The 54,029-nt window shown below is 62.1% G+C and carries 52 protein-coding genes (1 of these 52 only partly in view); 21 read left to right on the top strand and 31 right to left on the bottom strand.

From position 1 onward, the window contains the following. Positions 1–86 (top strand): IS3 family transposase (locus ACI2KS_RS15355; RefSeq protein WP_404621646.1); only part of this gene is annotated, 86 nt, incomplete at its 5' end. Between the two features lie 79 nt (positions 87–165). On the opposite strand, the gene ACI2KS_RS15350 is transcribed toward ACI2KS_RS15355, so the two are convergent. From ACI2KS_RS15350 to ACI2KS_RS15340, 3 genes are all read right to left on the bottom strand, one after another. Then, on the bottom strand, positions 166–873 hold the full coding sequence (locus ACI2KS_RS15350) for a FadR/GntR family transcriptional regulator (protein ID WP_404621597.1): 708 nt from the start codon (positions 871–873) through the stop codon (positions 166–168). A gap of 206 nt (positions 874–1,079) precedes the next feature. Beyond that, positions 1,080–2,204 carry a mannitol dehydrogenase family protein gene (locus ACI2KS_RS15345; protein WP_404621595.1) on the bottom strand — a complete coding sequence of 375 codons (1,125 nt, stop codon included), beginning with the start codon at positions 2,202–2,204 and terminating at the stop codon, positions 1,080–1,082. A 132-nt stretch (positions 2,205–2,336) separates the two neighbouring features. Then, the gene (locus ACI2KS_RS15340; protein WP_404621593.1) at positions 2,337–3,347 is read right to left on the bottom strand and encodes a zinc-binding alcohol dehydrogenase family protein; all 1,011 of its coding nucleotides are present in this window, start codon (positions 3,345–3,347) and stop codon (positions 2,337–2,339) included. A 282-nt stretch (positions 3,348–3,629) separates the two neighbouring features. Between ACI2KS_RS15340 and ACI2KS_RS15335 the strand changes: the two genes are divergently transcribed. Further along, the gene (locus ACI2KS_RS15335; RefSeq protein ID WP_404621591.1) at positions 3,630–4,031 is read left to right on the top strand and encodes a hypothetical protein; all 402 of its coding nucleotides are present in this window, start codon (positions 3,630–3,632) and stop codon (positions 4,029–4,031) included. Positions 4,032–5,077: 1,046 nt separating this feature from the next. On the opposite strand, the gene ACI2KS_RS15330 is transcribed toward ACI2KS_RS15335, so the two are convergent. The 6 genes from ACI2KS_RS15330 to ACI2KS_RS15305 all read right to left on the bottom strand — a co-directional run bounded on the left by ACI2KS_RS15330 (position 5,078) and on the right by ACI2KS_RS15305 (position 10,384). Next, positions 5,078–5,929 carry an urea carboxylase-associated family protein gene (locus tag ACI2KS_RS15330; protein WP_404621590.1) on the bottom strand — a complete coding sequence of 284 codons (852 nt, stop codon included), beginning with the start codon at positions 5,927–5,929 and terminating at the stop codon, positions 5,078–5,080. A gap of 14 nt (positions 5,930–5,943) precedes the next feature. Next, positions 5,944–6,609, bottom strand: a complete 666-nt coding sequence (locus ACI2KS_RS15325; RefSeq protein WP_404621589.1) for a GntR family transcriptional regulator — start codon at positions 6,607–6,609, stop codon at positions 5,944–5,946. 174 nt (positions 6,610–6,783) lie between these two features. Continuing rightward, the gene (locus ACI2KS_RS15320; RefSeq protein ID WP_404621587.1) at positions 6,784–7,650 is read right to left on the bottom strand and encodes a sugar phosphate isomerase/epimerase family protein; all 867 of its coding nucleotides are present in this window, start codon (positions 7,648–7,650) and stop codon (positions 6,784–6,786) included. Further along, positions 7,643–8,917, bottom strand: coding sequence for an NAD(P)/FAD-dependent oxidoreductase (locus ACI2KS_RS15315; RefSeq protein ID WP_404621585.1), 1,275 nt, complete (start codon positions 8,915–8,917; stop codon positions 7,643–7,645). The genes ACI2KS_RS15320 and ACI2KS_RS15315 overlap by 8 nt, the downstream gene beginning before the upstream one ends. Further along, complete coding sequence (locus ACI2KS_RS15310; RefSeq protein WP_404621583.1) at positions 8,917–9,246, bottom strand: MocE family 2Fe-2S type ferredoxin; 330 nt, start codon at positions 9,244–9,246, stop codon at positions 8,917–8,919. Before ACI2KS_RS15310 ends, ACI2KS_RS15315 begins: the two co-directional genes overlap by 1 nt. 37 nt (positions 9,247–9,283) lie before the next feature. After that, entirely contained in the window at positions 9,284–10,384 is a 1,101-nt protein-coding gene (locus ACI2KS_RS15305; protein WP_404621581.1) for a fatty acid desaturase family protein, read from the bottom strand. 169 nt (positions 10,385–10,553) lie between these two features. On the opposite strand from ACI2KS_RS15305, the gene ACI2KS_RS15300 reads away from it, so the two are divergent. Continuing rightward, positions 10,554–11,597 (top strand): LacI family DNA-binding transcriptional regulator, encoded by a 1,044-nt coding sequence (locus ACI2KS_RS15300; protein WP_404621579.1) that lies wholly within the window; start codon positions 10,554–10,556, stop codon positions 11,595–11,597. A 61-nt stretch (positions 11,598–11,658) separates the two neighbouring features. Here ACI2KS_RS15300 and ACI2KS_RS15295 read toward each other — a convergent pair whose 3' ends face one another. Together ACI2KS_RS15295 and ACI2KS_RS15290 are read right to left on the bottom strand one after the other, a co-directional pair. Further along, on the bottom strand, positions 11,659–12,810 hold the full coding sequence (locus ACI2KS_RS15295; RefSeq protein ID WP_404621578.1) for a phytanoyl-CoA dioxygenase family protein: 1,152 nt from the start codon (positions 12,808–12,810) through the stop codon (positions 11,659–11,661). Further along, positions 12,807–13,664: an SDR family oxidoreductase gene (locus ACI2KS_RS15290; RefSeq protein ID WP_404621576.1), complete on the bottom strand. Its 858-nt coding sequence runs from the start codon at positions 13,662–13,664 to the stop codon at positions 12,807–12,809. The genes ACI2KS_RS15295 and ACI2KS_RS15290 overlap by 4 nt, the downstream gene beginning before the upstream one ends. A gap of 165 nt (positions 13,665–13,829) precedes the next feature. Between ACI2KS_RS15290 and ACI2KS_RS15285 the strand changes: the two genes are divergently transcribed. The 5 genes from ACI2KS_RS15285 to ACI2KS_RS15265 all read left to right on the top strand — a co-directional run bounded on the left by ACI2KS_RS15285 (position 13,830) and on the right by ACI2KS_RS15265 (position 19,023). Continuing rightward, positions 13,830–14,855: a LacI family DNA-binding transcriptional regulator gene (locus tag ACI2KS_RS15285; protein ID WP_404621574.1), complete on the top strand. Its 1,026-nt coding sequence runs from the start codon at positions 13,830–13,832 to the stop codon at positions 14,853–14,855. A 69-nt stretch (positions 14,856–14,924) separates the two neighbouring features. After that, positions 14,925–15,923 carry an inositol 2-dehydrogenase gene (iolG, locus tag ACI2KS_RS15280; protein ID WP_404621573.1) on the top strand — a complete coding sequence of 333 codons (999 nt, stop codon included), beginning with the start codon at positions 14,925–14,927 and terminating at the stop codon, positions 15,921–15,923. Positions 15,924–16,267: 344 nt separating this feature from the next. Continuing rightward, entirely contained in the window at positions 16,268–16,453 is a 186-nt protein-coding gene (locus ACI2KS_RS15275) for a hypothetical protein (RefSeq protein WP_404621572.1), read from the top strand. A gap of 93 nt (positions 16,454–16,546) precedes the next feature. Next, the gene (locus tag ACI2KS_RS15270) at positions 16,547–17,983 is read left to right on the top strand and encodes a catalase (RefSeq protein ID WP_404621571.1); all 1,437 of its coding nucleotides are present in this window, start codon (positions 16,547–16,549) and stop codon (positions 17,981–17,983) included. An 89-nt stretch (positions 17,984–18,072) separates the two neighbouring features. Next, positions 18,073–19,023, top strand: coding sequence for a VTT domain-containing protein (locus ACI2KS_RS15265; protein WP_404621570.1), 951 nt, complete (start codon positions 18,073–18,075; stop codon positions 19,021–19,023). A 12-nt stretch (positions 19,024–19,035) separates the two neighbouring features. Here ACI2KS_RS15265 and ACI2KS_RS15260 read toward each other — a convergent pair whose 3' ends face one another. Then, positions 19,036–20,028, bottom strand: coding sequence for a zinc-dependent alcohol dehydrogenase family protein (locus ACI2KS_RS15260; RefSeq protein WP_404621569.1), 993 nt, complete (start codon positions 20,026–20,028; stop codon positions 19,036–19,038). Positions 20,029–20,152: 124 nt separating this feature from the next. Here ACI2KS_RS15260 and ACI2KS_RS15255 point away from each other — a divergent pair, with 124 nt between their 5' ends. After that, positions 20,153–21,061: a LysR family transcriptional regulator gene (locus ACI2KS_RS15255; RefSeq protein ID WP_404621567.1), complete on the top strand. Its 909-nt coding sequence runs from the start codon at positions 20,153–20,155 to the stop codon at positions 21,059–21,061. Continuing rightward, positions 21,058–21,585, top strand: coding sequence for a hypothetical protein (locus ACI2KS_RS15250; protein WP_404621565.1), 528 nt, complete (start codon positions 21,058–21,060; stop codon positions 21,583–21,585). The genes ACI2KS_RS15255 and ACI2KS_RS15250 overlap by 4 nt, the downstream gene beginning before the upstream one ends. 254 nt (positions 21,586–21,839) lie before the next feature. Here the strand turns inward: ACI2KS_RS15250 and ACI2KS_RS15245 are convergent, their stop codons facing one another. From ACI2KS_RS15245 to ACI2KS_RS15225, 5 genes are read right to left on the bottom strand one after another with little or no spacing between them, the layout of a single operon-like run. Then, a complete protein-coding gene (locus tag ACI2KS_RS15245) occupies positions 21,840–22,580 on the bottom strand; it encodes an amino acid ABC transporter ATP-binding protein (RefSeq protein ID WP_404621563.1) in 741 nt (246 codons plus the stop codon). Continuing rightward, positions 22,577–24,079, bottom strand: a complete 1,503-nt coding sequence (argH, locus tag ACI2KS_RS15240) for an argininosuccinate lyase (protein ID WP_404621561.1) — start codon at positions 24,077–24,079, stop codon at positions 22,577–22,579. Before argH ends, ACI2KS_RS15245 begins: the two co-directional genes overlap by 4 nt. Before the next feature lie 11 nt (positions 24,080–24,090). Then, a complete protein-coding gene (locus tag ACI2KS_RS15235) occupies positions 24,091–24,768 on the bottom strand; it encodes an amino acid ABC transporter permease (RefSeq protein WP_404621559.1) in 678 nt (225 codons plus the stop codon). Between the two features lie 7 nt (positions 24,769–24,775). Further along, the gene (locus tag ACI2KS_RS15230) at positions 24,776–25,438 is read right to left on the bottom strand and encodes an amino acid ABC transporter permease (RefSeq protein ID WP_404621557.1); all 663 of its coding nucleotides are present in this window, start codon (positions 25,436–25,438) and stop codon (positions 24,776–24,778) included. Between the two features lie 12 nt (positions 25,439–25,450). Further along, entirely contained in the window at positions 25,451–26,296 is an 846-nt protein-coding gene (locus tag ACI2KS_RS15225; protein ID WP_404621555.1) for a transporter substrate-binding domain-containing protein, read from the bottom strand. 231 nt (positions 26,297–26,527) lie between these two features. Between ACI2KS_RS15225 and ACI2KS_RS15220 the strand changes: the two genes are divergently transcribed. Beyond that, positions 26,528–27,433 (top strand): LysR substrate-binding domain-containing protein, encoded by a 906-nt coding sequence (locus tag ACI2KS_RS15220; protein WP_404621553.1) that lies wholly within the window; start codon positions 26,528–26,530, stop codon positions 27,431–27,433. Positions 27,434–27,564: 131 nt separating this feature from the next. On the opposite strand, the gene hemB is transcribed toward ACI2KS_RS15220, so the two are convergent. Next, entirely contained in the window at positions 27,565–28,539 is a 975-nt protein-coding gene (hemB, locus tag ACI2KS_RS15215; protein ID WP_404621551.1) for a porphobilinogen synthase, read from the bottom strand. A 209-nt stretch (positions 28,540–28,748) separates the two neighbouring features. Then, positions 28,749–29,282, bottom strand: coding sequence for a GNAT family N-acetyltransferase (locus tag ACI2KS_RS15210; protein ID WP_404621549.1), 534 nt, complete (start codon positions 29,280–29,282; stop codon positions 28,749–28,751). 223 nt (positions 29,283–29,505) lie between these two features. Here ACI2KS_RS15210 and ACI2KS_RS15205 point away from each other — a divergent pair, with 223 nt between their 5' ends. The 7 genes from ACI2KS_RS15205 (at position 29,506) to moaA (ending at position 36,934) form a co-directional block, all read left to right on the top strand. Beyond that, entirely contained in the window at positions 29,506–30,393 is an 888-nt protein-coding gene (locus tag ACI2KS_RS15205; RefSeq protein WP_404621547.1) for a LysR family transcriptional regulator, read from the top strand. A gap of 48 nt (positions 30,394–30,441) precedes the next feature. Then, positions 30,442–31,377 carry a class I SAM-dependent methyltransferase gene (locus ACI2KS_RS15200; protein ID WP_404621545.1) on the top strand — a complete coding sequence of 312 codons (936 nt, stop codon included), beginning with the start codon at positions 30,442–30,444 and terminating at the stop codon, positions 31,375–31,377. Between the two features lie 291 nt (positions 31,378–31,668). After that, the gene (locus ACI2KS_RS15195) at positions 31,669–32,526 is read left to right on the top strand and encodes a hypothetical protein (protein WP_404621543.1); all 858 of its coding nucleotides are present in this window, start codon (positions 31,669–31,671) and stop codon (positions 32,524–32,526) included. A gap of 116 nt (positions 32,527–32,642) precedes the next feature. Further along, entirely contained in the window at positions 32,643–33,008 is a 366-nt protein-coding gene (locus tag ACI2KS_RS15190; RefSeq protein WP_404621542.1) for a hypothetical protein, read from the top strand. 315 nt (positions 33,009–33,323) lie between these two features. Further along, complete coding sequence (locus ACI2KS_RS15185; RefSeq protein WP_404621540.1) at positions 33,324–34,679, top strand: cation:proton antiporter; 1,356 nt, start codon at positions 33,324–33,326, stop codon at positions 34,677–34,679. 352 nt (positions 34,680–35,031) lie between these two features. Beyond that, positions 35,032–35,859, top strand: coding sequence for a formate/nitrite transporter family protein (locus ACI2KS_RS15180; protein ID WP_404621538.1), 828 nt, complete (start codon positions 35,032–35,034; stop codon positions 35,857–35,859). Positions 35,860–35,935: 76 nt separating this feature from the next. Next, the gene (gene moaA / locus ACI2KS_RS15175; protein ID WP_404621536.1) at positions 35,936–36,934 is read left to right on the top strand and encodes a GTP 3',8-cyclase MoaA; all 999 of its coding nucleotides are present in this window, start codon (positions 35,936–35,938) and stop codon (positions 36,932–36,934) included. On the opposite strand, the gene ACI2KS_RS15170 is transcribed toward moaA, so the two are convergent. The 5 genes from ACI2KS_RS15170 to ACI2KS_RS15150 all read right to left on the bottom strand — a co-directional run bounded on the left by ACI2KS_RS15170 (position 36,865) and on the right by ACI2KS_RS15150 (position 44,044). Next, positions 36,865–37,284, bottom strand: coding sequence for a hypothetical protein (locus ACI2KS_RS15170; RefSeq protein ID WP_404621534.1), 420 nt, complete (start codon positions 37,282–37,284; stop codon positions 36,865–36,867). The genes moaA and ACI2KS_RS15170 overlap by 70 nt on opposite strands. Before the next feature lie 92 nt (positions 37,285–37,376). Then, the gene (locus tag ACI2KS_RS15165) at positions 37,377–40,460 is read right to left on the bottom strand and encodes an efflux RND transporter permease subunit (protein ID WP_404621532.1); all 3,084 of its coding nucleotides are present in this window, start codon (positions 40,458–40,460) and stop codon (positions 37,377–37,379) included. Beyond that, positions 40,457–41,668: an efflux RND transporter periplasmic adaptor subunit gene (locus ACI2KS_RS15160; RefSeq protein WP_404621530.1), complete on the bottom strand. Its 1,212-nt coding sequence runs from the start codon at positions 41,666–41,668 to the stop codon at positions 40,457–40,459. The genes ACI2KS_RS15165 and ACI2KS_RS15160 overlap by 4 nt, the downstream gene beginning before the upstream one ends. Beyond that, positions 41,665–43,050, bottom strand: coding sequence for an efflux transporter outer membrane subunit (locus ACI2KS_RS15155; RefSeq protein ID WP_404621528.1), 1,386 nt, complete (start codon positions 43,048–43,050; stop codon positions 41,665–41,667). The genes ACI2KS_RS15160 and ACI2KS_RS15155 overlap by 4 nt, the downstream gene beginning before the upstream one ends. 292 nt (positions 43,051–43,342) lie before the next feature. Continuing rightward, positions 43,343–44,044 (bottom strand): response regulator transcription factor, encoded by a 702-nt coding sequence (locus ACI2KS_RS15150; protein ID WP_404621527.1) that lies wholly within the window; start codon positions 44,042–44,044, stop codon positions 43,343–43,345. A gap of 147 nt (positions 44,045–44,191) precedes the next feature. Between ACI2KS_RS15150 and ACI2KS_RS15145 the strand changes: the two genes are divergently transcribed. The 3 genes from ACI2KS_RS15145 to ACI2KS_RS15135 all read left to right on the top strand — a co-directional run bounded on the left by ACI2KS_RS15145 (position 44,192) and on the right by ACI2KS_RS15135 (position 46,587). Continuing rightward, entirely contained in the window at positions 44,192–44,881 is a 690-nt protein-coding gene (locus ACI2KS_RS15145; protein WP_404621525.1) for a winged helix-turn-helix domain-containing protein, read from the top strand. Further along, on the top strand, positions 44,859–46,244 hold the full coding sequence (locus tag ACI2KS_RS15140) for a sensor histidine kinase (protein ID WP_404621523.1): 1,386 nt from the start codon (positions 44,859–44,861) through the stop codon (positions 46,242–46,244). Before ACI2KS_RS15145 ends, ACI2KS_RS15140 begins: the two co-directional genes overlap by 23 nt. Positions 46,245–46,383: 139 nt before the next feature. Then, a complete protein-coding gene (locus ACI2KS_RS15135; RefSeq protein ID WP_404621521.1) occupies positions 46,384–46,587 on the top strand; it encodes a co-regulatory protein PtrA N-terminal domain-containing protein in 204 nt (67 codons plus the stop codon). A 9-nt stretch (positions 46,588–46,596) separates the two neighbouring features. On the opposite strand, the gene ACI2KS_RS15130 is transcribed toward ACI2KS_RS15135, so the two are convergent. The 7 genes from ACI2KS_RS15130 to ACI2KS_RS15100 all read right to left on the bottom strand — a co-directional run. After that, positions 46,597–48,327 carry a NahK/ErcS family hybrid sensor histidine kinase/response regulator gene (locus ACI2KS_RS15130; RefSeq protein ID WP_404621519.1) on the bottom strand — a complete coding sequence of 577 codons (1,731 nt, stop codon included), beginning with the start codon at positions 48,325–48,327 and terminating at the stop codon, positions 46,597–46,599. After that, entirely contained in the window at positions 48,311–49,474 is a 1,164-nt protein-coding gene (ercA, locus tag ACI2KS_RS15125; protein WP_404621518.1) for an alcohol dehydrogenase-like regulatory protein ErcA, read from the bottom strand. Before ercA ends, ACI2KS_RS15130 begins: the two co-directional genes overlap by 17 nt. 158 nt (positions 49,475–49,632) lie before the next feature. Further along, positions 49,633–49,704, bottom strand: a complete 72-nt coding sequence (gene pqqA, locus ACI2KS_RS15120; protein WP_020289857.1) for a pyrroloquinoline quinone precursor peptide PqqA — start codon at positions 49,702–49,704, stop codon at positions 49,633–49,635. 285 nt (positions 49,705–49,989) lie between these two features. Continuing rightward, the gene (locus ACI2KS_RS15115) at positions 49,990–51,765 is read right to left on the bottom strand and encodes a PQQ-dependent methanol/ethanol family dehydrogenase (RefSeq protein ID WP_404621516.1); all 1,776 of its coding nucleotides are present in this window, start codon (positions 51,763–51,765) and stop codon (positions 49,990–49,992) included. A 532-nt stretch (positions 51,766–52,297) separates the two neighbouring features. Further along, the gene (locus ACI2KS_RS15110; RefSeq protein ID WP_404621644.1) at positions 52,298–53,233 is read right to left on the bottom strand and encodes a quinoprotein relay system zinc metallohydrolase 1; all 936 of its coding nucleotides are present in this window, start codon (positions 53,231–53,233) and stop codon (positions 52,298–52,300) included. A gap of 14 nt (positions 53,234–53,247) precedes the next feature. Then, on the bottom strand, positions 53,248–53,976 hold the full coding sequence (locus ACI2KS_RS15105; RefSeq protein ID WP_404621643.1) for a quinoprotein dehydrogenase-associated SoxYZ-like carrier: 729 nt from the start codon (positions 53,974–53,976) through the stop codon (positions 53,248–53,250). Positions 53,977–54,008: 32 nt separating this feature from the next. Next, positions 54,009–54,029: the final stretch of a substrate-binding periplasmic protein gene (locus ACI2KS_RS15100; RefSeq protein WP_404621514.1), read on the bottom strand. Its footprint extends 870 nt past the window's final position; 21 of the gene's 891 nt are visible here — the last part of the coding sequence; its start codon lies off the right edge, out of view; the stop codon is at positions 54,009–54,011.

Here is a 54,029-nt window from a genome sequence, read left to right as displayed (position 1 = left end):
ACTACAATCATGACCGAATCAAGGCGAAGCTCGGTGGGCTGAGTCCTGTGGATTACAGGGCTCAGTCTCGCGGCGTTTGGCAATAGACCGTCCAACTTTTTGGGGTCAGTTCAGCCGCTGGGCAGAACCACCAGCAGCGCGTACGAAACACCGCTGTTGCGCGCCCTATCCCTGCTCGGCATCCATCCCGCCCAGCCAGCGGGACTCTGACCTGCGCAAATGCTCACGCATGGCGGTCTGCGCGCCGATCAGATCGCGGGCCTGAACCGCTTGCAGAATGGCTTCGTGCTCGGCCACGGCGATGGCCCAGGTTTCGCGGGTTTCCGAATGTTCGCTGACATGCGCGGTGAGCGGGCTGTAGCGCTCCTCGAACAGCGAAGTGATGATCCGTACCAGCGTCGAATTGCCGCTCATCTTCGCCAGCCGCTGATGGAACTTGCGGTCATCAATCAGCGCCGGTACACCCTTGAGCGCGCCTTCACGCATTTTGTCGATGCACGCCTGCAGGTAGCGATAATCGGCCTTGGTGCCGTGCAGACAGGCGAGCAGGATGCTCTCGCCTTCGATCAACGCCCGCGCCTGCATCAGCTCGGAGGGGCTTTCACCCAGGGTGCGGGTCTTGCCCTTGACGCCCAGCAGGTGCTCGCAGACGTAGATCCCCGAACCCATGCGGATCTCGACGCTGCCTTCGATCTCCAGGGCAATCAACGCTTCACGCAATGAGGGTCGCGACACGCCGAGCAGTTGCGCCAGATCGCGTTCAGGCGGCAAGCGCGAGCCTGGCTTGATGCCATTCTTGCGAATGTGCTCACGCAGGCGGTCAGCGGTAATTTGATAAAGGCGGCGTTCGGCGGGAGGGTTGGGTGCGGTCATCAATCACGTTCCGTCAGTCTGCGCCGGAGCATATCACAGGCGTTCCGGGGGGCTGGCGAATGCGGTGGGTCAGACGAATCAATGTCGACCGACACTCTGCATTCGCTGCCGTCGTGACCTGCGACGTGCCCTACAGGTTTTGCTGTGACTGGAACCGACCTCTGGCCGAAGGCCGTGGGAGCCGGCTTGCTGGCTCCCACTACAGATCAGCGGTGCAGTGCGGCGTTCAGTTTCGGCTGCTCCAGCCCTGCCTCGGCCATCTGCAGCACCGGCAAAAACCGCCTGCGTTTCTTCTGCTCATGGTGCTGCGCGATGTCGGCAATGCGGTGCTCAAGGAACGGGTTGAGGAAACGCTCACGCACGCTGGCCAGATAATCCCGTGCCTGCGCCCCTTGTCCCTTGGCGGCGAACACCGGCAGCACCTCCTGCTCCCACAGATCCTCCAGGCTCTGGCGCAACAGCGGGTCGTTCATCGCCTGGTACACCGTTTCAGCGCCAGGGCGTTGATCGACCAGCCAGCGCTCGGCCAGCCAGCTGTGCCCCAGATTGAGCATGAACAGCTTGAACTGCTCGTACTGCTCAAGCTCGTCCGTGACAACCATGCACGGATGGGTGCACGGCAGCAGCAGGCCGTGCTGGCGCTCGATGGCCCAGATCGCATAAGGCTCGGCCACCGCGCCCACCGGTTCGATGGGTTGAGAAACGATGCGATCAACCAGGGAATTGGCCCAGCGACAGGTCTCGCGCAGGTAGCTGGCGAATGCAGTCTGCAGTTGCCAATCCTGCGCAAGCGCAATGATCAGATCGCGCAACACATCACCATTGCGCGACACCAGTTCACAGGGGAACAGCGACAGGGGCGCGTAGGGATTCGCCTGCCAACGATCATGCAGCAAGACCAACAACTTGGCGGGAAAGCCGACCGGCGCTGGCGCATCCGACGCCAGCGATGCCGGGGTATCCGCAGCGTCCGGCAGATAGCCCTTGTCGCCGGTATTGGAGATCACCACCTGCACCTCACGAGTCATTGCCTGGCGGATCCGCTGCCAGTCCCGGTCAGCGTGCAGAGCGGTCTGGATCGACGAAGACCAGTGTTGCTGGTCGATTACCTGGCCGTCCTGCATGCCCTGAATCCGCACCGGATACCCTGCCCCGCTGGCCAGCGCCTGGACCCGCCGGGCGCTGTCGGGGTTGTCAGTGGTTTGCACGACGGTCACCTTGCCCAGCGCCTGGCCTTTGTCCAGCGCCTGGGAGATGAACAGATCGGCGTGAGCCTGGAGGAAACGACTGGTGCCAAACTGCAGAATGGGGGTGAAGCTGGGATCACTCATACGGCGCTTTCCTCATTGAAACAGTGTCGGGCTCGGGCGAGCTTCCTGTAGCAGTCCGGCTTGCCGGCGGCAGCGATCGCACAAGCACCGGACGGCAAGCCGGACTGGCACAAAGACCTCACCCAATGCAGGTCAGCACTCGACAATCGCCTTGACCACGCCCTGAGTCGGGTCCAGCAACGTCTGAAAGCGCTCGGGCACCTCACTTAACGTCATGCGATGGGTATTGAGCGCCGCATCGGGAATCAGGCCGTCACGCAGGCATTGTTCGACATAACGAAAATCCTCGACCGTGGCGTTGCGACTGCCCATCAGGGTCGCTTCGCGCTTGTGGAATTCGGGGTCGGAGAAGCTAATGGTGTCGCGCACGATGGACACCAGCACGTACTTGCCGCCGTGGGCGATGAACTCGAACCCGCGCTCCATGGCCCTGGCATTGCCGGTGGCATCGAACACCACGTCAAAGAACTCGCCGTGCGTCAGCTGCTCCAGTTGCTGTTTGTCGGTGTCACCGATCAATACCGCCGAGTCCAGCTCAAGGTGCTCCTTGCAGAACGCCAGGCGGTCCTGGCGGGTGTCGAGCACCGTGACCTTCGCGCCGCGCAGTCGGGAAAAGATCGCCACCGCCATGCCGATCGGCCCGGTGCCTACCACCAACGCGCGCTGGCCCTTTTGAATGTCGCAACGGCGTACCGCATGGGCGCCGATGGAGAGGAATTCGATCATCGCGGCCTGATCCAGCGTCACGCCGTTGGCCTTGAGCACGAAGGCGTGGGGCAGGCTCAGGTACTCGGTGAAGGCGCCATCGCGATGCACGCCCAGCACCTGGATGCGCACGCAGCAGTTGGTCTTGCCCTGACGACAGGCGATGCAATCGCCGCAGGACAGATACGGCATCACGAATACCACATCGCCGGGCTCAAGCCCGCTGCCCGCTTCGCTCTGCTCGACGATGCCGGAGAATTCGTGGCCCATTACCCGGGGGTATTCGAGAAACGGCTGCTGGCCGTTGAAGATGTGCAGATCGGTACCACAGACCCCGACGCGCTTGATCCTGACCAGGGTTTCACCGGCGGCGCGTTCAGGCTTCTGACGATCCTGAGCCAACAGAGAACCGGGTTTTTCGCAGACGACTGTGAGCATGTTTTATCTCCAGACCAGGTACGCCGACGCGCCAGGATGGCAAACGCCATGAGGTCGTCGGGTAGTGATCTTTTGTTGTTGTGATCCTGGGCCTACCCGAGCGCGCCTGCAAAAGAATGCGCGCTCGGCATCAATGGAAAAAAACTACACAGCGATGGCGATATTGGCAAGACCAATTAAATTTAATTGATATTGGCCTGACCAGACCCAGCACCGGGAAAATCCTTCCGCTCGCCGACCGGTGCTGTAAAACCGCTACCACCACCGCTATGATCGGTGCCTATGACGCCCACACTGCCGATTCGCTCACCCTGCCCGCCCGGCGCCTGTATCTGCGACCGCGACCGCCTGCTGGAAACCCCCGGTATAGACCTGCGCATCCTCTGCCTGACCCGCCCGGAAGAGAAACGTCTGCTGCAGCGTCTGGAAAGCATCACCAGCCTGAGTGATCTTGAGCACGTGCAAAAACGCATGTACGAACAGCTCGGCATTCGCCTGCAGATCGCTCCGGGCTTCAACGAAGTGCGCAGCATGCGCGGGATGCTCATCGAGATCGCCGAACTGCCCGGCATGTGCCGCAAGACCCGCTCGGCGATCCCGGCAGCGATCCGTCGAGGCCTGGAAAAACGCCCGGAAATCGCCTGGAGCCTGCTCAACGCCCATGACCTGCTGCGCGATGCGTGAACCTGCCTGGCCAGCGAAATCGCGATACAAGACAAACCTGTAGCAGTCCGGCTTGTTGGCGGCAGCGCCATCAAGATCCCATCGCCGGCAAGCCCCGCCCTGGTCCTACAGTGGTTCGGCGGTCGGTCGGGGTATCTGCGTATGTCCGGCGCAGGAAGATCAGCTTCTGGCCGAAGGCCGTGGGAGATTCTATGGTTTCAAACAAGCTCCTCAAGCAGCTTTGGACTATTGCGCCGCCTGCTTCTGATTCTGGCCGCAGGCCGTGGGAGCTTGGCTTGCCAGCGATCTGCCGGGCACCGGCAGTAGAGTCAGACGGCGCGGCGGGCCAGGTGCATCGCGTCAACAGGCTTTGCTGGCGCTTCGCGCCAGATCGTCGGCAAGCCAACTCCCACGCCCTCCGGGCAGAAGCGAGTGAACATCTAACGGCCGCGCGCAGAAGCAATCGACCCCTGTTGCGCCGCCTGCTTCTGATTCTGGCCGCAGGCCGTGGGAGCTTGGCTTGCCAGCGATCTACCGGGCACCGGCAGTAGAGTCAGACGGCGCGGCGGGTCAGGTGCACCGCGTCCACAGGCTTTGCTGACGCCTCGCGCCAGATCGTCGGCAAGCCAACTCCCACGCCCTTCGGGCAGAAGCGGGTGAACATCTGACGTCCGGTGGTTGGGAGCGCTCGACCTCTTTCGTCCTGCGGGCAGAAGCGATAGACCCCCTTGCGCCGCCTGCTTCTGATTCTGCCCGCAGGCCGTGGGCGCTTGGCTTGCCAGCGATCTGCCGGGCACCGGCAGTAGAGTCAGACGGCGCGGCGGATCAGGTGCATCGCGTCAACAGGCTTTGCTGGCGCTTCGCGCCAGATCGTCGGCAAGCCAACTCCCACGCCCTCCGGGCAGAAGCGGGTGGACATCTGACGTCCGGTGGTTGGGAGCGCTCGACCTCTTTCGTCCTGCGGGCAGAAGCGATAGACCCCCTTGCGCCGCCTGCTTTTGATTCTGGCCGCAGGCCGTGGGAGCCGGCGATGCCCCAGAACCTACAGGGGGCGTTGCTTGTGTCTGCTATTTTTCCCAGTCGGCCTTGGCGATCTTCAGGCCATGCAGCCCGTTGTACTCGGCGCGCTTGGGGGATGCCCAGCCGAGCAGCAGCGCAGGGTCGATATCGTAGATCTCCACACCCAGTGGCCGGCACACGCTCAGCGGATCCTGCGCCTCTGGCCCCCACATCGGCAGTGACAGGTCGCCACCCGGACAGGTCGACAAGGCACACAGCAAATCGATTTCGGCAAAGAATTCCAGATAGTCGCCCTTCTGCGCCGGGCAGGCTTTCATGAAGTACATGTCGTCATGGTTCAGCCCCGTGCACTGAAAGATGTTCAACACATCGTGCACGTCGAACTCGGTCAGGCCGTGAGGCAATACGGCACGGGTCAGGTTGGAGTGGCAGTGATGGTGAAAGTCCTCGCCGGTCAGCATCCTGTTGACGTAGGGGTCGCAGCGGGTGCCGAGCAGGTCATGCAGGCGCCCGCCGTGTTCGTCGATCCCGTAACTGGCCAGACTGTCATCGGTGATGGTGACCATCGGCCGCAGGAACGGCAGGTTCGACCACAGCCGGTCATGGGTGGTGACATGCGCGCCTTGCAGCTGACGGGTGCGCGCCGCCCACATACGTTCGCGCGGATCATCGGCGTTCCACACGTTGAAGTCACCGACCTGCGGGCCAACAGGGGTGGTGACCCGAAACACCTGGCCGGCTTTGACTTTCCATGCGCGTGCGGTGCGAATCGGGACTTCGAATTGCTCCACCAGCGTGCGGCTGTCCTGTGCCTGGCGAATACGGTCGTAGAACGCTGCATCAACCTGCAACGCCGCGCCTTTGCTGACCTGATAGGCGGCTGGGTAGTCTTTGTACATGGCAATCTCCTGGTTCAATGTCTGGCAGCGCTGGCGAGCAATTCCAGCGCCTGTCGTTCGGAATCGTTGAGGTAGCTGTCCATGGCCTCGCCCGCTTGCTGGCAGTGGCCTTCGAGCAACAGATGGTGGATATGCCGATCCCGTTCAAGCCAGGACGCCTGATAGCGGGCTTCATCGGGGGCGGCGGAGAACACCAGACGCATCTGCGCCACGATGTTGGTGAAAAACGCGTCGAACGAAGGGCTGTGCAACAGGCCCACCACGTGCTGATGGAAGCGCAGGCTGTGCGTGCCGAACGCCCGCCAGTCCTCACGCTCGCAGGCAAGTTCGGCAGCCTCGATGGCGTCGGCCATGCCACTCGACTGCTGATTGGCCAAGGGCTTGCCAGCCAGTATGGCGCGGGATTCGAGGGTACGCCGGACCATGAACAGATCCCGCACATCGGCCACCGTCAGCCGGCGAACGATTACGCCTTTGTGCCGAATGTAGGTGGTCAGGCCTTCACGCCCGAGCAGGTGCAACGCTTCGCGCACGGTGTTACGCGAGGCGTTGTAGCCGCGCACCAGGTCGCTTTCGACCAGCGGCATGCCGGACAGCAGCTTGCCGCCAATGATGTCGTCGCGTAACTCATGGGCGACCTGGTCGGCCAGGGACAGGCCGTTTTCTTTGGCGATGGACACGTGAGCGGCTTCCTGAAAAATAACGGATTGTTCAACAACCCGGTTTCATTCAGGACAGCATAGGGCGTGCCAACCCAGACGGTGCCTACCGTGTAGGAGTGAGCTTGCTCGCGATAGCGGTGTGTCAGTCAATGCGATGCCGACTGACACGAACCTATCGCGAAAAACCCACGCCTACAGGTGCTGCGTGCATTCCTGCCACAGGTTTCGAACCAGCGTCTTCATCATCAACGCCTCCTCCCAGCGGTCGGTGATATCCCGGCCAGAGCGGTCGGTGATCGCGTAGGGCGGTGGCCCCAGTTCGCAGGTGAACGACAGGCTGCCCCCCGCTGCGCAACGCCGCAGCCAGTCCTCGATGCCCAAGCGCCACCAGCCGCTGAACAGCTCAAGCCAGGGCCTGTGCTGAGCAAAGCTGATCGGCAACTGCACTTGCTCGCAGCTGGCCACGCGCCCATGAAACCCCCAGCTGCTGCGCAGGATGGTTTCGATCTGCTGCTGATCGTCCGCCCCAGGTGGCAATGGAATTTCGCGACCGACCACATAGTGCGACAAGTCGGCCAGCAGCTTCAGGTCAGGCAGCTCACGGAGCAGGTCCAGGGTAAAGTGCAGGTCGTTGGTGACACGATAGCGATGGGTTTCCACCAACACCGGAAAATCCACCTGCTCGGCCAGTCGCTGCCAACCCTCGATCAGGCGCACGGCTTCTTTCAATGTTCGCGGCCGACTGTCTGCCTGAATAGTCAGGTGATGGCATCCGTACTGGCTGGCGACGTCCAGCACCGGCTGCAACTCATCCACGGTTTTCGGAAACAGCTGCCCTTCTATTTGCAAGCCCAGGCTTTGCGCCGCACGGGACAGGTGGCGTGCTGAATCAGCGTCGTAGTAATGATCGGTGATGCCGTCGAAACCGGCCTCGGCAATGGTCGTCAGTAGCTGCTCCAAAGGTCCGGGCAGATCGCCGCGGTCATTTTGCATGGCCCACATGGATTGAAAGACCAGAAACTCCGGCTTCAGGGCCGGCGCTGCAGGCTGATCAGACATGCGCACCTCGCAACAAGCCCTTGAGCGAGACGCCCGCGTCGGCTAATGGCGCCAGCGGCAACTCGACCTGGCTTTCGATCAGCCGCTCACACAGTTTGATGTCTTTGGCGATGCTGTTGCCGGCGCCCCAGCCACTGGCACCGAGCAACCGCGAATGCTGATCCAGGTAAAACAGCACAAAGCCCGCATCGGCGTACTCGCGCTGGATAACCCGAGCCCCCGGCGCGAGCGTGCCGACGGTCTGTAAGCCAAACTCATAGTGATCGGACCAGAAACCCGGCACGCCGGTGAACAGCTGCCGCTGCCCGAGCATGTTCAGTGCCGCCAATCGGCCTTGCGCTTCGGCGTTGCGCCAGGTCTCCTGACGATGAAACCCGCCGTCTGCACGGGCAAATTCGCAGACATCCCCCGCCGCATAGACGTCCGGCGCGCTGGTCTGCAGAAACCCATCGACCTGGATGCCGCTGCCCGTGGCCAAGCCTGCGTGCAGCGCCAGATCAAGATTGGGCTGCATGCCGATGCCGACCAGCAGCACATCACACCCCAGCCGTTGGCCGCTAACCAGTTGCACCGACTCAAGCCGGTCACTGCCGTGGAACGCTGCGATCTGCGCACCGAGCTCAATGACCACGCCCTTGCGTCGGTGCAGGGTCAACAGCGCTTCGGACACCCGCTCAGGCAGTGCCCGCGCGGCCAGGCGTGCTCCCGCCTCAAGCACCGTGACTTCACACCCCAGATCCCGCGCACTGGAGGCCACTTCCAGGCCAATGAAGCCCCCGCCAATGACCAGCAGCCGGCTCCCGGGCGTCAGCCGTTGTTGAAGTCCGACGGCCTCGTCGAAGGTGCGCAGGTATTGCACATTGCTGAACACCCGCCCCCCCAGATCCAGGCTCCTGGACTGGCCGCCGGTTGCCAGCAGCAGCTTGCTGTAGCTCAACGCCACACCATCATTCAGCGTCAGGCGATGCTGAGCCGGATCAATACCCGTCACCCGCACGCCACTGATGTGCTCGATGCCCGAGGCAATGAAACTCGCTTCGCTGAACAGGCTGCAGGCCGCAAGCGACGACTCGCCCTTGAGCAGCGCCTTGGAAAGCGGCGGTCGCTCATATGGCAGGTGCGACTCATCGCCAATCAGCAGGATGCGCCCGGCAAACCCGGCCTCGCGCAGGGTCAGTGCAGCGCGTCCACCGGCATGTCCGGCACCGACGATCACCATGGTCTGCTCGTGACCCGCGTCGCTGTGCAGAACCTCGCCCTGACTCATCACTGGTCCTGCCCTTGAGTGTCAAGCAACACCATCCCGGCCTCGACCTTCACCGGGTAAGTTTTCAGATTGACGCATGCCGGGGCGTTCAGCGCCTTGCCGTTGCGATAGTCGAAACGCCCGTTGTGCTTGGGGCATTCGATGACGAAGTCCATGACCAGTCCGTCGGCCAGATGAATCTTTTCGTGGGTGCACAGCCCATCGGTGGCGAAGTACTGGCTGTTGTGCGAGCGGTAGACAGCGTAGGTTTTCTGCTGGTGATCGAAGCGGATGACATCCTCTTCGTCGATATCGTCGACGTGACAAACCTCTACCCATTGATTGCTCATGGCAGTGCTCTCATTTTTATTGTCGGGTGGGGACGTTTCAGCTGAACGCCGATTGCTGCTGCTCGGTGGGCGCTTGCGATTGCGGCGCGGCTTCCCGGATCGGACGCTTGATGTAGAAAGAGGGATCCTTCCGTTGTTTGAGCAACGTCGGAATGATTTCCCGATAAGCCTGGACAATGCTGTCGTAGGGTGGCGGGCAATCGTCTTTTATTTCTTCATGAAGTTGGGCCAGGGCGTGATACGGCACCATCGGAAACATGTGATGTTCCAGGTGATAGTTCATGTCCGAATAGAAGAAGCGAAACAGCGGATTCATGTAAATGGTGCGGCAGTTTTTTCGATGATCGAGTTCATCTTCGGCCAGCCCCACATGTTGCGTAAGGCCGAACACGTAACTCAACCAGCCGCCATACATCGTCGGCAGCAACACATACATCAGTGGCAGCCAGGAGTTGAGGTACAGCGCCGCGCAGATCACCAGCAGGTAAAGGGTCAGCCAGATGCGCGCCATGCGGTAGACCTTGGGCCACTCGGCCTGCGGGACGAAGGTTTTTTCTTCATCGCTCATCTGCCCGGACGCATGCTGAAACATTGATCTGAAGGCGTTGTACACATGCGGCAGCGAGAAGAACTTGAGCAACATCAGGTTCAGGCGAGGTGGACGCGGCTCGACGATCTCAGGGTCGCGGCCGACGATGATGGTGTCGGTGTGGTGGCGAGCGTGGCTCCAGCGCCAGACCTGCGGCTCGTACATGACCATGAAACAGGCCAGCTGGTAGACCACGTCGTTCATCCAGCGGGTCTTGAAGGCCGTGCCGTGGCCGGTTTCGTGCCAGCGCGAGTTGGCCGCGGTGCCGTACAGCAGGCCATACACCAGAAAGAACGGCACGCAGGCCGCGCTGCCCCAGAACAGATAACCGCCCACACCGCTGAGCAGCAGCGCGCCGAGCCACAATGCGGTGTCACGGATGGCCCGAGCGTCGCTACGCTGCATCAGCTCTTTCATGCGCTTGCGCGGGACCGCGCATTGATACCAGACCGCCGACACCAGACCGGCCTCCTCGGCCAGTCGGGCCTGCTCGCCGGTCAGGCTGTAATCTCTTCCACGCTCAGCGTTAAACGGTATCTGGTGGGACATTGTTATTGTTCTCCGGATATTCAAAACCGCGTTGGTTATTCCTGCGCTGATGAAAAATATAGAGAGCAGCCCGACCTGCAACAAGCGCTTGAAAGTATTCTCTCTCAAGCTATCATCCAGCCCAGATAGCGCTTGATAGTTTTCTATCAAGCTATTTTTCGGGACTGCAATGAATAATAAAAAACGACCGACCATTGCCACCGTTGCGCACTACGCCAACTTGAGTGTCGCCACCGTCGACCGGGTGCTCAATGCCCGCGCGCCGGTCAACCCGCAAACCGCCGACAAGGTCCATGAAGCCGCCGAAGCGGTGGGTTACTTCGCCGCGCGATTGATCTCGCAACGGATCAACGAAAGGAAGCCGGCCTACCATTTCGGCTTTCTGTTGCTGGGCACCTCTCAGACGTTCTACAAGACCTTGAGCGATGCCATCGTCGAGCAGGCGCATGATGCGCGGACAGCCAATATTGTCTGCCACGTCGAACTGATCCATGACCGCTCGCCGCAGTCCATAGCCCGGCAGATCCGGCAACTGGCCGAGCGCTGCGACTGCCTGGCGCTGGTCAGCTTCGAGCATCCGCTGATCATCGAGGCCATCGAGCAGGTGCGCGAGCAAGGGGTGCACGTGGTATCGCTGCTGACCGAATTGTCCACCCGGCAACCTGGGGCTTATGTGGGTACCGACAATCATGAAGTGGGGCGCACGGCGGGTTGGCTGATCGCCCACGGTTCAGCGTCTACGGGGGGCACAGTGGCGGTGCTGCTCGGTGGGCACCGGTTTCTCGGCCACGAGCAACGGGAGGCCGGGGTGCGCAGCTTCTTTGAAGAAAAAGCCCCGCAGTTTCGCGTGTTGCCGCCGATCATCACCCTGGACAACGGCGCCATCACCGAGGAAGCGACCCTGGACTTGCTGGCCAGGCATCCCGACCTGCGCGGCATTTACGTGGCAGGCGGTGGGGTCGAAGGCGTCATCACCGCCCTGGCCGCCACACCGCAACGTCAGCCCCTGTGCGTGATCTTGCAGGAACCCACAGTGGAATCGCGCCAGGCCATGCGCAAGGGATTGGTGACCTTGGTGATCGACTCGCAGCCACAGCTGATCGCCAAGGCATTGATCGACGTGATGGTGCAACTGCCCAAGGCGCAGACGATCGATCCCCAGCGGCACCGGGTAATGGTGCCGCTACAGATCGTGACCCCCGAAAATATTTGATCGAAGTCAACGACCCGTGTGTGTGTGTGCGGGTGGGAACGTCGTTGGCCGACGCCCACATTCAAGCCATGCGTTTAACGCGCCTGGCCTCCACCGCGTCGGCGAACCTCTGCACCTCCCAGCCCTCATGCAGCGCCTGCTCCATCAGCTGCTGCCCGGTCAGCGGGGCCATGCCGTGCAACGGTGGATCGGTGTCGAGATTGGTCGGGAATGAATAGCCGTCCGCACTCATGGCAATCACCGCCTGCATCCCCTCCTCGTCCAACTCGCCCTGCTGCATGCGTGTGAGCATCAGCGGATACAGTGCCAGCATCATCCGCTCGCGGTTGACGGTCTCCATGGGCTTGCCGAACGCCGAGGAAATCTGCAGCAGGTTGGCCATGCGAAATTGGTCGACGGTGCGATTGGTGCCTGCGGCATGAAACAGTGCGGGGTTGAAGAACAGCAAATCGCCCTTGTTCAGCGGCAGTTGAATCGCATGGCTAGCGAAGTAGTCGATAAAACGCTGATCGCGCCAGGCCAGATACCCCAGCTCGTACTGCTGTGAAAACGGCAGCAGCAAGGTCGGTCCGGTCTCCAGCGGCATGTCGGTATGCGCCACGGCCCCTTGCAGGGTCAGGTTCTGCGACAGCCGATGCATCGGCAACGGGAAGCGCGCGGCCACCTCGTCACTCTGAAAACCCAGGTGATAGTCCCGATGCGGCTGCTGCGCCTGCCCGCCCGGCGTCACCACGTTGACCTGTGCCGTGGCCTGAAAGTACGGTCCCAGCCAGGCCTCGGCGATCAACCCGAGCAAGGAATTGGCGTAGTACTCGATGAACGAATCCGGCGAGTGTTCGGCAGCCTTCTGCAGCGAATTCCAGATCCGCTGGTTGGCACCCGCCTTGGCGAAGTGGTCGGCGCGCACGATGCGCGCCGCCTCATCGGCAATGATCTGCCGCAACACCTCGCTGTGCCGATCAACCACAGCCAGATCCGGGTACGCGTCGCGTACCACCATGACCCCAGGGCCATCGCGGAACAGGCTGTGCAACTCGCTCATCAGCGTCCTGCGATCGTGCTGCATGGCGTTGCGCAAGGTGTCGGCGCGATAGATCAACACCCGGCTGCCCACCTCCTGCGCATGAGGGTATTGCGCGACATCCACCGATTGCTCGCACAGCGCGGCGAATAGCTGGAGGTTGATGTCGCCAGCGCTGGCAAACAGCTTCACAACCCGGCTCCGTTCACCCCCTCCAGACTCAACGGGGCATCCGGACGCGGTGTCGACCCGTCGCCGCAGCCCATGATGCCCTGCTCCATGTCGATCACCGCACCGGTGGTCATGCCCGACTGATCGGACAGCAGATACGCCACGCTGTTGGCAACCTCCTGCGGCTTGAGCAGACGACCGAACGGCGACTGGGCCTCGGCGCGTGCCAACCAGCCATCGTCGGCACCGTGGTACTGGCGCTGGATCTGGTCTTCGTGAGGGGTGTCCATCCAGCCGATGTTCAGGCCGTTGACCCGGATGCGGTTGCGCAAGGTGCTGAACGCCACGTTCTTGGTCAGTACGGCCAAAGCGCCCTTGGACGCTGCGTACGCCGAGAGAAACGACTGACCGCCATGCCCGGAGACGCTGAGAATACTCACGATCGAGCCTTCGACCTGATTGGCGATCATCAGCTTGATGGTTTCCTGCATGAGGAAAAAAGGTGCCTTGACGTTGACCGCGAAGATACGGTCGAACAGCTCCGGCGAGGTGTCGATGATGCTGCCGCGATCGGACATCCCGGCGCAGTTCACCAGCCCGTGAAGCGTGCCGAAATGCTCCTTGGCCGCGGCCACTACGCGCCGGCAGTCGTCGACGTTCTCCAGGTCGGCTTCGACGAAGAATGCCTGGCAGTCCAGTTCGGCGAGCTGGCGAACCTGTTGCTCGCCCTTGTCACGACTGCGACCGCAGATGATCAGACCCGCGGCGCCACGTTGCGCCAGGGTATGGGCCACCGCAGCACCAAGGCCCTGGGTGCTGCCGGTGACGACGAAGTAGCGACCGCTGAACGAGGTGGAAAGATCCATTGCTGACATGCCTGTCTCCCGCTGTTGTTGTTTTTGGATAAAGACCATTCGCCATCACAATAGAATTTAAATTCCATCTGTACAACGAATGGAACAGAGACTAGCATTGCCTCCACCTCACAGAGGCCCGAATCGACCTCAACAAGACCTCAGGCAGAGGCTCAGGAGATTCCGATGCTCGACCGCGCCAGACGCTTCTCCATCAAGCAGATTGCCGCCCAGGCAGGCGTCAGCAAAGCCACGGTCGACCGCGTGCTGCACGAACGGGGCAGCGTGCATTACCAGACCAACCGGCGCATCCAGCAAGCCCTGGAAGAGCTCGAGGCGCAGGAGAAATCCGGTCCTGCCGTGGGCCGCACCTTTCATATCGATATCATCCTGCACACCCCCAAACGCTTCAGCGATGCGGTGCAGGAGGCCATCCATGCGCAACTGGGCAGCCTGGCGCCCTTTCGCATCTTCCCGCGTTTTCATCTGCACCAGGAGATCGACACCCAGCAGATGCACGACCTGATTCTGCGTTGCGCAGGCAAAGGCAGCCAGGGCCTGATCATCAAGGCTGCCGATGAGCCGCAGATCAACGAGGCAGTGAACCAGGTCACCGCCGCTGGCGTCCCGGTGGTGACCCTGGTGTCCGATCTGCCGCAGAGCGATCGCATCGGCTACATCGGCATGGACAACCGCACCGCCGGGCAGACCGCCGCTTACCTGATGTCGCGCTGGCTCGACAGCGTGGCGCAGGACGTGGCGGTGGTCATCAGCAGCGAGCTGTTTCGCGGCGAAGAAGAACGCGAAATGGGCTTTCGCACCTGGTTGCGCAGCCGTGCCGCGCATCTGCGTGTGGTCGATATCAGCGGCGGTTTCGGCGTTCATGAGCCGACGTTCGAACGCGTGATGCGGGCGCTTGAGGACAACCCTTCGATCAAGGCCGTCTACAGCGTCGGCGGCGGCAACCGGGCTATCGTCGATGCCTTCGCCGCGCTGGATCGGCCGCTGGCGGTGTTCATCGGCCACGACCTGGATCAGGAAAACCGCCAACTGCTCGCCGAAGAGAAGATAGCCGCGATCATCGACCACAACCTGGAGGTCGACGCCCGCCATGCGTTCCTGCACATCCTGCAGTTTCATCGCCTGTGGAAGGTCGATCAGATCCCGGCATCGCCGGTGCAGATCGTCACGCCGTTCAACCTGGCGCATTGATCCGCAGCGCAACCGTTCGATCCGATTAAACCGATCTACCCGACAACAACAATCCAAGGAGATCCACCCATGCTACGCATCGCAGTCCTCGGCGCAGGCCGCATCGCCAACATCCACGCCGCCAACGTCGCGGCCAATCCCCAGGTGCAACTGGCGGTGATCGCCGACCCTTGGCGTGAAGGGGTCGACAAGCTCGCCGCCAGGCTGGGCTGCGCGGCCGCTTACGACTGCGCCGAGGCCATTGCCCGTGACGACGTCGATGCGATCGTCATCGGCACGCCCACCGACACCCACATCGATTTGATGCTGCGCGCGGTCAGACTGGGCAAGCCGGTGCTGTGCGAAAAACCCATCGACCTGGATTTTGCCAAAGCTGCCCAGGCCGTTGAAGACATCGAGCGCCTGAACGGCAAGGTGATGCTCGGCTTCAACCGTCGCTTCGACCCGGACACCCTGCAGATGCGCAAGGCCATCGCCGCGGGCGACATCGGCGAGGTGCGTCAGGTGGTGATCACCAGCCGCGACCCGGGCCTGGCACCGGTGGAATACCTCACCCATTCCGGCGGCATTTTCCGCGACATGACCATCCACGATTTCGACACCGCCCGCACCTTGCTGGGCGAGGAACCTGTGGAGGTCATGGCCATCGCCAGCCGTCTGGTCGAGCCGGCCCTGGCGCAAATCGACGACTACGACAGCGTGATGGTGCTGCTGCGCACCGCCTCCGGCAAACAATGCCACATCAACTGCTGCCGCGAGGCGGTCTACGGCTACGATCAGCGCCTGGAAGTATTCGGCTCCAAGGGCATGATCCTCAACGACAACCACCGCCCCAGCACCGTACGCAGCTACAGCGCGAGCCAGACGGAAGTGCGCGAGCCACTGATGAATTTCTTCCTGGAACGCTACGCCGATTCGTACCGCATTGAGTTGAACCAGTTCATCGATGCGGTCAACGCCGGCGAGCCATTGCCCACCAACGCGCGCGACGGGCTCAAGGCCCTGCACCTGGCCAACTGCGCGCTGGAGTCGATCAAGACCGGCCGTGCGGTGAAGGTCGAGGTCTGATCGCCCAGCTGATGTGTACCCGTCCGGCTTGCCGGTGGTGGCGTCCTTGATATCGCGACCGCCGGCAAGCCGGACTGCTACAACGTTATGTGTTCCTCAGTCATTACGCCTCGGCCAGAATCACAAGCAAATCCGCAAACACCCCGATTGCCCGGCTGACAACAAACAACCTGTAGCCGTCCGGCTTGCCGGCGGTAGCGGTTTTCAGGGCGCCACCGCCGCCAGGCCGGACTGCTACGGGTCATCATCGTGTCTGCAGCCGATTGTTGCCCGAGGATGTCTGTGCCGAGACTGATCCGACACCTTTTGTTCAATGAAACCCTATGCGCTAAATCAGTGTGGGCATGGTGTTGTTCCCAGGCGTTCAATTGCTGGACATCGCCGGCCCCAAGGACGCCTTCGCACAGGTCAAGGTGCCCGGCGGTGGCGAATGTGAATACGAGATGCTGACCGTCGGCACCACGCGCAGCCCGCTGCTGTCTTCAAGCGGCCTTCTTGAGCGTCTGCCAGGTGCGGGCGCAGCGCGATAAAAAAACCGCGTAACACAGCAAGAAGGCGCACGAGCGTCCAATACCGCTAAGGTCCATCCGGCAACAATCACCGTCCCAAACCGGAGCCTGATCATGAATAAACTCACCACAGTCGCGGGTGCCCCCGTCGTCGACAACCAGAACGCGCAATCGGCTGGACCCCGCGGCCCTTTGATGCTGCAAGACGTGTGGTTGCTGGAAAAACTCGCCCACTTCGACCGCGAAGTCATCCCGGAACGTCGCATGCACGCCAAAGGGTCAGGCGCTTTCGGCACCTTCACCGTGACCCATGACATCAGCCGCTACAGCAAGGCCCGGCTGTTTTCGCAAATCGGCAAGCAGACCGATATTTTCATTCGTTTCTCAACCGTCGCAGGTGAGCGCGGCGCGGCCGATGCCGAGCGTGATATTCGCGGTTTCGCCATCAAGTTCTACACCGAACAAGGCAACTGGGACCTGGTGGGCAACAACACACCCGTGTTCTTCCTGCGCGACCCGCTGAAGTTCCCGGACCTCAATCACGCGATCAAGCGCGACCCGCGCACCAACATGCGCAGCGCCGACAACAACTGGGATTTCTGGAGTTCGCTGCCTGAAGCGCTGCACCAGGTTACCGTGGTCATGAGCGATCGCGGCCTGCCCAGGTCCTATCGCCACATGCACGGGTTCGGCAGCCATACCTTCAGTTTCATCAGCCCGCAGAACGAGCGCTTCTGGGTCAAGTTCACCCTCAAGACCCAGCAGGGCATCGACAACCTCACCGACCAGCAGGCCGCCGACCTGGTAGCGGGCGATCGTGAGACCCATCAGCGCGACCTGTACGACAGCATCGAAAAAGGCGACTTCCCGCAGTGGAAGATGTTCGTGCAGATCATGCCGGAGCAGGACGCCAACACCTACAAGATCCATCCGTTCGACCTGACCAAGGTCTGGCCGCACGCCGACTATCCGCTGATCGAAGTCGGCACCCTGGAACTGAACCGCAACCCGGAAAACTATTTCCACGATGTCGAGCAGGCTGCGTTCAACCCGGCCAACGTGGTGCCCGGCATCAGCTTCTCGCCGGACAAGATGCTCCAGGGCCGCCTGTTCTCTTATGGCGATGCGCAACGCTACCGTCTGGGCGTCAACCATCACCAGATCCCGGTCAACGCACCGCAGTGCCCGGTCAACAGCTACCACCGCGACGGCCAGATGCGCGTCAACAGCAATGCCGGCGGCACCATCGGCTACGAGCCCAACAGCAAGGGCGCCTGGGTCGAGCAGCCGGACTTCTGCGAACCGCCGCTGGAGTTGCACGGCGCGGCGGCCAACTGGGACTTTCGCAAGGACGATGACGATTACTACTCGCAGCCTCGTGCGCTGTTTCAACTAATGACCCCGGCGCAACAGCAGGTGCTGTTCGACAACACCGCACGGGCCATCAGTGGCGCCTCGGCCCTGGTCAAGCAACGCCACATAGACAACTGCACCAAGGCCGACCCCGCCTATGGCGCAGGCGTCGCAATGGCGATCGAACTGCTCGGCTGATGCACATTCGGCATTGACACAAGGGGGTGTTCAGGCCACGGTACTGACACCCCTTTTTTGTTGCATGCTATCTGGCAGAGTGACTGCTCATGAACGAACTTCAGCAATTGAACGAAAGCCATGGCCTGTTGCTGGTGTTCGTCAACGTGCTGCTGGAGCAGATCGGTCTGCCGGTCCCGGCCTATCCGACCCTCATCGTCACCGGCGCGCTGGCCATGCAGAGCAAGCCACTGCTGGCTGCCGGGGTGCTGGTCGCCATGTTCGCCTGCCTGATTGCCGACGCCCTGTGGTACTGGGCCGGCAAGCGCTACGGCGGTGTGCTGCTCAAATCCATCTGCAGGATCTCGCTGTCCCAGGACACCTGCATTCGCCAGGGCCTGACCGTCTACGAGCGGGTCGGCCCGCGGGCGATGCTGCTGTCCAAATTCCTCCCCGGTGCCGGTGCGCTGGTGACCACGGTGGCCGGCATGAACGCCACGCCGATCGCCACCTTCATGCGTTATTCCCTGGCCGGTTCATTCATCTGGGCAGGCTCGGCGCTGTTGCTGGGGATGCTGTTCAGCGACGCCATCATTCCCTTGCTGGACTGGCTCAGCGGCTACGTGCCGGTGGCCATCGCAGGTGTGCTCGGCGCCCTGGCCCTGTTCGTCGGCTGGCGCTACTGGAAACGCCGCCGCCTGCTGGCGCGCACATCGTTGGTGCCACGCATTACGGTGCCGCAGTTGCTGGCCCTGCGCGATACCGACCATGCACCGGTGATCATCGATGTCCGGCCCAGGTTTCATACGGCTATCGTCCAGGGCATCCCCGGGGCGGTGTCGATCAGCCTCGAAGAGCCGTTGCAGCCCTGGGTCGAGCAATTGGCCGACGTCGACATGGTGTTCTACTGCGCCTGCCCCAATGAGCTATCGGCTGCCCTGCTTGCGGAAAAACTCCGCGCCCATGGCCTGACCCGGGGCAAGGCGCTGGTCGGAGGGCTGGATGCCTGGCGAGAAGCGCAGATCGAAGGCGACGCGCCCGCCCACACCGTCATCGTCTGACGCCCTGCTCGATCAAGCGATATCGATCACCACCTTGCCCCGATTACCCGCTGCACTGACCCGCTCGTAGGCCTGATTGACCTGCGCCAGGCTGAACCGCTGGTCGTCGAGCAGCACGCGCAACTGCCCGGCCTCCGCCATCCGGGTCGCCTCGGCCATGATCTGGCCGTGGTGCTTGCGGCCTTTGCCAGTCAGCAACGGCAACAGGGTGAAGACCCCGGAGTAGGTCGCAGCACGAAACGACAAAGGCGCCAGCTTGTGCTCACCCCAGCCCAGGCAACTGAGCACATGGCCGGTGTAGATACGCGCAACCGCAAAGGAGGCATCCAGCGTGCTGCCGCCCACGGTGTCGTAGACAATGTCGAACCCTTCGCCATCGGTGTGCTGCGTGACATAGTCCTCAGGTGTGCTGCTGCGATAATCGATGGCCGTGGCCCCCAGGCTTTCGATGGTCGCTCGGCTGTGGGCCGAGCCGGTGGCGAAGACCTCGGCGCCACGGGCCTTGGCGATCTGTACCGCGATATGCCCCACACCGCCGGCACCGCCATGGATCAGGACTTTCTGCGCGCCGCGCACGTTGGCTCGGTCCACCAGCCCTTCCCACGCCGTGATGAATATCAGCGGTAACGCTGCCGCTTCTCGCATGCTCAGGTTGGACGGTTTGCGGGCAAGCAAATCGACATCCACCACCACGTACTGCGCCAGCGCGCCTTGGTTGCCGCCGATCCCCCCGGCCATGCCGTAGACCTCATCGCCCACGGCAAAGGCATTTACCCCGTTACCGATCTGGTCCACCACCCCGGCCAGGTCCATACCCAGTACCGCAGGCAGCGGTTGCCGGGCATGCCCGCCCTTGCCTTCGCTGATCTTGATGTCCAGCGGGTTGACCGCACTGGCGACGACCCGCACCCGCACCTGATGGGCGCCAGGTTCCGGCAACGGCAGGGTTTGCAACTGGAGGGGCTGTTGCTGTTCTACGGCGACGGCGGCTTGCATGGTGCTCATGGCGATTTCCCGATTCAGCAGCCCGGGGCCGGGCGATGAGATGAGTGTGCTCGCCAGCGTCGATGCCGATAAGAGGGTAAATGCCTATAGTATTCATTCCTGGATACCGCCAAATGAGGCTGTGATGGACACTCTGGAAGCCATGGCGATGTTCGTGCGAGTGGTCGAACGCGGCAGTTTCTCCGCCGTTGCCCGTGAACTGGGCACCACTCAGCCCACCGTCAGCAAGCAGATCGGCGCGTTGGAGCAGCGCCTCGGCGGACGTCTGATCGCGCGCAGCACCCGGCAACTGTCGCTGACCGATGAAGGGCAGCGCTACTACCAACAGTGTCGGGACATTCTCGCCGCTGTCGATAACGCCGAACACAGTTTTCAGACCGGTCGCGAGGGGGTCGCTGGGCCGTTGCGTATCGCCTCCTCGGTCAGCTTCGGCCGACTGCAGATCGCCCCTCGTCTGCGCGAGTTTGTGCAGCGCTACCCGCAGGTGACCATTGACCTGCGCCTCAGCGACCAGAATGTCGATCTGGTCGGCGAAGGCATCGATGCTGCCATCCGCATTGGCGAGCTCAAGGACAGTACCCTGATCGCCCGCCAGATCGGCCTGACCCGACGCCTGACCGTGGCCTCGCCCGAGTACCTCAAGCGCCATCCGGCACCGCAGGAACCGGCGGATCTGGCCCGGCACAACTGCATCCTGTTCAACCTGCTTGCGCGTTTCGACACCTGGACGTTCGACGCCGGCCTGCATCAGGTGCAGGTGCAAGGTAACGTGCGCAGCAATAACAGCGAGGCGATCCGGCAGATGGTACTGAGCGGGCTCGGGATCTCGCTGTCGCCCTCCTGGCTTTACGGCGAGGACCTCGACGCCGGCCGGGTGGTGCAGGTGCTGACCGGCTACACGCCGTCTGCCTTGCCGATCCACGCGGTATCGCCGCCCAACCGCAGGCAGTCAGCGCGGGTTCGAGCGTTCGTGGATTTTCTTGCCCAGGCGTTCGCCGCGGACCAAGGCCTGGCCTGCGCAGATCCGTTTTGATTCTGGCCGCGGTGCGGGTGCGCGGCTTAGTGGCGAGTGTGGTGGTCACTCCATATCGTCGTCATAGGCCCGCCGCTTTCGCCAGCGAGCCGGCTCCTACAGTCGGCGTTTTTCAAGGCAGCTCTGTGGTCAGCCGGGAACTCGGGTGGTTCGCCGATCTGCTTTTGATTCTGGCCGAAGGCCGTAGGAGCAAGCTTGCTCGCGATCTGGCGCGAAGCGGCAGCAAATCCTGTGAATGCGGTGTGCCTGGAACAACCGGGGGGTCAGGATTGACTGCCGGTGCCCGGCAGATCGTCGGCAAGCCGGACTCCCACGCCCTCCGGGCAGAAGCAGGTACCGCGACTCCTGCGATCATGGTCATGCTCATGCTCATGCTCATGGTCATGGTCATGGTCATGACCGCAGGCGTTGGGGCGTGGCTTGCTGGCGAATGCGGTGGGTCACTCCATATCGTCGTCATAGGCCCGCCGCTTTCGCCAGCGAGCCGGCTCCTACAGTCGGCGTTTTTCAAGGCAGTTCTGTGATCAGCCGGGATTTCGGGGCGTTTGCCGATGCTTTTGATTCTGGCCGAAGGCCGTAGGAGCAAGCTTGCTCGCGATCTGGCGCGAAGCGGCAGCAAATTCTGTGAATGCGGTGTGCCTGGAACAACCGGGGGGTCAGGATCGACTGCCGGTGCCCGGCAGATCGTCGGCAAGCCGGACTCCCACGCCCTCCGGGCAGAAGCAGGTACCGCGACTCCCACAGCCAGCAGCCAGCCGGCGTGCCTTTCTCAAGCGGGCTAATGCAACACGCTCTGCAGGAACTGCCGAGTACGCGGCTGTTCGGGGGCTGAGAAGATTTGCGCAGGCGGCCCCATCTCGACAATTTTCCCGCCGTCGAAGAACACCACTCGGTCCGCCACTTCACGGGCAAAGCCCATCTCGTGGGTGACCACGATCATGGTCATGCCCTCGGCCGCCAGGCCTTTCATCACGTTCAGCACCTCACCGACGGTCTCCGGATCCAGCGCCGAGGTGGGCTCATCGAACAGCAGCAGACGCGGTTTCATGGCCAGTGCGCGGACAATCGCCACCCGTTGCTGCTGACCGCCCGACAGCTCACTGGGGTAACCGTCGGCCTTGTGTCGCAAGCCGACGCGATCGAGCAGCGTCAGCGCGTTGGCCTGAGCATCGGCCTTGCTCATACGCTTGAGCTTGACCGGCGCCAGGGTCATGTTGGCCATCACTGTCATGTGCGGGAACAGCGTGTAGTCCTGGAACACCATGCCGACGTCTTCACGCAGTCTGGCCAGGGCCTTGCGGTCCCCTGCCCTGATCGACTCACCGCCACCGACCACCACCGTACCGGCCGACGGCTCTTCCAGGCTGTTGAGGCAACGGATGAAGGTCGATTTGCCCGAACCACTGGGACCGATGATCACCACCACCTCACCCTGGCTGACGTCCAGGTCCACGCCCTTGACCACTTCGTGTTCGCCGAAACGCTTGTGCAGCCCGCGAACGGTCAGCATCGCGCTCATAATCCGGCCTGCGCGCGAGTGGCTGCCTGCAGTTTTTCCTGAGCGGCCAGGAAGCGATCACGTCGCGCCTGGTTGGCCAGGCGCTCGACCTGCAACCGCGCATTGGCACGCAGCAGGCTGGGGCGCAGCGAAGACAACGCAGGGCCGCCAGCCGAGTCGCGCGATTGCACGTTGGCGCTCGGGTCCAGGCATTCGCGCACTTTGTGCGCCGACAGGTTCAGCGCATGACCCAGTTGCTCCATGGCACAGACATCCACCATGTCGGTGTCGATCCGGTGCGCAGGCAAGCCGGCGTCCATCGCCATGCGCACCGCAGCGCCGACCACATGATGCGCCTCGCGAAACGACAGATCCGCCTCGCGCACAATCAGGTCGGCCAGCCCAGTGGCGGTGGAGAAGTCTTCACCGGCACGGCGCACGGCCAATTCGGCATTCGGGGTCGCGGTGCGCAGCACCAGTTCCAGCAGTTTGAGGCAACGCAGGCTTTCCTCGGCTGCTTCCCAGAAGCCACGGGTGCCTTCACGGTTGCCATCGCCGGTGTGGGAAAAATTGCTGCCTTTGACGGTGACGCTGGCCGCCATCAACAGGCCGACGATGTGCCCGGTGCGCCCCTTGAGGTACTCAAGCACCGTGGGGTTTTTCTTCTGCGGCATGATGCTCGAGGTCGCCGCTACGCTGTCCGGGAAGTCGATCAGGCTGAACTCGTGCGTGCTCCAGACAAAATAATCCTGCGCCACGCGGCTCCAGAACACCGACAACAGGCTCAGGTGCGACAGGCTTTCGAGGATGAAATCCCGCGAGCCCACGGCATCCAGCGCGTTGTCCAGGAAGCCGTCGAAACCCAGCAGTTCAGCGGTCCGCGCACGGTCGATATCGAACGGCGTGCCGGCAAAGGCTGCAGCCCCAAGCGGGCTCTGGTTCATCGACTCCAGGGTCTGGGTCAGGCGTTTGCAGTCACGCTCCAGCGCCTGTTCCACCGCCGACAGGTAGTAGCCGTAGGTGATCGGCTGTGCCGGCTGCAAGTGGGTGTACCCCGGCATCACCACCTCGGCGAACACTTCGGCGTTGTTCAGCGCGGTCTGTCGGGTCTGGATCAATTGATCGATCAACCCCATCAGCACTTCCCGGCAACGCAGGCGGTCGAGGGTGGCGAGAATGTCGTTACGGCTGCGGCCAGTGTGCAGACGGCCACCGATGTCGGTGCCGATCTGCTCGATCAGGTGCGCTTCATAGTTGAAGTAGGCGTCCTCGCGGGAAGGATCCAGGGTCACCACGTCGGGCCCGGCCGCTTCCATGTCCAGCACGCCTTTGGCCAGGGCCCTGGCGTGCTCGCCGCGGATCAGGCCCTGCTCGGCGAGCATCACGATGTGCGCCTTGTTGACGTTGCCAAGGTTGATGAAGCCATCGGCGAAACCTTCCAGGCGCGGCCGGTAGATAAACTCGTTGACCTCAGGGGCGGTGGTTTCTTTCAAGCGACGACTGACTTTGGATTCTTGCATGATCAAACCCCTTAACGAGTTGCGCGCATCGCCGGGCGACCCAGGCGACGTTCGAGATAACGGCTGAGCCAGCTCAGCAATGAACAGATGACGAAATACACCACCAGCACCAGGCCATAGACGCTGAACGCCGGGCTGACGCCGGTCATGACGGTGGAGCGCTCGACGATGATCTGCCCCACCTTGAGGAACTCGCCCACACCCACCAGCGCCCCTAGCGAGGTAGCCTGCACCAGCATGGTCAACAACCCCGTGTAGGCCGGAAGGATCGCCCGCATCGACTGCGGTGCGATCACGTACAGGTAGATCTGCCAAGGGCGCAGGCCCAGGGTCCAGGCGCTCTTCCACTGATGGCGAGCGACCGATTCCAGACCACCGCGTACGATCTCGATGCCATTGGCACTGCCCCACAAGGTCAGGCCGGTCACCACTGCCGCGAACGGGCTCAGATCCAGACCCAGCATCGGTGCGCCAAAGAAGATGAAGAACACGTTGACGATCAGCGGAATCGAACGGAACAGCTCGACATAGCCGTGAATCGCCCACCACAGCAGGCGATTTTTCAGGGTGGCGAGCACGCCGAACACCGCCGAGATGATCGTGGTGAACAGCAGGATCACCAGCGCCAGGCGCACGGTCATCCATAAGCCCTTGAGCACGAAACCCCAGTTTTCGACCAGAAAATTCATCGAGGCCTCACTGCCGGAAAGGACGTTGCAGGTGGGCCGACAAGCGTCCGGTCAACAGCGCCAGGATCGCCACCAGAAGCAGGTACATCACGCAGATCGCACTGAACATCTCAATCGCCCGGAAATCCGTGGCAATCCTGTCCACCGCGACGAAAGTCAGCTCGGCCAGGCCGATGGCTTGCAGGTACGAGGAGTTCTTCAGCAGCGAAATCGCCGTGTTGAGCACCGCCGGAAGGCTGGTGCGCACGGCAATCGGCAGCGCCACCAGGCAGAAGTAATGACTGGGCTTGAGGCTCAGCGCCATGCTCGCCTCGCGCATCCCGTGCTCCACCGTGGCCAGGCCGCCGCGCATGTTCTCCACCTGATAGGCTCCGGCCCACAACGACAGGCAGAACACCCCCGACCAGAACAGCGACAGCTCAAGGCCTATCGCCGGCAGGCCGTAGAAGATGAAGAACAGTTGCACCAGAATCGGCGTGTTGCGGATCAGCTCCACGTACCCCACCACCAACTGCGACAGCACCGGCACACGCATCACCCGCGCGGCGCCGCCGAGAACGCCGATCAGCAGCGAAAAAACGATGGCCAGCAGCGATACCCGCAGCGTCATCAACACACCGTCGAGCAGCGCCGGCCATTGCGCCCACAAGTAGTTGAAATCGAAATCCATGACGGCGCCCGATCAGAGTTTTTCAGCAGGTTTGGCCTGCTCGAAGACGCTCAGGTAGTAACTCTGGATGTTCTCGGGCACATACTGGCGCACCCATCCGCCAAACAGCTTCTCTTCGTGCATTTTCGCAACCGCCGCGCTGAGGTAATCGCGCCATTGCTCGTCGTTCTTGCGCACCCCGATGGCGGCGTCGGAAATCTGGAACGGCTCGTTGATCAGCCGCGCATCGCTGTCATTGGCGGCGACCACCACCAGCGTCGCGGCATCGTGGGTATAGGCATCGGCACGCCCCTGACGGAAGGTCTGCAGGGCATCGGCGGCGCTGTTCATGCGCAGCGTCTTGACCTCGGGCATGTGGTCTTCGAACCACTTGGCCTGCACCGAACCCTTCAATGTGGCCAGGGTCTTGCCGTTGAGGTCCTTGATCGATTTGATCGGGCTGTCTTTCTTCACCACCACGTCACTGGCCCCCCAGCGGTAAGGCGTGGTGAAGTCGATTACTCGCTGACGTTCAGGCGTCACCCCCAGGGTCGCGATGAGGAAGTCGACCTTGTGCCCCAGTAGTTGCGGCACTCGGTTTTCGGCGGTGACGCAGGTGAACGTCACCTTGTCTTTGGAGCCCAGTGCCCACAATGCGATCTGCTTTGACATCTCCACCTCAACCCCCGCGAACTCGCCACTGCCGTCCTGGAAACCGTACGGCGGCTGGTCGCAGCGCACCCCGGCACGCAGTTGCCCGGCGTCTTTTATTTCATCCGGCACGGCGGGTAGATCAGCGGCGTGGACTTGCGCCAGACTCGCCAGGGACACGCAAGAGATAGCCAGCGCACGGGAGAGAAAATTCAACGAAAACGACATGATGCCTCCTGGTTTACTACCAGCACGGCGCCGCACGATGCGACGCCACGCAACGATTACAAGGGCAGAGAGCAGCGAGAAAATCCGGCGCGGTGGTGCAGATGCCACTGCGCTTGAACATCGCGTCCGTCTGTGCGGAAGCGTCGATGGCGAAAACAGTTATAAAGCCTCTGGCTCATGCCAACAAATGACAATACATTGGTCACCCATACCGAATTGATATGGCCTGCCATGAACTTCAAACAAGTCGAAGCCTTTCGCGCCGTGATGTTGAGCGGCTCGATGACCGCAGCCGCCGAGTCGCTGCACACCTCGCAACCCAACATCAGCCGCCTGATTGCGCAGCTCGAGCGCAACAGTGGCTTCAAGTTGTTCGAGCGCGTGGGTGGCCGTCTGCTGCCAACGGATGAAGGCGCGGCGTTGTTCGCCGATGTGGAGCGGGCCTTCATCGGCCTGCAAAGCCTGGAAAAGTCGGCGCAGAACATCCGCCGTGGCGGCACCGGCCAGCTGCGCATTGCCGCTGTGCCATCGCTGTCGCTGACCCTGTTGCCCAAGGTCATCCAGCGCTTTCGCCAGGAGAACCCGCAGGTGGCGATTTCCATCCACACCACTGACTCGCCCATGGTTGCGCACTGGGCAGCGTCGCAGTTCTGTCACCTGGGCCTGGCGTCGTATGTGGGTGAAGAAATGCCCGGCGTGCGCACTCAGAAGATCTGCGATGTGCCTGGGGTGTGCGTGTTCCCCAAAGGCCATCGGCTCGGGCTGCTGGCGTCGGTGGGACCGGAGGATCTGGATGACGAGGAATTTATATCGCTGTCACTGAACGACGGCTCGCGCACCCGCGTCGATCGGGTGTTCGCGGGGGACAAGGAGCGTCGCAAGCTGAACCTGGAGACACCCTACGCAGCGACGGTGTGCTCGCTGGTAGCACTGGGACTGGGGGTGAGCATCGTCAGCCCGATGGTGGCGCTGGAGTACCTGCACATGGGCATCGAAACCCGCCCGTTTCGTCCGCACATCCGCTTCTCGACGTATCTGCTGCTGCCCGAGGACCGACCGCAAAGCCTGCTGAGTCAGCGCTTTGGCGTGCTGATCCATGAAATGCTCACCGAGGCGAGCAAGGAATGGCAGGTGTAGCAGGGTCTGAAGTATCACGGTCGTTATAGGAGCCGGCTTGCTGGCGAAGACAATCGGTCGACGATGGCGATATCGATTGGCATACCGCTTTCGCCAGCGAGCCGGCTCCTACAGGATATCGCGCATCGGGTTCAAATCCCGCTCAGCGCCAGGTCCATCGCAAAGTAGGTGAAGATCAGGTCCGCGCCGGCACGCTTGATCGCGCCCAGGCTTTCGCGCACCACTCGCCCTTCGTCGATGGCACCGGCCTGGGCACCGAACTTGATCATCGCGTATTCGCCGCTGACCTGGTACGCCGCCAGTGGCAGGTTCGAGGCCTCACGGATATCACGAATGATGTCCAGATAAGCGCCCGCCGGTTTGACCATCAAGGCGTCAGCGCCCTCGGCTTCATCCAGCAACGATTCGCGCACGGCCTCGCGGCGGTTCATCGGGTTCATCTGGTAGCTCTTGCGGTCACCCTTGAGCGCCGAACCGCCCGCTTCGCGGAAAGGCCCATAAAGCGACGAGGCGAACTTGGTCGAGTACGCCATGATCGGCGTCTGGGTGAAACCGGCAGCATCCAGCGCAGCGCGGATGGCCCGCACCTGTCCGTCCATCGCAGCAGACGGCGCAATCACGTCGGCGCCGGCACGTGCGGCCATGACCGCCTGCTTGCCAAGGTTTTCGATGGTCGCGTCGTTGTCGACCTGGGCACCGTGCATCACGCCGCAGTGACCGTGGTCGGTGTATTCACAGAAACAGGTATCGGACATCACGATCATTTCCGGCACGGCGGCCTTGATGGTCCGCGAGATCCGCGACACCAGCCCGTTTTCCTGCCAGGTGTCACTGCCGGACGCATCCAGGTGATGGGAGACGCCGAAGGTCATGACCGACTTGATCCCGGCGCGGGCATAACGCTCGATTTCCTGAGCCAGCTTCGACTCGGGGATACGGCTGACGCCCGGCATGCTGTTGATTGGCACGAAGTCGTCGACTTCCTCTTCGACGAAGATCGGCAGCACCAGATCGTTCAGGGTGAATTCGGTTTCCTGGAACAGCGCACGAAAGTTTTCGTTGCTGCGCAGGCGACGGGGACGAGCGGCGGGAAACACACTGGACATGGCAGTTCCTGAAAAAAATCCGAAAAACCCCCGGACGGCAGGTGCCCGGGCGGTATCAATGGCGCGAAGCTTATGCCTGCTGCGTGTTCGATTCAAATATCAGGGCGATAAAGATAATTGTCGATCAGGCAACAATGCGCCAGCAATGGGACCTATCGTCGCAGGAACCGACCCGCCGTATGGGCCGGTGCGCATCACACGGCCCACCGTCAAACGGCGGGCAAACTGCTTGAACCTTCCCCCAGTTCGCGCTGCATCAGCACGGTGTCGAGCCAACGACCGTGCTTGAAACCCACCGATTCGAACACCCCGACCGTACGAAAACCGTGGCGCTGATGCAGCCGAATCGAGGCAATGTTTTCACTGTTGCCGATGACCGCGACCATCTGCCGGCGGCCACCCTCGGTGCAGCGCGCGATGATCAGGCCCAGCAGCGCCTGGCCGATGCCCAGACCGCCCAGGCCGTCACGCACATAGACCGAGTCCTCGACGGTAAAACGATAGGCCGGGCGCGGTCGGTACAGCGTCGCATAGCCATAGCCCACCACTTCACCGTCGCGCTCGGCGACCAGATAAGGCAATCCGTGACTGCGCACGTCAGCGAGGCGCTGGAGCATCTGCGCCAGGGTCGGCGGCTCCAGTTCGAAACTGGCTGTGCCATGAATCACGTGCTGGGCATAGATCGCCCGCACGGTGGGCATGTCGTCTTCATGGGCGTCGCGCAGGATCAGGTCTTGGGTCATGTGGCTTCTTCTTGATAATCAATGGACAGCGTTCAACCAAACTGCAGACCGCTCCAGCTAATCTTTAGCAGTCCGGCTTACCGGCGGCAGCAGTTATAAACACCCTACCGCCGGCAAGCCGTAGGGCTACACGGAGTTCAGCAATACGCGGCGCAATGATGCCGTTCGTCGCAATCAAAACAAAGCTATGATCCGTCATCCTCAGCATAAGTAAAACTTTGCCATGCAACGGCTTAACCTTAACCATCTGCACACCTTCGCCCAGGTCATCCAGCACGGCAGCTTTTCTGCTGCCGCCCAACGACTGGGACTGACTCAGCCCGCCGTCAGCTTGCACATTCGCCAACTCGAAGCACGCCTGAACCTGCGCCTGATCGAACGCGTCGGCAAGCGCATCAAGCCTACCTCGGCCGGCAGCACCCTGCTCGAGCATATAGGGCGCATTGACGCGGTGGTCGAGGACGCTCTGCTCGACCTGTCCAGCCATGCCCAGGGGGTCGCCGGCCAGGTCGTCATTGGCACCGGCGCCACCGCCTGCATCCACCTGTTGCCGCCGCTCCTGCAAGTCCTGCGGCGACAGTTTCCGGCGCTGGATGTACGGGTCAGTACCGGCAATACCGATGGCATTTTGCGTGCAGTCGAGGAAAATCGCCTGGACCTTGCACTGGTCACGCTGCCAGCAGGCGGGCGCAGCCTGTCAGTCACACCGCTGCTGGATGACGAGTTCGTGGCGATCTTCAGCCATGAGCAGCAGGACCTGCCAGCCGTTATCACGGCCCAGGCCCTGGGCGACTGGCCGCTGGTGGTGTTCGAAGCCGGCAGCAGTACCCGATTACTGATCGATGAGTGGTACCTGCAGGCCGGGTTGCGGGTCAAACCGGTGATGGAACTGGGCAGTATTGAGGCGATCAAGGAGCTGGTCGCCGCAGGCCTGGGTTACAGCATCGTGCCACGCATGGCGGTGGCCGCAGAACATCATCGACGGGGTTTGCAGGTGCATGCGCTGATGCCACCGCTGCGGCGGACTCTGGGGGTCGTCCTGCGCCAGGACAAGCCGCTGGGCAAAGCCTTGCGCCAGGTACTGCACGCGCTGCAGACGCTGGCGCCCTGATTGGGTTTAGAATGCCGCCCTTTCTCACTGCAGACCTGCCGCCCACCGATGAACTCCGACGCGCTCGACACCCTCAACCAACACCTGCTTGCCGCCCTGGCCCCTGCTCCGGGCGAAACCCGCCGCCTGTTTCACGGTCGGGGCCGACGCTGGCCGGGCCTGGAGCAACTGACCGTCGACTGGATGCAAGGCGTGGTGCTGGTGTCACTGTTCAAGGAACCGGCAGGCGAAGAGCTTGAGGCGTTAAAGGGTCTGCTGCTGAACCTGGTACAGACTGCAACGTGGAAGGCTTGTCAGGGGCACACCCTGCTGCTGCAGCACCGCTACCTGCCCGACAGCCAGACCGAGGCCCTGTTGGGCGAAGTCCTGGACGAATGGACCCTCACCGAAGGCGGGCTGCGCTATCTGGTTGATTTTGGCAAGAAACAGAACACCGGGCTGTTCCTTGACATGCGCTACGGCCGCGACTGGGTGCGCGCCAACGCCTCGGGCAAACGCGTCCTCAACCTGTTCGCCTACACCTGCGGTTTTTCCGTCGCAGCCATCGAGGGCGGCGCGGATTTCGTGGTCAACCTGGACATGTCCCGCGCGGCACTGAGCCGTGGCCGCGACAACCATCGTCTTAACGGCCATGACCTGAACAAGGTCAGCTTTCTGGGGCATGAGCTGTTCAAATCCTGGGGCAAGGTGAAAAGCGGCGGGCCGTATGATCTGGTGATCATCGACCCGCCATCGTTTCAGAAAGGCAGCTTCCTGTTGACCAAGGACTACCAGCGCGTGCTGCGCAAATTGCCGGAATTACTCAGCGCCCAAGGCACGGTGCTGGCCTGCATGAATGACCCGGCGATGGGCGAGGATTTCCTGATCGAGGGCGTGATGCGCGAAGCGCCCGGGTTACGCTTCGAACAGCGACTGGACAACCCGCCGGAGTTTGCCGATGTCGAGCCGTTGGGCGGACTGAAAGCGCTGGTGTTTCGGCAGTGAGGCTGAACACTGTGGCGTAGCAGCACGGCTTGCCGGCAATGGCGTCCTCCAGACCGCTGTCGTCGGCAAGCCAGAGGGCTGCAGAAAAAGCAGCGACGAGCGATAAGACCAAGCTGCAAGAAAAGGCATGCACGCGCGATTGCTACCTGTCATCACCGTTTCGGCCAGGTCGCAACAAACGTAGGACATTTCCTTGTCTTTCGATGAAATGTCCTGATCTGCTGAGGAGTACGGACAGCGGTATGGTCCAGTTTTTATATTGCCGATCCTTTCTCTTGAGGTTCGGCCCCCATGAGTGGTCCCTACGCGTTCATCAACGACAAGCACCAGCACTATTCCACGATCAAACTCAGCTTGCACCTCAGCCCTGATGCCGCCTTCAAATTCGACACGGTGAACATTCATCTGCGTGATCAATGGGTGACGCCCGGCCAGATCGTGATCATTCCTGACACCCACTCAATCTCCTGCACCGCACAGGAGGCCCGCATGATGGAAGCCGCCCGCGTTGTCAGTCGCGCGTTTGGACACAGCGGCGAGGACGTTGGAACTTTAGTCGTTCAGAACTATGACTTGCTGCAGAGTCTGCTCGGTTATTCCGGACTTCTGATCGACAGTGCAGGCGGTTCGTGGGCCAGGCACTTGGATGGGGTCATCAACACGCTGAACGAGATCAACCGTGATCACAAGCTCTACTTGCGCCGGGGAACGCCCATTGCGCGAGTAGAGTTTCTAAACAGACGGCAAGTGTTGTTTCAAACACTGGATACTCAACTGGCCGGCATGGCTCGTTATGGCGCTGGTCTGCGTAACCGAGGTTCCATCAAAAAAATGCTCGGCATTTCAACCCGCAGCTACATGCACAACGGCACGATCAAAGGCTATGCGCAGAAAATCAACGGGATGTCCCGCACTGCGAAGTTTTTGAAGAATGGAACCTACGTCGGGTGGGGATTGACGACGACAGCAAGTGCCATAGAAGTTCAGCAGGCGTGCTCAAGAGGACGCGCAGACGTGTGTACTCGCGCGAAATATGTGGAAGCCACTAAGCTGGCCGGGAATATCGCCCTTGGTAGCTATGGGAGCGCTCTGGGCGTAACGGCTGGCACCTGGACATGCGCTGTGGTGCTTGGGGCGCCTACGGTATGAACCGGCGCCATCGCATGTGCCGTAATCGGTATGGCCGCTGGTGGTCTCATCGGAGGTACCGCCGGTGAGGCCGCGGGTGAACGGGTCGGCGACAAGCTTTACGAGGCAGTGGGAAAATGACGCTTCTCGAATCCGTGGCTGTTACTATTTTTGCGATTAATATCCTGAACTTTCCGATACTGGTGTTCATGGCAAAACGCTCCATTGAAACCACCGATATTTTGCTGAAGCACAGTCCAATCATTGAACGACTTGATCAGTTTGCCGGACGCACACATTTAAACAGCCAACTCAGCAGGATGTTACTGCTGAGCATGGCCTTGATTTGCGAGCCAATGCTCAGAAAGAAAGCGCTTTTTGATCCTGTCGAGTTGCGAGCTTTTCCGCGACGAACCTTTTACTGGATACAAATCCCCTCCCTGATTGCGACGAGCTCTTTTGTGATCACCCTCCTTTGGTGGCTTACGACACGTTTTCGTTAGTCATGCATTAGCTCAGGGTTCGTCATCGCTCGAGACGGTTAAATGCTGCTCCTTTTGTCTTCAAACACCTGCGGAGGCCGGCGCAGCACCGCATCGAACGGATTGATCTTCTTGGTGATCGCCGCGTGATGAGGATCTTAATGTCTGGCCCGGCACGCTTGGCAGTGGATTCGACGCCGCTCGCGCTGGCACCGCCGTGGCGCTACAGGGTTTAGCGCGTTAAACATCACTAATACACGATTTGTTTCAACTATCCCCGCCCGTCACAGTCACACAAAGAACGCAAGCTACCTTCCACTCGTTTAAAGAGGCCGGATGAGTTTCATTCTTTGCATGACCGTGTTTGGTGTCCTGCTGATGCTGCTGGCACTGACCTCCTCTTATCTGCGCTGGCTGCCGGTGACGACTTCAGCGGTGTGCCTGGCGTTTGGTGCCTGCATCGGCCCTTGGGGCCTGGACCTGGTGCATCTGGACGTGCGTGAGGCGCGCCACTGGCTGGAGCGTCTGACCGAAATCGCAGTGCTGTTTTCGCTGTTCAATACTGGCATCAAGCTGCGCCTGCCGCTGCACCGCAAAGCCTGGCATTCGGCCTATCTGCTGGCTGTGCCGGTGATGCTCGCCAGCATCGTCGGGGTGTGCCTGGTCGCCCATTATCTGTTTGATCTGTCCTGGGCGGTGGCGCTGCTGCTGGGGGCCATGCTCTCGCCCACCGACCCGGTGCTGGCCGGGCTGGTGCAGGTGAACAATGCACAGGATTTCGATCGGGTGCGTTTTGGCCTCTCCGGCGAGGCAGGCTTGAACGACGGTACGGCCTTTCCCTTCGTCATCTTCGCCCTACTGTTCATCGGCCATGGCCCCGCCGATTTCAGCTGGGTCCAGGGCTGGCTGCTGAAAAACCTGCTGTGGGGCGTGCCTCTCGGGCTTCTGATCGGCTACGGCCTGGGGCGCGGTGTGGGCCACCTGATGATCTACCTGCGGATCAAAAACGCTGACAGCACCAGTTCGCCCAACGACTTCCTCGCGCTGGCCTTGATCGCGGTTGCCTACGTGGTTGCCGAAGGGCTGGGTGCGTTCGGATTTCTTTCGGTGTTCGCCGCAGGCCTGGGTCTGCGTCAGGCCGAGGTACGGACCACGCGTTCGGAGGTTCCCGCCGAGCACCTGGCCAAGCCGGTGCTGGGGCACATGCAGGCCGAACCTGAAGCCGCCATCGCCTCCAATCTTCAGGATCTGAGTCAACCGCAGCTCGCAGCCGGGGTGATGATGGGCGACATGCTGGTGTTCGGCAGTCTGGTGGAACGGGCCATGGAAGTGCTGCTGATCACCCTGCTTGGCGCCGCCATCGCCTTCTACTGGGACTGGCGAGCGATTGGCCTGGGCCTGGCGTTGTTCTGCGTGATCCGCCCCTTGAGCGTCTGGCTGTTGATCAGCGGGAATCTACTGACCCGCCCGCAAAAGGCGCTGGTCGGCTGGTTCGGGATTCGCGGCATCGGCACGCTTTATTACCTGTGCTACGCGCTGTCCCATGGATTGCCGGCGGACACCGTGCACACCACCATCGGCCTGACCCTGTCGGTGGTCGCGCTGAGCATTCTGCTGCACGGGGTCAGCATCCAGCCATTGCTGGAGCGCTACGAGCGCAGCATGCATGACCGCGCCGACGACTCGCCCTAGGCGTGGCAGTTTGACGCGCGCCGCTGGTCCTGCAGCGCAAGCCAGGCGGCTGCTGTCCGACGCAGAATTGAATCACGGGAACTGCGACGATAGACCGCATCGATCATTTCATCGGAACAAGCGATTGGACGCTCTACATCCGGATCGGTAGCTTGCTCATCAACTGATCAGGTCTTTGCGCGGCGCTTCTGAGTCGCAGCAAAAAACCACGGATCACTGCCTTCATATGGACCTGCCGTCGTGTCAGCCGACACGCTTGCGCACCAAGACCGGACTCTTGCAACCCATTCATATCTGCGTGGCCCGGCCTTGTGTCGAAGTGCCAGCCACTGTGCGCGAGTCCAGAAAAAACATGTCCATCAATACGCCGCAACAGATCGCTGAGCTCACCATCGAAGCCGGTGTGAAGAAATCCCACCTGCCCGCCCTGTCGATTCTGGTGCTGGGCTTTCTGGCCGGTGCCTTCATTGCCCTGGGTTTCCTGCTGGACATCCATGTCAGCACCATGATCCCCGGCCCATGGGCGTCTCTTGGCAATCTGCTGGGCGCCGCGGTGTTCCCGATCGGGCTGATACTGGTCATCCTCGCCGGGGGTGAATTGCTCACCGGCAACATGATGAGCCTGCCGACAGCGCTGTTCGCCGGGCGCATCTCGCTCGGCGCCGTGGCGCGCAATTGGGTGCTGGTGACGTTCGCCAACCTGCTCGGCGCCCTGTTCATCGCCTACTTTTTCGGCCACGTGCTGGGCCTGACCGAGGGTGCCTACCTGGCCAAGACACTGGCCATCGCCAAGGCCAAGGTCGGTGCCGACTTCAGCCAGGCATTCATTTCCGGGATTGGCTGCAACTGGCTGGTGTGCCTGGCGGTGTGGCTTTCGTACGCCAGCAAGGACGTCACCGGCAAGATCCTCGGCATGTGGTTTCCGATCATGGCGTTCGTGGCCATCGGCTTTCAGCATGTGGTGGCGAACATGTTCGTGATTCCCGCAGCGATCTTCGCCGACGCCCTGAGCTGGGCGCAGTTCGTCGAAAACTTTTTCGCCGTATTCCTGGGCAATGCCGTCGGCGGCGCGATTTTCGTCGGGCTGGCGTACTACGTGTCATATTCCAAGACGCTACCGGCCTCGGCAAACAGTGAAAATGCTGCCATGATCGAGCAGCCGGTCAGCCAGAAAATTTAACGAGCCCCTCCTTGGATTGTCCCAGGGTCATATGGGTGCACCGCTTCTGCCACGTTATATGCTGTCGAGAGAATCAATGTCAGATCGAGTCCTGATAGACGGGTATTCACGCAAAGTCGATTACGTTCGTATGTCGGTGACCGATCGCTGCGACTTTCGCTGCGTGTACTGTATGGCGGAGGACATGACCTTTCTGCCGCGCCAGCAGATCCTGTCCCTGGAGGAGATCCAACAGATTGCCGAACGCTTCGTTGCCCTGGGCACGAAAAAGATTCGCCTGACCGGCGGCGAGCCGCTGGTGCGTGCCGGGATCGTCGGTCTGTGCAAGAACATCGCAGCCCTGCCCGGCCTGCGCGAACTGTGCATGACCACCAACGGCTCGCAACTGGAAAAACTCGCAGCACCATTGTTCGAGGCCGGGCTCAAGCGACTGAACATCAGCCTCGACAGCCTGGATCCCACCCGCTTCAAGGAGCTGACCCGTACCGGTGATCTGAGTAAGGTCATCGCCGGCATTGACGCGGCCAACGCGGCGGGATTCATCCACACCAAGCTCAATTGCGTGGTCATGCGAGGGCGCAACGATCACGAAATCAACGATCTGGTGGCCTTCGCCATCGACCGCGGCCTGGACATCACCTTCATCGAAGAGATGCCGCTGGGCGTCATCAGCGAGCACAGCCGCGCCGAATCGTTTTTCTCCAGCGACCAGGTGCGCGACAAGATCGCCGAGCGCTACACCCTGATCAACTCCACCGAATCGACCCAGGGGCCGTCGCGCTACTGGCGTCTGGCCGAAGCGCCGGGCATCCGCGTCGGCTTCATCTCCCCCCACAGCCACAACTTCTGCGCCACCTGCAATCGCGTGCGCGTCACCGTCGAAGGGCGACTGTTGCTGTGCCTTGGTAACGAGCACTCGGCCGACCTCAAAGCGGTCCTGCGCGCCAACCCAGGCCAGCCGGAAAAGCTCGAAAACGCCATCATCAACGCCATGAAGCTCAAGCCCTACAAGCACAATTTCGAAATCAACGACGACGTGCAAGTGGTGCGATTCATGAACATGACAGGCGGCTGACAAGCCCATCCCCCTGCCCTGTAGCCGTCCGCTTGCCGCAGCGCGACTTCAAGACCGCTGCCGCCGGCAAGCCGTGCGGCTTCAGCGTGATCGTAGACGCGGAGCGTCAGGTGCGTCGTTACCACGCGGAGCGTGGGAACGATCAGGTGATTGATGGCGGACCCCGATTTCCCGCACATACCCCCCTTGTAGCCGTCCGGCTTGCTGGCGGTGGCGATTTCAAACCCGCTGCCGCCGGCAAGCCGTGCGGCTTCAGCGTGATCGTAGACGCGGAGCGTCAGGTGCGTCGTTACCACGCGGAGCGTGGGAACGATCAACGACGACGTGCAAGTGGTGCGCTTCATGAACATGACAGGCGGCTGACAAGCCCATCCCCCTGCCCTGTAGCCGTCCGGCTTGCCGGCGGTGGCGATTCAAAGGCCGCCGTCGGCAGACGCTGCGGCTAGGACAGGTCGAGGATAGCTGCCTCACTCGCCTTGCTTTCTCTGCGCAAGCGGCTGAACCACAAGTACACCACTGGCGTGGTGTACAGCGTCAGCAGTTGGGAGACCGCCAGGCCACCGACGATCGCGATGCCCAACGGCTGGCGCAGCTCTGCGCCGGCGCCGTGGCCGAACGCCAGAGGAACGGCCCCGAGCAGCGCGGCCAGCGAGGTCATCAGGATCGGACGCAGGCGCAGCAGGCATCCTTCGCGTACCGCTTGTTGCGGCGACAGGCCGCGGTGTTCGGCTTCCAGGGTGAAGTCGACGATCATGATCGCGTTCTTCTTGACGATACCGATCAGCAGGATGATGCCGATCATTCCCAGCACTGACAGATCCTGACCACACAGGATCAACGCCAGCAGCGCGCCGAATCCGGCCGACGGCAAGGTCGAGATGATCGTCAGTGGATGAATCGCGCTTTCGTACAGCACGCCAAGAACGATGTACACCGTCAGGATCGCTGCCAGAATCAGCCAGGGTTGGGTCTTGAGCGAGTCTTGAAAGGCCTGGGCTGTGCCCTGGAAACTGCCAATGACGCTGTCCGGTAGCGCTGCCTGCAGGGAGGCCTGTTGAATCGCCGTCACCGCCTCGCTCAGGGCATGCCCGGGGGCAAGGTCGAACGACAGCGTGATCGACGGGAACACGCCCTGATGGTTGATGACAATCGGCATCTGCTGATACTCGATGCTGGCCAGCAGATTGAGCGGCACCAACGACCCCGAGCTTGAGCGCACGTACAGGTGGCTCAAGGTCGAGACCGACAACTGCCACTGCGGATCGACCTCCAGAATCACATGATTCTGGTCCAGCTGAGTGAACATGGTCGCGACCTGGCGCTGACCGAAGGCGTCGTAGAGCACATCATCGATCGCCTGAACCGTGACCCCCATGCGTGCCGCCGTCGCCCGATCGATCAGCAGCGTCGCCTGGGAAATCGCGCGCTGCTGATCAGAGGTCACGTGCTGCAACTGCGGCAGTTTTTTCAGCGCGTCCAGCAGCACCCCGCTCCAGTGATCAAGCTCCAGGCTGTCCGGGTCCTGCAAGGTGTACTGGTACTGGGTCTTGCTGGCCCGGCCGCCGATCTGGATATCCTGGTTGGCCTGGAGGAACAACTTGATACCGTCCACCTTGTCCAGCTGTGGCTGCAGGCGAGCAATCACTTGTTGCGCAGACGCCGTGCGTTCGCTGAAGGGCTTGAGGTTGACCATGACCCGCCCCTGGCTGATGGTCGGGCTGGGGCCGACCCAGGAATACACCCTGGCGACATCCGGATCCTGCCCGACGACCGCCACCAGCCGGGCTACCTGTGCACTCATGGCCTTGGGTGAAATGTCCGGCGCAGCCTCGGCGATGCCGGTAATCAGGCCGTTATCCTGCTGGGGAAAGAAGCCTTTGGGGATGTACACATACAGCGCCGCGGTGGCCAATACGGTGGCCAGCGCCATCGCCAGGGTGATGCGCTGGTGGCCCAGCACCCAATCCAGGCTGCGCTCGTAGCCATCATGGACCGCCTTCAATACCCGCTCGCAGGCCCGGGAAAACCGCCCCTGGGTGGCAGCGTCTTGATGCTTGAGCAGCCAGCCGCAAAGCATCGGCGTGATGGTCAGGGAGACCACGCAGGACATCAGAATCGCCACGCTGACGGTCACCGCGAACTCGCGCATCAGGCGACCGACAATCCCTCCCATCAGCAGGATCGGCAGAAACACGGCAATCAGCGACACCGTCATCGAGACAATCGTGAAGCCCACCTCGCGCAAGCCCTCGGCGGCGGCCTGCATGTTCGATTTGCCCATTTCCAGGTGGCGAACGATGTTTTCCATCACCACGATGGCGTCGTCCACGACAAACCCCACGGCGATGGCCAGCCCCATGATCGACAGATTGTCCAGGCTGTAGCCCAGCAGGTACATGACCGCGAAGGTGCCCACCAGCGACAGCGGGATGGTCATGGCCGGGATCAGCGTCGCCGTCGGCTTGCGCAGAAACAGGAAAATCACGATGACCACCAGCGCCACGGACAACAGCAAGGTGAATTGCACGTCGTTGACCGACGCTTCGATGGTCTGCGTGCGGTCGCCCACCACCTGCACCTGTACGTCCCTGGGCAGCGAAGCGGTCAGGCTCGGTAACTGCGCCTTGATGTTCTGGATCGTCGACAGCACGTTGAAGCCTGGCTGTTTATGGATGTCGACGATGACCGTCGACTGATCGCCAATGATCGCCGACTGCTGGGTGTCCTCAGCGCCGTCGATCACCCGCCCCAGATCCCCCAGCTTGATCGGCACGCCGTTCCTATAGGCAATGACCTGCTCGCGGTAGCCTTTGGGATCAAGCAACTGGTCGGTGGCGCCAAGCGTGACCGAGCGGTATTGGCCGTCGAGGCTGCCCTTGGGCTGATCCAGGGTACTGCTGCCGATGACGCTGCGCACATCCTCCAGGGTCAGGCCGCGGGCCGCCAGGGCGTCCGGATCGATCTGGATACGCACCGCTGGCTTCTGTTCACCGTGGAAGTCCACCAGGCCCACGCCCGGCATCTGCGACAGCCGCTGGGCAATGTAGTTATCGGCATACAGGTCCAGTTGTGGTAGCGCCCGCACCGGCGAAGTCACCGCCAGCGACAACACCGTGCCCTCTGCCGGGTTGACCTTGTTGAAGGTCGGCGTGCTGGTCATGGTCTTGGGCAGATTGGGCGTCGCCGTGTTGATCGCAGTCTGTACGTCCTGAGCCGCGCCATCGATATTGCGCGACAGGTCGAACTGCAAGACGATCTGGGACTTGCCGGCGGCGCTGGTGGAGGTCATCGAAGTGACCTGAGGCACCGCTGCGAATGCCCGCTCCAGTGGCGTCGCGACGGACGAAGCCATGGTCTCGGCGCTGGCCCCGGAGAGTTTGGCCGTGACCTGGATGGTGGGGAAATCCACGGTCGGCAATGGCGCCACCGGCAGCTGGAAATAGGCGAAGCCGCCCAGCAGCAGCACGCCCAGCGCCAGCAGGCACAGGCCAACGCGGTGGTGAATCAGACCCGACAGTCCGTTCATCGACGCGCCTCCAGGTTGACCACTGTCTGATCCGCTGGCTTCGCTTGCGCGGTATTGCCGTCGGTTGTCACCGACGCCACCACCACCCCGGGTGCGATGCGCGACTGGCCCTGTACCACCACGGTTTCGCCAGGGTTGAGCCCGTCACGAATCCATTGCTGGCCGTTGACCACGACGGCGGCGTCCACCTGCCGTGGCTGAACCCGCTGGTCGCTGCCGACCACATACACATAACGACCTTTGGCGCCGTCCTGCACCGCCGTTGCCGGCACCACCGTGGCGTCACGCTGTGTGGTGACCAGCAGCCGCGCACTGACCAGCTCCCCCGGCCATAACTGGCTCTGGCCGTTGTCGAACTCGGCCTTGAGCTGGATCTGACCGGTCGCCGCCGACACCTGACTGTCGATGAAACTCAGGTGTCCGCTGGCGATTTTCTGCTTGCCGTCACGGGTCATCGCCACCACTTGCAGCGCCTGACGGGCGTTTTCCTGAAGAATGCGTGGCAGTTCGTCCTGGGACACGGCAAAGGCCACACTGATCGGGTTCATCTGAGTGAGGGTGACCAGGCCGGTCGCTTCCGAGCCATGCGCGATGGCGCCGACGTCCAGCAGGCGCTGCCCGGTCCGGCCGGTCAGCGGGGCGGTGACGGTGGTGAAGCCCAGTTGCAGACGGGCATTGTCCAGCGCCGCCTGATCGGCCTGAACCGTGGCCTGCTGTGCGGCCAGTTGCGCGCGGTATGTGTCGACGTCCTGGGTGGGACCCGCTTTGGCGGCAGCGAGGTTGACCGCGCGCTCAAGGTTGACCCGCAGATTGGCCAGTTGCGCCTGGTCCTTGGCCACCATCGCCTGTGCCTGGGCCACCTGGGCCTGATAGACCCGCGGATCGATCTGCGCCAGAGGGCTGCCTGCGGTGACCATCTGGCCCTCATCGAACAGCACCTTCTGCAGCTCACCGTCGACCCGGACCCGGACGTTGACCGTATTGAGCGCCTGTACGCTGCCGATCGCGTCGACCCAGATCGGCAAATCCTGGCGCTGCGCCTGCTGCATTTGCACGGGCACCGCGCTGTCAGGTTTGACGGCGACAGCGGTCAGCGATTTGCCGGTCCAGAAGAGGCGTGCCGTAACGGCCACGGCAATCAGCACAAGCACCACAACAATGAGCCGCAGCGGGCGTCGCGAGTGAGTCTGGCCGGGAGTTGAGCTCATGGGTGGTTTGCCTGAACAGAAGTTGATGAGGACGTCGCCGGGATCACGCTGGCGGCGATGTTGGCGGCGCAAAAGTCGCCGCCCAGGGCGCGGAACAGACCGACGGCGGCCTGAAGGTGCAGCAGCCGCACCTGCAGCAAGGTGTCTTCGGCCTGGTATTGCGTACGCTCGACGATCAGCAGGGTCTGAAAATCGGTCGATCCCAGTCGGTAGCGCACCTGCGCCAGGCGCGCGGCTTCACGGGCCGAATCCACGGCGGCGTGGTTGATCCGGTAGCTGTTATCCAGCTCATGGGCAGCACTGAGCTGGGTTTCGACATCCTGCAGCGCTTCGATCACCGATTCGCGATAGCTGGCGGTCAGTTCCTGGACATGTGCCTTGTCCAGACGCAACTGGCCGCTCAACTGGCCACCGGCAAACACCGGCTGTCCAAGGGTGGTAATGGCGCTCCAGATACCACTGCCGGTGAGTGTGTCGACCCCGCCGAGCAGATCCAGTGACAGGTTCGGCAAGAAGGCCGCACGGGCGACGCCCACGTCGAAGTTGGCCGACTGCAACCGCGCCTCCGCCGCCTGAATGTCCGGGCGCTGGCGCAGCAGACCGACCGGCAGACCAGCACTGGGCTGTGGCACCGGCACTTGCTGCAAACCGCTCTGACCAAGCCTGAACCCTTCAGGCGGCGCGCCAACCAGTATCGCCAGTTGATAGAGCGCCTGATCGCGCTGTTGGCGCAACGTCGGAAGCGCTGCCTGAAAGGTCTGCAAGGCGTTGCGCTGCTGTTCGACCTCAAGGTTGGAGACCGCGCCCTGGCTTGCCTGCACCTGCACCAGATCCAGGACCTGCTCGGCGTCGGTGGCGATCGACTGAGCCAGACGCAGGCGGTCTTGCAGCGACAGCACCTGAAAATAGGCATTGGCGATGTCGGCGCTGAGGGTCATGCGCAGCGTCTGCGCATCGAACACGCTGGCATTGGCCAAGGCTTTGGCCGAGTCCGCGGCAGCGCGCTGCTTGCCCCAGAAATCCACTTCATAGGTCGCTTCGGCGAACACACTGCGTTTTTCGGTGGTGCCGTAATTGTTCTGGCGCTGCGAATTGCCACCCAGCGACAGGATCGGATATTGCCCGGCGCCAACCACCTGGGCCGAGGCGCGGGCCTGATCGATGCGACTGATCGCTGCCTTGAGCGTGTAGTTGTCATCCAGGCCCCGCTGCATCAGGGCATCGAGTTCGGGGCTGTGGAATTCATGCCACCAGGCAGCCCCCGGCCGGGAGTCGCTGGCCGCAGGCTTTTCGGCTGTCCATGCACTCGCCAGCAGCAGGTCCGGCTGATGCCAGGCCGGAACCAGCGAGCACCCGCCAACCAGCAGCATGGCGCCGAACATCACGGACCGGATCGACCGCTGCAGCGTGCACCGAAGAAATAAGGGAGGTGGCGTGCCGACCATACGTAAGCGTGTCTCCAAAACCGGGCGAGGCAATTCTCGTTCTGGTCAGGACACTAACAAGGCCGGCATGGCGCCATGTTCTCCCGCGGATAAACTTTTGTTTAGGTTCAGGCAGTCCGGCTTGCCGACGATCTGCGGCGAACGGGCACGCCTTGCATAGCGGTCCGGCTTGCCGGCGGCCGCGACCTGTAGATCGTCACTGCTGGCAAGCCGTGCTGACAGGGCGTTGTCAACCTGGCGACGCCGCTTCAGGCTCGAGCAGCAAGCGATAGCCGGCGCCCGGTACCGTCTGGATCAGCGAACAGGCAAGCCCGTCATCGAGTTTTCGCCGCAGGCGGTAGATATGCTTGTCGATGACGTTGTCGATCGGATCAAAATCGTAATCCCAGGCCGCCTCCAGCAGCATGCTGCGGGTGACGACCTCGTCGCAGTGGCGCATGAGCTTTTCCAGGATCAACGATTCGCGGTGCTGCAGGGTGATGGTCTTGCCGTCTCGGCTGGCTGTGCGAGAGGCCACGTCCAGCTGCAACCTGCCGGCGCGCAACGCTCCGGAACCGGCCCCCGGTAGTTGATCACGCCCGCGCACCAGGGCATCGAGGCGCGCCAGGACCTCGACGAAGGCATAGGGTTTGGCCAGGTAGTCGTCGCATCCGGCGCGCAAGCCTTCGACACGTTGCGCGGTCGAATCCAGGGCACTGAGCATCAACACCGGCGTGCGGACGCCCTGGCGTCGCAGCGCCTGGACCAGCGAGATTCCGTCGAGCAACGGCAGCTTGCGATCGACGATCAGCACGTCGTGAATGCCCTCCAGCGCCATGTCCAGCCCGCTGCGGCCGTCCTCGACGCTATCGACCACGTGCCCGCTTTCACTCAGGCCGCGCACCAGATACGCCGCCGCACGCGCGTCATCCTCGATTACCAGCACTCTCACAGTCGACTCCTGCCCGGCGAAACTAAACTTTTTTTCAGGTTGGCGCGACCTTTCGGCCATGCTTGCACAGGCACACTATGCCAACAGACTGCGCAAAACACAGCCTCGGCCTGTGGCCACCCCTTGATCATCCATTGTGAAGTGCCCATGACCCACGTATTGGTCGTCGAGGACGACATCGCTACCGCAAGAGAAATCGAAGCAGCGCTTCAGGACCATGGCTTTGAAGTGAGCTGCACCGACAACGGCCGCGATGGCCTGGTCCGAGCCATCAGCGACAGCTACGACATCATCGTCCTGGACCGCATGCTGCCTGGCGCGCTGGACGGTCTGGGCATGCTTACCGCCCTGCGCGCCTCCGGCATCAGCACCCCGGTATTGATTCTCAGCGCCCTGAGCGCCCTGGACGAGCGTGTGCGCGGCTTGCGTGCCGGCGGCGATGACTACCTGACCAAACCTTTCGAATTCATCGAGTTGACCGCGCGCCTGGACGCCCTCGCCCGTCGCCGCAGCGCGCCGAGCGAAGAGCGCGTCAGCCGCCTGAAGGTCGCCAATCTGGAACTCGACCTGCTGCGCCGCAACGTGCGCCGTGGTGAACGGCAGATCGACCTGCTGCCGCGTGAATACGCACTGCTGGAATACCTGGCGCGACATGCAGGCCAGGTCGTGACCCGGACCATGTTGTTCGAAGCCGTGTGGAATTACAGCTACGACGAAAGGACCAATGTCATCGAAGTGCATATGGGTCGCCTGCGGCGCAAGGTCGACGCTGAAGGCGAGGAACAGATGATCCATACCATCCGTGGAGCAGGCTATGTTCTCCGTGCACCTGAGTGAAATCCCGCGCACCATCAGTTTCCGCACGGCATTGATGTCGCTGGCCCTGTTCGGCTTTTCGTTTCTCGGCCTGTTCGGCTACATCTACTGGCAGACCGCGGGTTACCTGACCGCAGAAACCGATGTCGCCCTGCACCGGCAGATCGATAATCGCAGCGCGCAGCCGGCCGACCTGCGCCTGCAGGAAATCCGCAAGCACACCGGTCAGGACATCGAGGGACGCCTGCCCCACAGCCTGTTCGACGCGCAGGGCAAGCTGATCGCTGGCGCCATCGGACAACTGCCCGCCTTCAGCGGCTACGACAAAGGCAATGAGTTTGTCTGGGACAAGGGCCACGGCCATCACCGCCCGGTGCGCTTCATGGTGCATCGCCTGGAAGACGGCCAGACCCTGCTGGCCGCGCAAGACATTCATGACATCCGCGAATTCGACGAACTGCTGGTCAATGCGCTGATATCCGGAGGCTCACTGTTGCTGGTGGTGGGCTTGCTCGGCGCCGTGCTTCTTGGCTATTCGGCCAGGCGTCGGCTCGACACCCTCAGTCGCTCGATCGAACGCATCGTCAAGGGCGAGCTGACCGAGCGTCTGCCGACCCGTGGCAATGGCGACGATATCGACCGCATCGCCACCGTGGTCAACCAGATGCTCGATGAGCTCGAACGGCTGATGAGTGAGGTCAAGGGCGTTTGCGATGACATCGCGCATGACCTGCGCACCCCCTTGACCCGCCTGCTGGCCGGGCTGGAGCGGGCCCAGCGACGCAACCTTCGCGAAGAACAATATGCTGCTGCCATCGACGCCGCGATTGAAGACGCGCGCGGACTGCTCTCGACCTTTCGTGCCCTGCTGCGCATCTCGGAAATCGAAGCCAGCGCGCGGCGCAGCAATTTTGCCCGGATCGACCTCAACCGGATCTGTGAGGACGCCGCCGAGTTCTTCGAGCCGTTGGCCGAAGAAAAGGCCATCCGCTTGCAGTTTTTGCCAAGCGCGGCACCCTGCCTGCTGTTCGGTGATGCGCAGCTGTTGTTCGATGCCACCTGCAACCTGCTCGACAACGCGATCAAGTTTTCTCCCGACGGTAGCCTCGTCAGCCTGCAAGTCATCAGCGACCTGACACGCGCCGGCATACGTGTCAGCGACAACGGCCCAGGCATTCCCGAACCCGAGCGCGATGCGGTATTTCGCCGTCTGTACCGCTCAGAGTCCAGCCGCCACACCGCCGGCAACGGTCTGGGTCTGAGCATGGTCTGGGCCGTGGCCAAGCTGCACGAAATGACCGTGCAAGTGCGCGATGCGCAACCCGGTTGCCAGATCGAACTGGTCGGACTGTCGATGGAAATCGAGCTGCTCAAGCGCGCTTGACGGCGCCCGAGACAAGCCTGTCAGAAAATTCATGTGTCGGGGAAATCAGTGAAATACGCGGCTTCGTACCATGGCCCCGTACTCACGACAAACCCGCTGATACAGCGGCTGACCTTCCCCGAACACTGGAGACACACCCATGAAATCTATCAAGACCCTTCTGATCGTGACCCTGATGACTGCATCGGTTGCTGCCATGGCCGAAGACGGCGGCGATAAGGTGGCCGAGCGCATGGATCAGGCCCGCCAGGTAGCGATGGCGCATTATCAACAACAGCAGGAACACGCCCAGGCCATCGCCGGCACCAAAGTCAAAAACAACGATGTCGAACGCTCGAACTGATCGTTGACCTCAGCCCAGCAACTGACTCACCACCGCTCGCAATTTCCCCGGCTTGACCGGTTTGTTCAGCAGCGGTGCGTTGAGTTTTTGCAGTGAGCGGCGGCACAGATCAGTACGGTCGGCGGTGATCATGACGCAGGGGATGTCCGTGGCGAAATGTTCGCGGATGTGGGCCACCACTTCGCAGCCGAGCACACCGTGGTCCAGGTGGAAGTCGAACAGGATCATCTCCGGCGCACGCTCCTGCAGAACGCTGTAGCAGGATGCCTGATCGGTGGCGATCAGCACCTCGCAGCCCCACTGGCCGAGCAAGGCGGCCATGCTCTCGAGGATGCTGGTTTCGTTGTCCAGCACCAGCAGGCGGCGGCCGGGCAATGGATTACCGGCGCCCGGCAGCTGCTGGGTGACGACGCTGATGGGCACCGGCATCTGCGCCGACAACGGCACATCGATGGCAAACACCGAGCCTCTACCCGGCTGCGAACGCACCTGGATGCGACTGCCCAGAATGCGCCCGATGCGTTCGACGATCGCCAGTCCCAGCCCTACCCCCTTGCGGTCGGCGGCACGTCCGACGTCCAGCTGATTGAACTCCAGAAAAATCGAGTCCAGACGCTCTTCGGCGATACCGCGACCGGTGTCCCAGACCTCGATGCGCAAGCTGTCGCCCCGCTTGCGCGCGCCCAGCAGAATGCTGCCGTGCTCGGTGTAACGGCAGGCGTTGCTGAGGAAGTTACGCAGGATGCGCGTCAGCAGCCGCAGATCGGTGCGGATGGCGAACTGGCCGACTCGCGCGCGCAAAGCCAGGCCGGCTGCTGCCGCCACGGACTGGAATTCCGATACCAATGGCCCAAGCACTTCATCAAGGCGGTACAGATCGATGTCGGGCTGAATCGAGGCGCGGTCGAGCTTGGCGATGTCGAGCAGGTCAGTGAGCAGATCCTCCGCGCCTTCCAGGGCCTGATGGGTGCGTTCGACCAGGGTCTGCTCGGCGACCGGCAACGTGCGTTCGCGCAGGGTTGAAATCAATAACCGCGCAGCGTTCAGCGGCTGCAACAGGTCATGGCTGGCGGCGGCCAGGTATTTGTCCTTGCTGTGGTTGGCGGCCTCGGCGGCATCCCGTGCCTCGCGCAGGTCATGTTCGATCTGCTCGCGCTGGGCGATCTGCTGTTGCAGGTTGCAGTTGGCATCGAGCAACTCGTCGGTGCGCGCCGCGACCCGCAATTCCAGCTCGTCGTTGAGCTCTTGCAGGCGTTGCTGGGCCAGTTTGCGCTCGGTGATGTCGGCGACGAAACCTTCGAACAGCCCGTCTTCACCGGGCTTGAGCAGCAGGTTCATCAACACATCCAGATAACTGCCGTCCTTGCGCCGCAAGCGGGTCTCATAGCCTTGCAGGCTGCGCTCGCGCTGCAACACCTGGGCAATGGCATTCATCTCCACCCGCCCCCCGATGAACAGCGTGCTGGCCAGATCATCGAGAGACGACAGCACTTCGCGCTCGTCTCGGTAGCCAAGCATCCGCGCCAGGGCCGGATTGGTGGCGCGCAAACCTTCGTGCAGGCTGGCCTGGAAAATCCCATGCACGGCGTTTTCGAACAGCCATTTATAGCGGTTGCGCTCCGTCTCCAGCTCAGCCAGGCGCAGGGTCAGTTCCGGGTAATGACTCTTGCGGGTCGAGTGGTTGCCCAGCCCGAGCAGCGCGGTCAGTGCGCCTTGCTGCGTGTCAGAGGGCTTCGCCATAGACCACTTCGACATCGCGCTGGCTGGAAACCCGCGGGTTGGTGAGGATGCACGGATCGCCCATGGCGTGCTGCGAGAGAAACGGGATGTCGGCCATGCTCACACCGTGCAGGCCAAGGGTCTCGTGGAACCCCACCTGATGCTTGAGGGCGATCAGGTGCTCCACCAGGCGTTTGCTGATCGCCACATGATTCAGGCCACGGCAGTCGATGCCCAGGGTTTGGGCAATGACCTTGAAGCGATCCGGCGCCGAGGTGTAATTGAAGGCCACCACGTGTTCGACCAGCACCGCGTTGCACAGGCCATGGGGCAGGTCGAGAAAACCGCCCAGGCTGTGCGACATGGCATGCACGGCGCCGAGGATCGCGTTGGAGAATGCAAGCCCGGCCTGCATGCTGCCCAGCATGATTTTTTCCCGCAGGGCAATGTCGGCAGGGTTGGCGATCATCTGCACCAGGTTGCCGTTGATCAGGCGCATGGCTTCCAGCGCGTGTGGGTCGGTCAAGGGCCCGTGGCCGGTGGAGACGAAGGCCTCGATGGCATGCACCAGCGCATCGATGCCGGTACAGGCCGACAGGAAGGGGTCCATGCTCAGGGTGGTTTCCGGGTCGATCAACGAGACGTCCGGCACCACCGCCTTGCTGACGATGGAAAACTTCATGCGTTCCTGCTGATCGGAAATGATCACGAACTGCGACACATCGGCCGAAGTGCCGGCGGTGGTCGGAATCAGGATCAACGGCGGGCTTGGCACGCGGATGGTGTCGACGCCTTCGAACTCCAGAATGTTGCGCCCGTGGGCGACGGCGATGCCGATGCCTTTGCCGCAGTCCATGGGGCTGCCACCGCCCACCGCCACGATCACGTCACAATGATGCTCGCGATAGAGCTCGGCGCCGAGCATGACCTCTTCGACCCGCGGGTTGGGCGAGACGTTGCTGTAGATGAAGTAGTCAAGGCCCTGGGCCAGCAGGCTGGCTTCGACGTCGGCGACCCAGCCGGCGGCGATCACACCGGGGTCGCTGACCACCAGGACCTTGCGCGCACCGAAGGTCTTGGCGTAGTTGCCGACGCTGTGCCGGCTGCCCGCACCGAAAATGATTTCCGGGGACACGAATTTACGCAGCTGGTTAAGGCTCTGGCTCATATCAGGCGCATTCTTGTTGTTATTAGACAATGAGCGCCAGCCTAGAGCATCTGCGGGGTAATGCAATAAGACCAACGACTGACGGTGTCGGCTCATGGCGAAGGTCTGCGTGCAGGAAGATGAACCCGGTCAATCCGTTGATCGACCGGGAGTGCCCATTAACGGCTGGCGAAGTACATGGTCACTTCAAAGCCAATGCGCAGATCGGTGAACGCAGGTTTTTTCCACATGGGTCGTTCCTCGTGTTGTACCGCAGGTTGTGCCGAATGGGTTCGGCACAGGTATTAGCGCATGGGGGCGCTTAGAGGCGAATACTACTTTGGGACCGATTGGTGCAGGTGATGGTAGCAACGCGGCACACAACGATCGGGGGGACTTAAGATCAAGCCGGCCCAGACACCGCAGGCCTATAGCAGCACAGGACAATGATGGGCAGGCGGCGAATAGGTTGAGATATTTTGGTCATCCCCACGCCGGAGCGTGGGAACGATCATTGGACGGTCACCCCGCGCAGGTCAGCGCTTGGTCACCAGTTCCTTGGGCAGTTTGAAGGTCCAGAGCATCCCGCCCTGATTGAAGTCCTTGACCCGCTTGGCCACTTCGCCACCCCACAACGGCACTGCCCCGCCCCAGCCTGACAGCACCGAGACGTACTGCTCGCCGTCCATTTCCCAGGTCACGGGCGAACCCAGCACGCCGGAGCCGGTCTGGAATTCCCAGACTTTCTCGCCGGTCTTGGCGTTGAACGCCTGCAGGAAGCCTTCAGGCGTGCCGGTGAACACCAGGTTGCCCTTGGTTGCCAGCACCCCGCCCCACAGCGGCGCGTAGTTCTTGTGGCGCCAGACTTCCTTGCCAGTCTTCGGGTCGATGGCGCGCAGCACGCCAATGTAGTCCTCGTTCAGCGGCCTGATGGTGAATCCGGCGCCGAGGAATGCAGCGCCTTTCTTGTAGGCGATGCCCTCGTTCCAGATGTCCATGCCCCATTCGTTGCCGGGCACGTAGAACAGGCCGGTGTCCGGGCTGTAGGCCATGGGCATCCAGTTCTTGGCGCCGAGGAACGCCGGCGCGACAAACGCAGACGTGCCTTTGGTTTCACCCTCAGGCGCACCGGGGCGGCTGGCTTCGTTGTAGATCGGCCGGCCATCCTTGTCCAGGCCACTGGCCCAGGTGATCTTGTCGGCGAACGGGAAGCCGCGGATGAACTTGCCATCCTTGCGATTGAGTACGTAGAAAAAGCCATTGCGATCGGCCGTGGCTGCGGCCTGGATGGTCTTGCCGTTTTCCTCATAGTCGAAGGAGATCAGTTCGTTGACGCCGTCGTAGTCCCAGCCATCGTGGGGCGTGCTCTGAAAGTGCCATTTGATGGTGCCATCGTCCGGGTTCAGCGACAGTCGCGACGAGGAGTACAGGTTGTCGCCCGGGCGCATGTGCGAGTTCCACGGCGAGGGGTTGCCGGTGCCGATCAGGATCTGATTGTTGCTCGGGTCGTAGTAGCCGCCGAGCCAAGGCGCAGCGCCGCCGGTCTTCCACAGGTCACCCGGCCAGGTCTTGTTGGCCTCCCCGCCCGAGATACCGTTTTCCACCGCCTGGCCGTCCTTGTAGACGTAGCCCATGTTGCCTTCGACGGTGGGACGCGACCACAGCAGCGTACCGTTTTTCGGGTCATAGGCCTCGACCTTGCCCACCACGCCGAACTCACCGCCCGCCACGCCGGTGATCAGCTTGCCGTTGACGATCATTGGCGCTGCGCTGATCGAATACCCGGCCTTGTGGTCGGCGACCTGCTTGCTCCATACCACCTTGCCGGTGTCCTTGTTCAGCGCTACCAGCTTGGCGTCCAGGGTCCCGAAGTAGACCAGATCGCCGTACAGCGCCACGCCGCGGTTGATCACGTCACAGCAGGGACGGATGTCATCGGGCAGGCGCGCGTCGTATTGCCAGAGCTTCTTCCCGGTCCGTGCATCCACCGCAAACACCCGGGAATAGGAGCCGGTGAGGTACATGATGCCGTCCTTGACCATCGGCTGCGCCTGCTGACCGCGCTGCTTCTCGCCGCCGAACGAGAACGCCCAGACCGGGCGCAGATCCTTGATGTTCTGGGTGTTGATGGTATCCAGCGGACTGAAGCGCTGACCCTGCACGCCCAGGCCGTTGGTGACGATCTGGTTGGGGTTCTTCGGGTCCTGGAGGATTTCCTCATCGGTCACGGCGGCCAGGGCGGTGCCGGACAGCAGCATGGCGCTGACCAGCAGGCCAAGAGCAAATGAATGGCGACGTGCGGGTTGAATCATGACGGCTGCCTCTGCGGTTTATTGTTGTTGTCTTTGCCTCGGGAGAATGTCCCGATCAAGGCGATTGTTAGTGCACAGGCGCCCGGTAACAATTGCTCGCAGTGTGGAGGTTTCTAGTTCTTTGGTAGGTGCTCGTAAGCGGAGCAAGCAATGCATGTGTTGACGTCTGGAGGAGCACCGATGGCTGTCGATTCTGGCCGCAGGCCGTGGGAGCCTGGCTTGCCGGACGCCCACGGGCTACGCCCAGCATCCCCAGCAGATTCTCCACCCATGCCAGACCTGTCTCTGCCCGCAAGGCGCACCAATGGCTGTCGATTCTGGCCACAGGCCGTGGGAGCCTGGCTTGCCGGCGATCTGCCGGGAACCGGCAGCAAAATCAGCGCACTCGGTGACACCAGAAACAACGCATCCTCAAGGTTTGCTGCCGGTTCGCGCCAGATCGTCCGCAAGCCGGACGCCCACGGGCTACGCCCAGCATCCACAGCAGATTCTCCACCCGTGCCAGACCTGTCTCTGCCAAGAGGGGTTGAGCTCAGGGACTGACATCGGCGCGCACCATCTGCGCTCGTTCATAGGCCGGATACAAATGGCTGACGCTGCGGATCAGCTCGTAGCGCGTCAGGCTGATGCCGGCGAATCGCTCAGGGATCGGGCTGCGGATCAGTTCGGCCATGTCCGCGCCCTGGGCCGCGCCGTCGCGCAGTACGCCGTCGAGCCAGCCCAGGTAGTCGCGCATCTGTTCGAAGGGCTGTGCATCGCTCGCCACCGGACCGTGGCCCGGCACCAGGAGTCTCCATGGCACAGCCTGCAGGGTGTCGAGGTCCGCCAGCCACACCTGCAGCCCAGGGCTGTTGGGGGTGGTCAGGGCGCGCTGATAGAACACAATGTCGCCGGCGAACAGCACCCCGGTCTGCTCATCGAGAATCGCCAGATCCGCGCCGGTATGGCCCGACAGCGCCAGCAGTCGCAGGGCATGCCCGCCTATCTGCAACGTCCCTGCCTGCACAGCCTGGGTCGGCAACAGCGTCTCGGTGCCGCGCATCCAGTCGCCGACCATCCGGTACATGTTCTCGGCCAGCGTGTCGCCGTGCCTGCGCATCAACGCCGTGGTGCCTGCCAGCGCGGCAATCGGTACGTCGGCGAAGGCCTGATTGCCGAGGACGTGGTCGGGATGATGATGGGTCAGGAACACCTGGATCACGGGCTTGTCGGTGACCGTTGCGATGACCTTGCGCAACGCCTCGCCATAGCGGCGCGAGGGCCCGGTATCGATCACCACCACGCCACTGTCGGTGACGATAAAACCAGTGTTGACGATATTGCCGCCGTTGCTCCTGGCGAAGTTTTCGGTGCTGCCTTCCAGCAGGTAGGTGTTGTCGGCGATCTGCCGGGGTTGCAGCTGGTAGTCGAAATCGGCGAAGGCAGAGTCACCGGCACTCAAGCACAGCAAAACCAGCAGCAGACGCATGAGCATGACCCTTGTCATTTGACCGCCGCACTGAACTGATTGCCGCTGATATCACGCAACCACAACCGGGTCGCGCCTTGGCCTTCGATGTCGAACCCCAGCACCGGGTTCTCGCTGACTGCCGGGAACAGTTCAAGGCTCGCCAGCAGCTTGCCGTTGTCGTCCTTGAGTTGCGCCTGATTCAGGTAGAACTCGGGGATGCCGCTGACCATGCCGTTGTCCATCGGGTGCGCGATCTGCAAGCGCAGGCGGCTGAAGCCGGTGCGCGGATAGCGTCCTGCCAACACTTCACCGATGTGTTCCTCCCAACCCGGCTGGGTGCGCACCACACTGGGCGCCGTGCAGCCGCCGCCAGCCGCCTCGATACTGGTCGAGCCGATATGCCACAGGCCGTCGCGGGTCAGAACGGCGGCGCGCAGCGGCGTTGCCTGCTCGATTCGGATGCGGATCGCCAGCCACGGTAACACCCGCTCGATCGGTTGAAAGTCGACGATCTGCGGCAACGGATTGAGTTCGGCCCAGGCCAGGATGCGTACCACCTGGCCCTTGTAGGCCCGCGCGTCGATTTCGATAGGAACCTGCCGGGCATCTTCGGCGAATGGCGGCGCGTTGAGGATGACCCTGTCATCGAATACGTACGGTTGATCGTTGAGGAATTTGTGCTGGTAGTAGCCCCACATCACCGAGGTGACCGGATCCTTGCCAGGGTCGGCCTGCGCCGTGCCAGCCAGGCAAAGGAACATGGCCAGCCATGCTCCCGTGCCGCGCCGGCGTTTCACTGATACATCTCCGGCAC

Origin of the sequence: Pseudomonas sp. NPDC087358 (genome assembly GCF_044900785.1) — a bacterium.
Classification (GTDB): domain Bacteria; phylum Pseudomonadota; class Gammaproteobacteria; order Pseudomonadales; family Pseudomonadaceae; genus Aquipseudomonas.
The sequence above is the reverse complement of the archived record's forward strand: the minus strand, read 5'-3'. Positions and strand labels throughout refer to the sequence as shown.

Bases quoted from the DNA above. Each gene is read 5' to 3' on its own strand.
- ACI2KS_RS15350 (WP_404621597.1), bottom strand. From the start codon at position 873: ATGACCGCACCCAACCCTCCCGCCGAACGCCGCCTTTATCAAATTACC.
- ACI2KS_RS15345 (WP_404621595.1), bottom strand. From the start codon at position 2,204: ATGAGTGATCCCAGCTTCACCCCCATTCTGCAGTTTGGCACCAGTCGT.
- ACI2KS_RS15340 (WP_404621593.1), bottom strand. From the start codon at position 3,347: ATGCTCACAGTCGTCTGCGAAAAACCCGGTTCTCTGTTGGCTCAGGAT.
- ACI2KS_RS15335 (WP_404621591.1), top strand. From the start codon at position 3,630: ATGACGCCCACACTGCCGATTCGCTCACCCTGCCCGCCCGGCGCCTGT.
- ACI2KS_RS15330 (WP_404621590.1), bottom strand. From the start codon at position 5,929: ATGTACAAAGACTACCCAGCCGCCTATCAGGTCAGCAAAGGCGCGGCG.
- ACI2KS_RS15320 (WP_404621587.1), bottom strand. From the start codon at position 7,650: ATGTCTGATCAGCCTGCAGCGCCGGCCCTGAAGCCGGAGTTTCTGGTC.
- ACI2KS_RS15315 (WP_404621585.1), bottom strand. From the start codon at position 8,917: ATGAGTCAGGGCGAGGTTCTGCACAGCGACGCGGGTCACGAGCAGACC.
- ACI2KS_RS15310 (WP_404621583.1), bottom strand. From the start codon at position 9,246: ATGAGCAATCAATGGGTAGAGGTTTGTCACGTCGACGATATCGACGAA.
- ACI2KS_RS15305 (WP_404621581.1), bottom strand. From the start codon at position 10,384: ATGTCCCACCAGATACCGTTTAACGCTGAGCGTGGAAGAGATTACAGC.
- ACI2KS_RS15300 (WP_404621579.1), top strand. From the start codon at position 10,554: ATGAATAATAAAAAACGACCGACCATTGCCACCGTTGCGCACTACGCC.
- ACI2KS_RS15290 (WP_404621576.1), bottom strand. From the start codon at position 13,664: ATGTCAGCAATGGATCTTTCCACCTCGTTCAGCGGTCGCTACTTCGTC.
- ACI2KS_RS15285 (WP_404621574.1), top strand. From the start codon at position 13,830: ATGCTCGACCGCGCCAGACGCTTCTCCATCAAGCAGATTGCCGCCCAG.
- iolG (WP_404621573.1), top strand. From the start codon at position 14,925: ATGCTACGCATCGCAGTCCTCGGCGCAGGCCGCATCGCCAACATCCAC.
- ACI2KS_RS15275 (WP_404621572.1), top strand. From the start codon at position 16,268: ATGGTGTTGTTCCCAGGCGTTCAATTGCTGGACATCGCCGGCCCCAAG.
- ACI2KS_RS15270 (WP_404621571.1), top strand. From the start codon at position 16,547: ATGAATAAACTCACCACAGTCGCGGGTGCCCCCGTCGTCGACAACCAG.
- ACI2KS_RS15265 (WP_404621570.1), top strand. From the start codon at position 18,073: ATGAACGAACTTCAGCAATTGAACGAAAGCCATGGCCTGTTGCTGGTG.
- ACI2KS_RS15260 (WP_404621569.1), bottom strand. From the start codon at position 20,028: ATGAGCACCATGCAAGCCGCCGTCGCCGTAGAACAGCAACAGCCCCTC.
- ACI2KS_RS15255 (WP_404621567.1), top strand. From the start codon at position 20,153: ATGGACACTCTGGAAGCCATGGCGATGTTCGTGCGAGTGGTCGAACGC.
- ACI2KS_RS15245 (WP_404621563.1), bottom strand. From the start codon at position 22,580: ATGAGCGCGATGCTGACCGTTCGCGGGCTGCACAAGCGTTTCGGCGAA.
- argH (WP_404621561.1), bottom strand. From the start codon at position 24,079: ATGCAAGAATCCAAAGTCAGTCGTCGCTTGAAAGAAACCACCGCCCCT.
- ACI2KS_RS15235 (WP_404621559.1), bottom strand. From the start codon at position 24,768: ATGAATTTTCTGGTCGAAAACTGGGGTTTCGTGCTCAAGGGCTTATGG.
- ACI2KS_RS15230 (WP_404621557.1), bottom strand. From the start codon at position 25,438: ATGGATTTCGATTTCAACTACTTGTGGGCGCAATGGCCGGCGCTGCTC.
- ACI2KS_RS15225 (WP_404621555.1), bottom strand. From the start codon at position 26,296: ATGTCGTTTTCGTTGAATTTTCTCTCCCGTGCGCTGGCTATCTCTTGC.
- ACI2KS_RS15220 (WP_404621553.1), top strand. From the start codon at position 26,528: ATGAACTTCAAACAAGTCGAAGCCTTTCGCGCCGTGATGTTGAGCGGC.
- hemB (WP_404621551.1), bottom strand. From the start codon at position 28,539: ATGTCCAGTGTGTTTCCCGCCGCTCGTCCCCGTCGCCTGCGCAGCAAC.
- ACI2KS_RS15210 (WP_404621549.1), bottom strand. From the start codon at position 29,282: ATGACCCAAGACCTGATCCTGCGCGACGCCCATGAAGACGACATGCCC.
- ACI2KS_RS15205 (WP_404621547.1), top strand. From the start codon at position 29,506: ATGCAACGGCTTAACCTTAACCATCTGCACACCTTCGCCCAGGTCATC.
- ACI2KS_RS15200 (WP_404621545.1), top strand. From the start codon at position 30,442: ATGAACTCCGACGCGCTCGACACCCTCAACCAACACCTGCTTGCCGCC.
- ACI2KS_RS15195 (WP_404621543.1), top strand. From the start codon at position 31,669: ATGAGTGGTCCCTACGCGTTCATCAACGACAAGCACCAGCACTATTCC.
- ACI2KS_RS15190 (WP_404621542.1), top strand. From the start codon at position 32,643: ATGACGCTTCTCGAATCCGTGGCTGTTACTATTTTTGCGATTAATATC.
- ACI2KS_RS15185 (WP_404621540.1), top strand. From the start codon at position 33,324: ATGAGTTTCATTCTTTGCATGACCGTGTTTGGTGTCCTGCTGATGCTG.
- ACI2KS_RS15180 (WP_404621538.1), top strand. From the start codon at position 35,032: ATGTCCATCAATACGCCGCAACAGATCGCTGAGCTCACCATCGAAGCC.
- moaA (WP_404621536.1), top strand. From the start codon at position 35,936: ATGTCAGATCGAGTCCTGATAGACGGGTATTCACGCAAAGTCGATTAC.
- ACI2KS_RS15170 (WP_404621534.1), bottom strand. From the start codon at position 37,284: ATGTTCATGAAGCGCACCACTTGCACGTCGTCGTTGATCGTTCCCACG.
- ACI2KS_RS15165 (WP_404621532.1), bottom strand. From the start codon at position 40,460: ATGAACGGACTGTCGGGTCTGATTCACCACCGCGTTGGCCTGTGCCTG.
- ACI2KS_RS15160 (WP_404621530.1), bottom strand. From the start codon at position 41,668: ATGAGCTCAACTCCCGGCCAGACTCACTCGCGACGCCCGCTGCGGCTC.
- ACI2KS_RS15155 (WP_404621528.1), bottom strand. From the start codon at position 43,050: ATGTTCGGCGCCATGCTGCTGGTTGGCGGGTGCTCGCTGGTTCCGGCC.
- ACI2KS_RS15145 (WP_404621525.1), top strand. From the start codon at position 44,192: ATGACCCACGTATTGGTCGTCGAGGACGACATCGCTACCGCAAGAGAA.
- ACI2KS_RS15140 (WP_404621523.1), top strand. From the start codon at position 44,859: ATGTTCTCCGTGCACCTGAGTGAAATCCCGCGCACCATCAGTTTCCGC.
- ACI2KS_RS15135 (WP_404621521.1), top strand. From the start codon at position 46,384: ATGAAATCTATCAAGACCCTTCTGATCGTGACCCTGATGACTGCATCG.
- ACI2KS_RS15130 (WP_404621519.1), bottom strand. From the start codon at position 48,327: ATGGCGAAGCCCTCTGACACGCAGCAAGGCGCACTGACCGCGCTGCTC.
- ercA (WP_404621518.1), bottom strand. From the start codon at position 49,474: ATGAGCCAGAGCCTTAACCAGCTGCGTAAATTCGTGTCCCCGGAAATC.
- ACI2KS_RS15115 (WP_404621516.1), bottom strand. From the start codon at position 51,765: ATGATTCAACCCGCACGTCGCCATTCATTTGCTCTTGGCCTGCTGGTC.
- ACI2KS_RS15110 (WP_404621644.1), bottom strand. From the start codon at position 53,233: ATGCGTCTGCTGCTGGTTTTGCTGTGCTTGAGTGCCGGTGACTCTGCC.
- ACI2KS_RS15105 (WP_404621643.1), bottom strand. From the start codon at position 53,976: ATGTTCCTTTGCCTGGCTGGCACGGCGCAGGCCGACCCTGGCAAGGAT.